Below are 40,754 nucleotides of genomic sequence, written 5' to 3'. Positions count from 1 at the left end.
AAACTCCTGACCTCGGAACTCGACAAGATTTCCCCTGAAAGGGTTGCGTCATTGACGTCCTACGATTTCATTCTCGAAGCCCTATTTGGCGCAGCTTCATATTAAAACGGTATAAGGAGATTTCCAGCAATGAAATTACCCCCCAGGATGTTGGTGTTTTGCCCGCTTCGCGGGCAAAACACCAACATCCTGGGTAAATTCTTATGCAGAAACCTCCTAAGAGCTTGTGCTAGTGGTTTGCAGCCACCAGTCAAGCAGCAACGCTCGGCATTGCAGGCATAGCAGGTCTGTCAACAAGTTTTGGACTCCCTGATGGTTGACCGTGTAGGTGCTACCAATTTGAGATTCAGGGATGGGGACATCTGGGGTCAAATGGGCCACGAAACCGAAAAGCTGTTGGTTGGAGAAGGAACTGTTGACGATCCAGCCGTTGGGATTAATGGGGGTGAGTTGGGCGATCGCCCCTTCCTTCACGCCCAACTCGCGTCCCAAAATCCGTACCGCCACTTCGTCGGCTGGGACTCCTTCCAGTAATCGACCTCCCGGAAAATCCAAAGTTGCGTGTTTGACGCCGGGGCGAAACTGCGCAGGTGGCAGGAGGAATTGCCCAGCCTGGATGGGGATGATAACGACAGAATGTGCCCGTTCGACTCGCCAGTATTCCAGCGGAGTGCCTTGATGGTCATGCCAGTGTTCGCCGATCAGAGTGAACCAGCGGCTCCGCATCTCAAGGAAGCGATCGTCGAATTGCCAATCGGGATGTGTTGAACCCATCACACACAAGGAGAATGAATATCTGCCTTTTACCTCTTGAAACCTTTATCCATCAAGCTTTCGAGAGGTAAAAGCTAAATCAGAGTATGGCATGTTTCGGGCAGGTGATGATAACTGCCATGCTACAGAGGGGATATTCCTACAGAAAGGTAGACGCCATCCCGCATTTGAGTCTTTACCGTGAGGGTATGACCTAGCCTCCAAAGTAGACTCCACCATGAATAACAAATTGCAAGACTTTTTGATGGATGTGACCCAGGAGGCGCTCATCGCCGCGATGAGTGTGCCTCGGGCGATCGCTACCAACATGCAGAAGACCACTCAATCGATGGCACCCAACACGGATGCGATTCACACCTGGGCTGAGCAGACAACCGAAACCATTGGCAAAGTTGTCACCCCCTTTGCCGAAAATCCCCTCATCAAAATGGGCACGAAGGTGCCTGGTATTAGCTGGTTGATGGCTGCCTTGGGCCAGGTGGATGTAGAAAAAGTCAATCAGGAAGTGGCAGAATTGCGTCGCCAGCATCCCACGGACTCCACCGATCAATTGGTTCGTCGCGTGATTGCCGATTCTTCCATGCGGGCTGCTCAGATTGGTTTGGTGACCAACTTTATTCCTCCTGCTGCCCTGCTACTGTCAGCATTAGACCTGGGTGCGGTAGCCGCATTGCAGGCGAACATGGTCTACCGCATTGCCACGCTCTATGGCTTTTCCCCCACAGACTCCGCACGTCGGGGTGAAGTAATTGCCATCTGGGGCTTGTTCTCTGGCGGTTCTGGCTTGTTGAAATCGGGCTTGAGTTTCGTGGAGCTCATCCCAGGCTTAGGTGCAGCCGTCGGGGTAACAAGCGATGCGGCTCTGTTGTATGGGATGGGGCAAATTGCGATGCAGTTCTACGAGCAGAAGCGGGCTAAGCAAAATCAGCAGGACACGATTTCTGTGTAAGGTCTACCTATATTCAAAAGAAAAAGGACGGTCCTTTGTGCCGCCCTTTTTCTTTTGAATATGAATGAGTACAACTCATCTCCAAAAACTGTTTAAAGAGGTTCTGAGAAGGTTGATTTTTCGTACGCGTAGCGCACGAAAAATCAACCTTTCAAACGGCTTCTAAGAGCGAGGTTTTGCTACCGCAGGATCTTCGGTTGCCTTAAAGCCGGTATAACCATCTCCACCTGACTTATAAGGATTATTGTTCCCGCCCATTTGCACGGGAGGATTGTCGGGGCGCGCACCTCGCACATCACCCGTGTTGCAAGCCGTGGTCGTGATGAGTAGCATCCCGATTAAGGCAACCAGCAAAACACGGGCCAGGGATAGCCGCTGAAATAACTCGCGCAAACGTTGCATAGCTAACTCCTTATAGAGCAGATGTCAAAAGCCTTTATAAAGCTCTGTCCAAAGCTTAGAGATTGCGGTTTCAGGCTTCATCTGTCAGCTGGAACATTAAATGCTATAGCTATAGGCGAATAGTGCTGAAACAAGTAGAATCTGAACGCTCCGATCCCAGCTTTTCCAATCTGGCGATCGCAGTCCTTCAGCCAGGTCTCCTCAAGATGCCAGTACAACAAGTTGCAGCCCTCCTTTCTGCTTTGAGTCCTTTCGCTGGAGGTTGCTGCCCGGCTTCACGCTTGCTTATGGCTAGTAGGCTGCGGCCTAAGTTCGCAACCTATGTTTTTGTGTAGGGTGCGAAGCACCCTACACAAAAACATAGGTGATGGATTTCCGCCTCAGCGTACTAGTATCGCGTTATCTAACCGCAGTTCGAGATAAGCTGAAGTGCCCATTTTGGTGGGCGCAAAACACCCTTACCCGACCTTGGGTTACTTAAAGGTGTGAAGCGCTTTGCACTCCATATCTCTAAACGAAGGCAGCCTGGCTATCAATTATCGAGAGCTATCGCATTGGTGCTTAAATGCCATCGAAAAGCCTTTGAAGGGCAAATATTAAATGTAGGGGTAGAGGCTAGTTTGAGCCTGTTTGTAGCGGCTTCCACTGTTATAGACATAAATTTTATCCATCAAATTGTAAGCGCCATAACAAATACTTATGAGTATATTAAAAATAGCTGATTATTCTATCTATATTGCTGAATGAAATCACTCTACTAGCATAACTGAGCAATAATTTTAGATTGCTATGATCAAATCTCTTAGAGACTAATGAAGGGTTCGCTCAAAGTTAATAAAGTAGCGATTGTAACCGTTAGAAAATTTAGCCGAAAAAGTGTTTTCAGCTAACATTTCAATCCCTTTCGAAAGACGAGTCAAACTTTTTCCCAACCCACTACTATTGATAGACCATAAATCGAAAGGGAATTCGTTACATTTGTTCATGTAAAGCACAAGCACAGGGCGCCGCTACCACATGAGCGGTTTAACCCGAACCAACATTAAGGAGATGAATCCATGACTTCCGGACCTCAGAATCCCCCCACCGGTTACGAAAATCAGTTTCAGCGCAAGTATGGCGAATTCGGCACCAAGTTTGAATTCGGTTCTAACCCCACTGCTGAACTGTGGAATGGCCGTCTAGCGATGCTCGGCTTCCTGGCCGCCATCCTGGTTGAATTGACCACTGGTCAAGGTTTCATGCACTGGCTGGGTCTGATCTAATAGATAGTTAATACCTTGATTTTCGTACGCTCAGCGTACGAAAATCAAACCCTTCTTGACCTTGCCAAAATTGCAAGCATCCTCAAGCCAAAAACTAAAAAGCTGAGCTGAACAATTAAAATTCAGCTCAGCTTTTCTATGGAGGTTATATAGCAGTAAACAGTTATTTGTTTTTCCGTGATGAGTTTCAAATAGGTGCTACTTCACGAATTGAATTTATCGATTGAGTTTCGGTATCAGAACCCGCAAAACTAACAAAAAACTATTGATAAAAACGATTGCTTAAACATCCTATCCGGTAGATTTCTTCGCATGCCTAAAAAGATAGGTTGATAGTGTTGATACTCGTATCGAATTATGCCTTGGAATTCTAAAGATTACCCCGCCTCCATGAAGAATTTGACCTCTGAAGTGCGGGGTAAAGCCATTGATATTGCCAATGCTCTATTAGATGAGGGCTACGAGGAAGGGCGGGCGATTGCCATTGCCACTGCCCAAGCTGAAAAATGGGCTGAACGCCGTCATAAACCCGTAAAGCAGGGCGAAGAGCAATAGTTCATGCTTGTCTATATGAGGCTGGGCAGCTCTCAGTCCGCAAACTGCACAAGTGAGAGAACTGCCCAACGTTGAGTAGAGACAGTTTGGCTGTGGCCTGCACTCCACAACCAAACTAAACATTATTGACCGTACCAATCCTTCTTCCACTGGTTCATCTGGTCAATTTCCTGCTGCTGGCTGGAAAGGATATTGCGAGCGAGCTCTTGCATCTCAGGGCGATCGCTCCGCTCTAAAGCTTGCTCGGCCATCTCCAATGCACCCTCATGGTGAGGAATCATGGCATTTAGGAAGCGTAGATCAAACTCCTCGTCTGCGGCTCCCAGATCCACGTTCATCATCATGGCAGCTTTCATCTCCTCAGACATTTCCATCATGTGCCCCATCTGAGCGTGGTACATCATGGGTTCTGGGCCAGCGTCGGGATACCAGGCCTGCCGCCACTGTTGCATTTGCTCAATTTCAGTTTGTTGGACTGCTGCGATCGCCTGGGCAAGCTGGCGAATTTCGTCACGGTTGGAATGTTCGAGCGCATCTTCGGCCATCGCAACTGCCCCTTGATGGTGCAAAATCATGCCGTCGATGAACCGTAGATCAAAGGTTTCATCTTTAGGTCCCAAGTCCATGTCGCCCATATCGTGACTCATAGCAGTCGAGGATTCTGCGCTGCCGGAGCTTCCGTGGTCCGTTGTCGTTGGGGATTCTGTCGTACCCATGCCGCTGCCATGATCCATCTGCTTTGCGCAAGCTGTCAGAGTGGGAGATATGGCAGACAAAGACATCAAGAGCGCGAAGGCGCCAAAGATTGATTTAGAGCGCATAGGAACCGTCAATCAAAGGGTTAGCTGAAAAACATACCTGCTTTACTATGCCGTAAAAAAATGAATTCGGGATGAAATCGAAATGCCTAGAGAATTTCTCCCAACCTCAAGTATTCGTACCTGAGATAGTTTTATTGAGAACCCCTTTCATACCAATCTTTCCGAGCTGATGAGGTACGAGAGATGGATGTGAGACGAAGTCTCACATCCATCTCTCGTACCTCATTGGCCTAGGGATGCTGCAAGCCCGGTGCACGCGTCACGTTCATACCAAAAGGGCTTTAGAGCATTCCAACCGAGCGGGTGTTGAATTTGTGTCTGAATCCGGGTCCCTATGCCGGAAGTAGGAGATTGTCTGGTAGAAACTCTTTTCATTTCCAGCCAATACTGGTCATGATGGAGCTATTCCCGTGTTGCCAAAGGGCTAACCCATGAGAGAACGTATTGAACCGCTGATTCAGAACCTCGGCCAAACTATTGTGGGAAAATCGGAGGCAATCCGCCTGGTTTTGGTGGCTCTGTTTTCAGGGGGGCACGCCCTACTAGAAGATGTGCCCGGTGTGGGAAAAACTTTGCTGGCGAAAACTCTAGCCCGTTCCATTGATGGCGAGTTTCACCGCATTCAATGTACCCCTGACCTGCTACCCACGGACATCACGGGGACGAATATCTGGAATCCCAGCAGCGGCAATTTCGAGTTTATGCCTGGGCCCGTGTTCACTAACGTGTTGCTGGCTGATGAGATTAACCGGGCGACGCCTCGCACCCAGTCGGCTTTGCTCGAGGTGATGGAGGAACAGCAGGTCACCGTAGACCGTAATTCTCGCCTCGTACCGACGCCCTTTTTCGTGATTGCAACCCAGAACCCGGTGGAATATCAGGGCACGTTCCCCCTGCCGGAAGCGCAGATGGATCGCTTTGCCCTCTCCCTCAGTTTGGGTTACCCCACGGAAGTTGAGGAACTCCAAATGCTCAATCGATTAGAAGATCAGAGCCCCACCATAAGAGAATTAAAACCGTGCATTAGTCTTGAGGAAGTACAAGCACTTCAGCGACTTTGTGCCACAGTTCGCGTTGAAACATCGCTACAGCACTATATTCTTGATCTAGTAAGGGCCACTCGCCAGGATGAGGATGTGGTGCTGGGCGCGAGCCCACGGGGTACGGTTGCGCTATATCGGGCGACCCAAGCACTGGCTTTCCTGGAAGGACGAGACTACGCCATCCCCGATGACGTGAAGTTTCTGGCTCCCTACGTTCTAGCGCACCGGATTATTCCTTCGGGAGGCAACCGGGCCAAGGCGGTGGTTGAACGCTTACTTCGGTCAGTCCCTATTCCCTAAATGCACACGTTTCTGTTTGTCACCCATTCTCAGAAAAAGCTGGCGGAAGCTGAACGGTATCTGGGACGAAAACTCCAGCATTACGGTCTGGATCTCCCTGAACTACAATCCGTTGATGTGGAAGAGGTTGCCGTCCACAAGGTGAAGTACGCCTATGGAGTACTCCGCCGCCCGGTGATGGTAGACGACACCGGGCTTTATATTGATGCCTGGAACGGTCTGCCAGGTGCCTTGGTGAAGTGGTTTATGCAACGGTCGGGCGATCGCGGCATCTGTGAAATGATGCACGGCTTTGAAGAACGCACCGCCCGCGCGAAAACCGTCCTTGCCACTTATAACGGCGAAATGAACATTTACGTCGGCACGGTCGAGGGCACGATCGCCACGGAACCGCGTGGTAACAATGGCTATAGTTGGGAAACGATTTTTATCCCGAATGGGAGCAATCGTACCCTGGCCGAAATGGAACTGGAAGAAAAAGACAATTACTCCGTGCGTCACCTGGCCTTTGAAGCTTTGGTACGCAAGGAATATTCGCTGGTTCCGGTGCTGGGGACGTGGGATGGGCGGTTTTAGACCTTATGCGTATCCTTCTCGTCGATGACGAAGCCGAGCTAACCGACCCCCTGAGCCGCATTTTGCAGCGGGAGGGGTATGTGGTGGATGTGGTGCATGAGGGAACGACAGGAAGCCAGTTAGCGGAAGAAAATGGTTATGCCCTGCTGATTCTCGACTGGATGTTGCCGGGGATGAGTGGCCTGGAAATTTGCCAGCAGTTGCGACAACGGGGCGATCGCACCCCTGTCCTCTTCCTCACCGCGAAGGACACTGTTGACGATCGGGTTCTGGGGCTGGATGCCGGAGCGGACGACTATATCGTGAAGCCGTTTGAGCTACGGGAATTGTTAGCGCGAGTGCGGGCACTGCTGCGGCGACCCCCTACTCTGGAACCTAGCGTTCCTGTTGATGCTCGCCTGCGAGTGGAAGACCTGGAATTAGACGTCGATAATCAACTGGCTTACCGCGCCGGCCGTTCTATCGAGCTATCCGATAAGGAGTCCAGTTTACTGGCGTATTTCATGCGCCATCCCAACCAGTTGTTGACCCATGACCAGATTTCAGAGTACCTCTGGCAGCCTGAAGAAAAACCCAGCAGTAATGCATTAGCGGCCCAGATTCGTCTCCTCCGGCGAAAAATCGAAGCAGCAGGAGAGCCACCGTTGATCCATACGGTGTATGGGAAGGGCTATCGATTGGGGAGCGATCGCTAAGGAGATTTCTGAGAAACAATATCCCCATTATTTGGAAAAAAGGCGCGGCTTCGCCGCGCCTTTTTTCCAAATAATGGGGAAGTTCTTATCTGGAAATCTCCTAAGGATCACAAATAAAACAACTTGCCATTCTTTTTGTGGTGTTGGCAAGGCGACCATCACAAAAAAAATGGCAGGTTATGAGATGCCCGATCGCTAAGGAGCCGTCTGATGAACCGTGCCGATCAGAGAAAAGGGATGCTTTTAAACCAAAAGCATCCCGGCGCACGCTTAGCTATGGCGTCTAGCTTCAGGGATTGTTTGAAGGGGGCCAGTAGAAGCACGGTTCAAACAATCGGGGGGCGATCGCCATCAAATTTGAATTGGTTTTGAAATGTTGGTTTCTCGCGCCACGCGGGCACGAAAAACCAATACGACAGATACTCTCTAGACCGTATGGTCAGAGGAGTAAAGAGATGCGCTGCGTTTCATGTTGATGCTTTTAACGTGCTTCTTCACCGTATTTACGGTGATGTGAAGCTGCTGTGCAATGGACTCATAGGTGCATTGCACCTGACGAAGCAATTGCACTTCCATTTCACGTTCTGTTAGACCGTACTTGCGCTTCTCTGCGTTAACGAGGCTACGGGCATTTTGCAAGGTGTCCTCGAGGGTGACAATAATGCAGGGATTCGTAGCATCTGGAATGAACCATTGAGCGCGCACGCGCACATAACCGACGGGCAGAAGGTCAATCCGATCCTCGATAATAATAGGAAGATCGCCGAACTCGTCGCGGTTCTCAAACAGGGAGCGGCAAATACGCCAGATGGATGGGGGAACCTGGCTCTCGGGCAGTCCGTCAGAATCCAAATGCTTGCAAATCTGACGAGCACTTTGATTGACGGCAACCACTAAGCCATGATTGTTGACAATCAAAATTCCATCGGGGTAAGACTCGACAATGGCCTGTAAGAAGAAGTTCTCACTCATTTTTAGGGGGCCTCTAATGACCAAGATTGATGCGAGAACCACCGAGTGCTATTGACTCTTATGCAGTCGGCAGCCCAAGCTGAAAACCAATGGGGAATGTGTTCATGATTCGTAATCGCCTGGGATTCGATAACGCCTGGGATATATAGATAAAACCATCACCCGAATGGGTTCGTCCTAGTGAACTATGCCACTCCTACAATTGGATTACAAGATAGTAGTATACTGGCATATGTGACAGGAAGGTTGGTTTGCGATCGCTTCTCAGCTCCTATAGGCAATAGATCTGGCACTTAACTGCATCTTGCTGGGGGAAAGTTTTTATTCTTATCGGTGGTTTATGGGTGTCTAAAATTCGTGGTTCTAAAGGCACTCTTCGAGACAATCGACTGACTGGCATATAGAGTGTGTTAAATACCCTTCAATAGAAGTGTTTTTCTGTGCCATACGACACCAAAAAATAACATTCAAGCACCCTTTAGTCCTGGCTTCAGTAGAAATAGAGGTAAGTAATCTTTTTCTATCATTTGCTTACCTTGCATCTGGAAGCCAGGAAAAGATTTATTCAAAAGTTCATAGTTGTTTCAATCGAATAATTTTCGAGTCCGGAAAGTCTTGAGAACCTATTACGAAACTTAAAAATCGCTCTACTTCAGGTGCTAAATAACAGCATAAAGTGAGTTCTGATACCAATACAAGTTGAACAGCTTCAACAGATATCGATCCCCCTAAATCCCCTATGGAAAGAGGGCCTTTGAGCCAGAAAACCCTCTTTCCATAGGGGATTTAGGGGAGCTAAGGCATTTTGCTACGTAGTAGATAACCTCAATTCAAGATGAGCTGAAGTGCCCATTTTGACATGCACTGCATGCACTCAAAAACGATACTTCAACGTATCCCAAAGTGAGGTTGATTGAGTTATTTATTGAATCTTCTGAAATGCTTGCTCCAAATCAGCAATCAGATCGCTGGGATGTTCCAAGCCCACAGAGACGCGGAGCAGATCATCAGGGGTAGTGGTGTCGGGGCCTTCCGTTGTAGCACGATGTTCAATTAGACTTTCCACACCTCCCAAGCTGGTAGCTCGCTGGAAGATTTGTAGATGATCCAGTAGCTTTAAGGATTGCTCACGCCCTCCCCGAATTTGGACGGATAGCATGCCACCAAAGTCGGTCATTTGCTTGCGGGCGATCGCATACCCCGCATTCCCCTCCAACCCTGGATAGTGCACCGCAGACACCCCCGGATGCTGGCCCAACCACGTTGCCAACTTCATAGCATTCTCGCAATGACCCCGCATTCGGTAGGGCAAGGACTGGATACCCCGCAGTAGCAGCCAGCAATCAAACGGCGAGGGAACAGCTCCCGCTGTGACCTGAATTTGCCGAATTTGCTGAACGGTATCTGAATCTACCCTGGCAATAACTGCGCCTCCCAGTACATCACTGTGGCCGCCTAAATACTTAGTGGTGGAATGGACAACCAGATCGACCCCCAGCTCAAACGGACGTTGCAATAGTGGGGTAGCCCAGGTGTTATCGCAGACACAAAGAGCGTTAGCATGATGAGCGATCGCCGCTACCGCTGCAATATCCACCACCTTTAACATTGGGTTGGATGGTGTTTCAATCCAGATTAGTCGGGTATTGTCCTGTACCGCTGACTGCACCGCTTCCAGATCCGTCATATCCAGAAAACTAACGGCTAGCCCCCAGGGTTGCAGAAGCGATCGCAAGATTGCTGTTGTGCCCGTGTAGGCATCATTGGGAGCAATCACATGGTCACCGGGACGGAGAGCCTGGAACACACTGGCGGTGGCGGCACTGCCTGAGGAGAAGGCGATCGCCACTTCGCCACCTTCCAGAGCCCCCAGGCACTCCTCCAACATGGTGCGGTTGGGGTTGTTATTGCGGGTGTATAAGAGGCCCCGATTGGGTTCCTGCTCGAAGGTGGTGGAGAGGTAGAGAGGAGGGGCGATCGCTCCAGTTGTGGGGTCAGCTTGTCGTCCGGCATGGATAGCGAGCGTTTCAATGTGCATGGGAATCTCTGGAATAGACGCAGTTCTCGCTTTAGCTTAGGCGAAACAATGATGATGTTGTTGCAGGAGCATGCCCATGCAAAACCAACGTTATGTTTGAAACCCATGCTGCCATACCGACCATTAGCGAATCAGGTTGGCTAGCAGGGCGTAACTCTGAGCTCAGGCAAACGTTGGTTCTACGCCCAGGTGATGGAAGATGAAGGCGTAGATGTCTGAGGTTTCCTCCAGGGCTTTGGTGAGGTTGCTGGCCCCGTGGCCTGATTTAGTGCCAATGCGAATCAAGACGGGGGCATACCCAGACTGTTGCGCTTGAAGAGTAGCGGCGTACTTAAAAGAGTGGGCAGGCACGACGCGATCGTCATGATCAGCGGTCACGATCAGCGTAGCCGGGTAGGGCACATCCGAGCGGATGTTGTGCAGGGGCGAGTAGCTGTAGAGGTAGGGGAAATCCGCTTCGTTGTCGCTGGAGCCATACTCGGCAATCCAGTTCCAACCGATGGTGAATTTGTGGAAGCGCAACATATCCATCACGCCTACCCCCGGCAGCACCACCTTAAACAGGTCGGGCCGTTGGTTCATCACAGCACCCATTAGTAAGCCACCGTTAGAGCGACCTTCGATCGCCAACTTATCGGGATTCGTGTAATTTTCAGCTATCAAATACTCAGCGGCGGCGATGAAGTCTTGAAAAGCGATGGGGCGCTTCTCGCGAATGGCAGCTTCGTGCCAAGTGCGACCGTATTCGCCACCCCCTCGAATATTGGCGATCGCCACCATCACCCCCTGTTCCAACAAGGCAATCCGGTTCGCACTGAAGCTCGGCAAAATCTCCACATTAAATCCGCCATAGGCGTACAAATAGGTAGGAATTTTCCCGTTCCGCTCAATCCCCTTCCTAGAGATCAAAAATAGCGGGATTCGAGTTCCATCAGGGCTGGGGTAGAACACCTGTTGGGTTTCAAATTGGCTGGGGTCAAAGGTGAGTTCAGGGGCACGAAAAACAGTGGAGTGTTGGGTTGTAATGTCGTAACGATAGATGGTGCCGGGTGTTGTGAAGGAGGTGAAAGTGTAGAACACAAAGTCATCATCTTTCTGCCCACCAAAGCCACCCGCTGTTCCCAGTTCTGGAAGAAGAATTTCGTTTTCCAGTTCCCCAGTCAGGCTATGAACATAGACTCGGGTTGAGACATCTTGCAGATAGGAGGCAAATATTTTGCCGCCAGCAGTATCCACATCTCGCAGGGGTTCCGGTCGTTCTGGCAGAATAGTTTGCCAGTGCTCCTCCGTGGGCTTTTGGGGGTCTACTAGAATGAGTCGACCATTGGGTGCATCTTTATTCGTAGAGATGAGAAGAGAGTCGCCTACATTATCAACAACACCGTAGGTTTCATCGGTGATGCTATCTACAATAGGGGTAAATTCTGTATCTCCCGTCGCTAAGTTCTTGACGTAGATAGCGTTTCCTAACTTCGCTTGACCGCGATCGGAGATGTAAAGAATGACATATTGTTCATCCTCGGTGGTACGGGCCATGTGAAACCTTAGAGGATGCTCAGGGTCTTCGTAGATTAATTGATCTTCTGATTGTGGCGTCCCTAAACGGTGATAGAAAACCTTATGAAATTCATTGCGAGATGATAGCTCTGTACCTGCTTCGGGTGCATCGTAGCGACCATAATAAAAACCATCTCCGCACCAGGCAGGAGAAGAGACTTTGACCCATTCAATAACTTCGGGTAAGGTTTCCCGAGTATCAATGTTGAGGATGCGATAGGTTTGCCAATCGGAACTCCCTTCGGATAAACCATATACGGCGTATTTCCCATTCCGTGATGGTGAAAAGGCCGTTAGAACCAGGGTCTTGTCTTCTGAAAAGGTGTTGGGGTCGAGCAGAATCTCGGGCTCGCCATCTAAGCCTTGTTGAACGTAGACAACGCTTTGATCTTGCAGGCCGTCATTCTTGAAAAAGAAGACGCGATCGCCTCGTCGATAGGGTGCCGAGTAACGGGGATAGTTATAAAGCTCCTGCAATCGGGCTTTGAGTGAAGCACGATAGGAAATATTATCCAAATAGCCGAAGGTTAGCTCATTTTGGGCAGCAACCCAGGCGGCGGTTTCATCAGAGTGGTCATCTTCAAGCCAGCGATAGGGATCAGCAACAGACGTGCCAAAGTAGTCATCGATCTGATCAACAGTACGCGTTTGAGGATAAGTTAATTTGCCGGGACGTGTCATAACAGAAATCTGTGGGGGCTAATGGTTCTGGTTTATAGAGGGGAGGTGGATGCTCAGCACACACCTCTCCTTACCATAGCCAAACTTCTGCTCCACGGAAGCGTGGTGCTCACGTCTTGCTTGGTATGGTCTGACGCAATCGGGTTCGGTCATACGATTAAAAAGCCGCGCATCGCGCGGCTTTTTAATCGTGTTCCGGTTTGGAGTTTTTACAAGTACTGATTACGTCGTAGATATAGCGTGGATATGGACACTAATGCCAGAGATTCAATCGTTAACTGAATCCCAACGGGAGCCGCAGTCAGGCCGTAAAGCCCAACCATGCTTCCCACTCCCGCTCCTGTCAGACGGAGCACTTCTTCTCTAGAACGAAACCCGAATGCAAAGCATAGGAATGCGATCGCCCACCAGACTAAATAATGCATCAGGCACCTTCCTTACAGCATGAATGGTGCATTAACCGATTAAAGCGAATGCTATGGACTATAAACTTGAAGATGGAAGAGATAAGAACTCAGGGGTTTAGTTCAACGTCGCGGAACAGGAACGGAGAGGGTGGGATTCGAACCCACGGTACCTTTCGGTACACTCGATTTCAAGTCGAGCGCATTCGACCACTCTGCCACCTCTCCAGGTGTTCCTTCATCTTATACCAACTTCTAACCAAACCAAACCCTACTCCCGTTTTGAGACGTGTTTTCAGCGCCCTGTTTAGACATCCTAAAAAGTGGCAGAAACCTCTCAAAATCTTGAGTTTAATTTTTGGATGGGATCGAAGCCCGCACACAAAAATTGACATGGCTCAAGAGGGGCGTTTCAAAAGGTTACTGAAATTTCAGCCTTGAGGAAGTTGGTAATAGGTTTATCTACTTATACTAACCTGCAATGGCCGGGGCGTCAGCAAAGTACAATACCTGTTTTGACTTAATTCCTAGGTCTTGATTAATCCACACCATAGAAGCGTGGCTTACCACCCCGTCTTTCAGGGTGACCAGGGAGAAGTTACGGAAACAGTCGTCCTCGGCCTCAATGATGCGAGGGACGGCGGCAGCATTCAAATAAAAGGTGCCGTCTTGAAGATGGGTAGGACGGCGCAATCGATCGCGCCGATGCCGCAGGTTATGATGCATGTGCCCAAAGGTGACTAGGGGGATGTGCTTGCCCAGGCTGCGGGTGTGGGCGATCGCCTCTGCCAAATCGGGATCGCCAAAGTCGCCGCCCAGGGGGTTCCAGTCACGACCACAGGGGTCTTCGGGGGCATCACCCAAGCCAAAGGGGCCGCAATGGCCAATGAAAATAAGGTTTTCCTGGGTGGCTTGAGCGGCAGCGGCAATGATACGCTCCGTCGACTCAGCCATGCTGTGCACCTGGTAGCGCTGACGGTAAAACGCCTCATATTTCCACTCTGAACCGCCCCAGCTAAAGGGCCGACCACCCACCACCGAAATCCCTAACTCAGGAAAATCTAGAACGCCATAGCCGACGTGGGTTGGGCCTAACAAATCTAACTGGCGTTGAACGCGGTCTTCTTTAGTGCGATCGTAGGGGCACTTTTGTCGGCCCCATTCTGTAGCGGTGTACCAGGCGTCGTGATTGCCGAGGATGACGGCTTTGGGAATGGACATGTGGGCGATCGCCTCCACCACCTCCACTGACTCGTTGCCAAAGTCCCCCACCAGTAAAACCAGATCAACTCCCAGATGCTTCAAGGCCCGCTCATCCTGGGCCTCCCATTGATCATGGACATCTCCGACAACAGCAAGGGTGAGAGATTTGGATGGGGACGACAGCTCAGGAGTATTCATGCCGAAAAGCTTTTATAACACAGGTCTTTTAGAGGATGGTTGAAAGATGCAAAATTCTAGTTCTGATGAAAGCACTCAGAAAACCTGCTTCAAGCATCCTCATTACAGGATAAAGGGTTTCGGAATTGAGCAACTCTAGAATTTGTCGTAGGTTATCCGAGTTCGAGCCTCAAACCCCCCCTTAGCTCGAACTGATGGTATTGCGAGTGTCGCGTTAGTTAGAGCGCTTTTCAAGCATTCAAAATCGTGATTCTGGTTACCTTTTTGACAAACTGTTCGGTTCTGCCTGGAAAACAGCGTAATAACAATGTGTAGATTCTGGAATTTTAGGCGTCGGTTCTACCTCCGTTTTGCCCTGTCATAGCCCCTGGCAAGCAGCGGAGCCAAAAGACCCTCAGCCTGAGATCAGTCGTGAATGGGGCAGCTATGCCAGTCGAATCCGATTCAACGTCTTTTGACAAGAATGGTCATGTTCCGAGAAGCAGCTACCTTCCCACAGGCAGCACTCCAGTGAACTTGAAGGAAGAAAATGAACTGGCAGAGTGGTTCCAGATTATTCGTCGGCGTCGCTATTTATTTGGTGGGGTCGCGATCGCCGTCACCCTTACGATGGCTGCCTGGACGCTGACCCGTACACCCATTTATCGGGGGGAGTTTCGTGTCCTTGTAGAGCCAGTGGCTCTGGATGATCCATCCCGCGAGCTGTTGCAAGGGGAAATGCCTATTTCCCCAGCCTTTGACTATTCCACTCAGATTGAGGTACTGCGCAGTCCGGCTCTGTTAAAGCCAATCGCGGAGAAGCTAGAGCGCGAGGATCCTGGGCTCAGCTACGGTATGTTGCTGCAGGATCTGCAGATTACCCGATTACGGGATACGAAAGTGCTATCTGTGAGCTTCCTGAACTCCGACCCAGAGCGGATTCAGGTAGTCCTGGATGCACTTTCTCAAGAGTTTTTAGATTACAGCTTTGAACAGCGGCAGAGTAGCCTGCGCCAGGGGATTCAGTTTGTCGATGGGCAGTTGCCTGAGTTGCGCGATCGCGTCGATAGCTTACAATCGCGCCTGGAACGCTTCCGTCAGGAATATAGCCTGATTGACCCGGAGAAGCGGGGAGATGAACTGTCCGACTTCATTAGCGAGGTGGAGAAACAGCGGCAGCAAACCCAAACAGCTTTGACCGAGGCGCGATCGCTCTACAACAGCTTGCAAAACCAACTGGGGTTTAATGATCAGCAAGCTCTGGCCGCCTCCAGCCTCAGCGAGTCGCCCCGTTATCAGGCGCTTCTCACCCAACTGCGCGAGCTGGAAGCCAAAATCGCTACCGAGTCAGCTCGTTTTCAACCGGATAGCCCCAATGTGATGGTACTGGAAGACGAACGGGCCAGCCTCTTGCCGTTGCTTGACCAGGAAGCCGATCGCGTCATTCAAACCTTTTCTGATAGTAGCGGTGCCACTGGCAACCTTACCCCCACCTCGCTAGAACTGACGCGCCAACTGATCAAAACTGCGAATGAAGTGCGCCAACTGGAAGCCCGTAGTGATGCGCTGACTCAGGTTGACACGGGCTTGAAGCAAGAGTTCGCTATTGTTCCTGCGCTGGCACGGCAATACACTGAGCTGCAACGGGAGCTAGCTGTAGCAACCGATAGCCTCAACCGTTTTCTGACGACCCGCGAGACCCTACAGATTGATGCTGCCCAAAAGTCGGTGCCGTGGGAACTGATTGCCGCACCATCCGTGGCGGGCCAGCCGGTGTCGCCCAATGTGCCGCGTAGTTTGATGATGGGGGCGATCGCAGGCTTCATTCTGGGAGGCATTGCTGCGCTCGTTGCTGACAAATTAGATCGAGTCGTGCACTCCACCGATGACATCAAGGCACTGACCCGTCTACCTATTCTGGGCAGCGTGCCTTTGGCAAGGGCTGAGGAAGAACTTGAGGTCGTCACGGTTCCCCAGGCGGCTTCTGAGTCTGTTCCAACTCAAGCCCAGGGCGATAGCAACCACTATCCTCGTGACTACTACATTGCCTCACCCTTTGCAGAAGCTTTCCGATCCCTTTACGCTAACTTACGGTTTCTCGGTTCCGATAGCCCAATTCGTTCAGTGGTGATCAGTTCCCCCTCACCAACAGAGGGCAAATCGACCGTCGCAACCCACCTGGCAAAAGCAGCGGCGGCAATGGGGCAACGGGTGTTGCTCGTGGATGCCGATTTGCGTTGTCCTCAGGTTCATGAACGGCTAAACCTGGCTAACCTGCGTGGCTTGAGTGATGTTCTGAGCAATAATGCCGAACTGGGTAGCCTGATCCGGGGGGTTGAAGGGGAGCCCTATCTGCATGTTCTGACGGCTGGTTCAAATCCTCCAGATCCAACGAAGCTGCTTTCCTCCCGCCGTATGCGAGCCCTAATGGAGCGATTACAAGGTATTTACAGCCTGGTAATTTACGATATGCCACCCATTCTGGGCTTTGCCGATACTCCCCTGCTAGCCGCCCATGCCGATGGCATGATGCTTGTCACAGCTATCGGCAAAACCCGGCGCACTGACTTGGCGCAGACCATTGAAACGCTCAACCTTTCTCCTGTGAATCTCCTGGGTATCATTGCCAATGGTGTGCAGCCCCCACCCGCCAACCACTACAACACCTACAACTATCACTACTACCGTCGCAAAAGTAGCGCAGGAAAAGGAAGTAGCTCTTTTGGGGACGCTAAAGCTGAACGCCTTGGTCGCCTGGGCCAACCTCGGACTTCTACCTTCCGTTTTTCTGGATTGAAGGACCTCTGGCAGAATCCCAAAGAAGCCCTATCTCAGGCTCGCCTACCCCAACAAGCTCAAACTTTTTCCCCTCAGCTTCTCGTTTTATCAGGAGTTGGGCTTTTGATTTCGGTTCTGTGGATGACTCAAATTATTCTTCAATGGCGCAAGGAACCCCAACCGTCAACACCCGAAACAACACCAACAGCACCGTCACCAGTTCCTTCGAAGAAACCGGATAATTTGTTGGATCCGTTTTTGTCACCCAAACAGAATTGATAGGGTCGTGTTGAAAAGCTGTCGTTTCTATGGCTTTTCAACACTAACAATACTCTGGACAGTTTTTCTGAAACCCTTGATTTTGCGTGCGCTTCGCGCACGCAAAATCAAGGGTTTCAGAAAAACTGTCCGAACTAATGCACTAAGGATCAAAATTTTTTTGTGAAAGTAGAAACCCCACCGCTACTTCTACAAAAAGAATGGCAGACCAGAAACCCTGTTACCGCTGATTAAGTACGGTGGTGTGGAGCCTTTTGTGCCCCACGCCACCGTTGCTGTACTTAACGCACTTGCACATTGCTATACACAGTGGAGTCACTATGAACTCTGGTAAAGCGAAGATTTTGAGAGAAGTGGGACAAAATTATCCTGATGAAGGTGCTCTCTTTAGGAAAAGTGGAGTGGTAGATGCACCCTGATTCAAACCTCTGGTTTCGCGGCCAGGGGTTTTATTTTTTTAAACTGGTTTAATGCCGAGCTTTTGCAACGTTTCTAGCAGGTGCTCCGGCTCCACCCAGACATCCTCCTGGCGAGAATCGGGATATAGCATTTGGTGTAGGAAAAGACCTTCTGGAACTTGGCCCAGTAGGTAGTGATATTTTAGATGTCTCCAGTTAGCGACGAGCCAGTAACAGGGATAGACATACTCCGGCGAAAACAGTTCAATTACAGTGGTCGCTGGCTGACAGAAGACAAGATTGGTCAAACCGCTGCCATGCAGAGTAACAATGACCTCTGCTTGGGCAAACAAGCACGCTTGTTCCTGAACAGAAAAATTTTCCAGGTGAATTGTTTCAAAACCCCAGGGCTTTAGAGCACTCAAAACTTGGGGTTCATTGATGAGCCGTCGCACACTGGCCTGGGCACGGCTAATGTAGAGCCGGCGGCCTGAGCCGGGCTGATTAGTAGCGTCTCCTAGAAAAGCCTGGCGCAGGAAGTCGCAGGCCCACTCGGGCATCCAGGAGATACTGGCAGGAAAGGAGGGCAGGATGAGCGATCGCGCTTCCAAATGCGGTACCAGTTCCGGAGAAATGGCTTTCTCCAAAGGAATGCCCAATTGCTCCAGGGTTTCTTTCTGGAAGGGATGCTTCGTGTCCACCAGATAGTAATCCACTTGCTCGGGCGTAATGCCTGCCTGACGCAATAGCTCGAAGCGTGGCAGTAGATCTAACATCCAGTGGAAATAGACGGAGTTGGAGAGGCCTGAGAGAATGGCGACACGCCCATCGATTTTTTGAGGTGCGGGCAAAGTGGCACGACGCAGGAGGGGATGACGGCTGGGGTGGGCGTCGGGATGGCCAGGGCTGAGAATTGGAGAAAAGGGCGACACGTCCCCCAGGATGTGGTTATCGGCGGCGATCGCTGCCACCTGGTGATTCTCCTCAATCCAGTAACGGCCTTCTGGAACTATTACGACGAAGGCTCCTGGCAGGGGAACCTGGCTGCCGAAGCGAAAGCTGGGATGGATTTCGGCTTCTTCTGCATGGGGTGGGCACAACGGCATGAGCGAAGGCGGCTGTAGTGGCTGATAGCTCGCTTCGGGATGAGTCTGCGCCCATTCTGCGGTGGTTTCGTAGAACCCTGTAGGAGCGTTGACCTCACCACTTGTAGAGGTTATAGAATCCGGCTGTTGCAAGCTGGATTCTGGCTTGGCTAAGGTTTGCAAAGGTAACGTTGTGATGCTATTGGAAACCAGTTCCAGGGCTGGTGTAATGCCTGCATTCCACCCCATGCGTTGCAGCAGTTGGTTCAAAGCTACGGTGGCATCCGCCGTATTACCCGTTACCAACGCTTGCAGGAAAGCCCTGTTTAACCGCAGGTGAGCTGTACTGCGATCGCCCTCCTGAAGCTGAGTTTCCCATGCCAGGTAATCAGTGATGAAGCGAGCAAGTTGAGGGGAGATGTGCTGCCAGTACTGCATCGCTGTTGCTGGATTTCCCCACCGTAACCAGGCCCATCCCAGGTCGCCAGAGAGAGTGCTAGGGTTCGGCGAGTGCTGGATGGCCTGTTCTAAATGGGCGATCGCCCTCTCGGCTTCCCCTATTCGTAACAAACATTGTCCTAACCGATGGTGAATATCACTATGGTCTGGCTTGTGCGTCAATAATGCTTGATAGGCAGCGATCGCCGCAGGCCATTCCCTTAAAGCCTGATAGGTTTGCCCTAACGCAACATAGGCCGGAATAAAAGAGGGCTCCAGAGCCGTCACTGTACTCCATGCCTCACAGGCGCTTTCATAGAGCCCCTGTTGGGCCAGTGCGCTACCCAACCCCATCAGGGCTTGCGTTGATTCGGGCTCCAATTCCAACGCTTGCCGAAAGGCTCGTTCCGCTGGCTCAAAGCGTCGCTGCTGAAGCTGACGTTCTGCTTCGGTTACCAGACAGGAGAACAGGGCTGCTAACGTTTTGCCCACAGTATCGGGATCTAGAGAGGCGATCGCCTCCATCCATACAGCTTGGGCAGTTTCTTCATCCCCATTGAGCACGTAGGCTACCCCTAGGGGCCAGATGCAGCCTTCATCGGATGGGATGCAGTCTTGGTAGTAGGCAATTGCGGCTTCAAAGTTGCCCTGGGCGATCGCCAATTCGCCCTGATCTAAAATCGTTGTTGCGTCCATCCGATCTGGTTTCCAACGGGTGTTAGTAGAATACCCGCTTTACACAAGCTGCTATGCATGTTTGGTTTTTACAGCACTACGTGCCGAGAACCAAACACGTTATTTTTTGAGAAGCCATACGGAGTATGGCTTCTCAAAAAATAACGTGTCCTAACTAATCGGGCCAGGGCTATAGGCGCAAGATGTGACCCTAGCAAAAAGACGGCCCCTATTAGGGGCCGTCTTGCATTCAGCTTAATGCACAGCTTTAGGTTTCAAAGAATCCTATGTGCAAGCCTTAGCCGTTGATGCTGGGAGCCGTCAGAGCAACAGGCATCTCATCGCCAGAGGCCAGGTCGAGAGGGAAGTTGTGAGCGTTGCGCTCGTGCATCACTTCCATACCCAGGTTCGCGCGGTTCAGAACGTCCGCCCAAGTTGCAACAACGCGACCTTGAGAATCCAGAATCGACTGGTTGAAGTTGAACCCGTTCAGGTTGAATGCCATCGTGCTGATACCCAGCGCGGTGAACCAGATACATACTACAGGCCATGCACCCAAGAAGAAGTGCAGTGCGCGAGAGTTGTTGAAAGAGGCGTATTGGAAAATCAGACGACCGAAGTAACCGTGGGCTGCCACGATGTTGTAGGTCTCTTCTTCTTGTCCAAACTTGTAACCGTAGTTCTGAGACTCGGTCTCGGTGGTCTCACGCACCAGAGAAGAAGTCACCAAAGAACCGTGCATCGCAGAGAACAGAGAACCACCGAACACACCCGCTACGCCCAGCATGTGGAAGGGGTGCATCAGAATGTTGTGCTCTGCCTGGAACACGAACATGAAGTTGAAGGTACCGGAAATACCCAGGGGCATCCCGTCAGAGAAGGAACCCTGACCAATGGGGTAGATCAAGAAAACTGAAGTAGCGGCAGCCAGAGGTGCGCTGTAAGCAACGCAGATCCAGGGACGCATACCGAGGCGGTAGCTCAGTTCCCACTGACGACCCATGTAAGCAAAGATCCCAATCAGGAAGTGGAACACAACCAGTTGGTAAGGACCACCGTTGTAGAGCCACTCATCGAGGGAAGCAGCTTCCCAGATGGGGTAGAAGTGCAGACCAATGGCGTTGGAAGAAGGAACAACCGCGCCAGTGATGATGTTGTTGCCGTAGAGCAGAGAACCTGCAACAGGCTCACGGATACCGTCGATGTCCACAGGAGGAGCCGCGACGAAAGCGATGATGTAGCAGATGGTTGCAGTGAGCAGGCAAGGGATCATCAGAACGCCAAACCAACCGATATAAATCCGGTTGTTAACGCTGGTGACCCAATTGCAAAATCGCTCCCACGCGCTGGCGCTATCGCGCCGTTGAAGGGTAGTCGTCATAATTAGGAATAAATGCAGTGTAGGAAAAGAATGAATCGAAGATGTTAAAAATCTTCAATTTGATAGTAGTTATAGATGCACAAACATTTCTAGTAGTCTTCACAAAATTTCGTAAAGAAAGGACTGATATCCTTCTTCCATAATCCTTAATAATTATCTCAATAGCTTGCTCTAGAACCATTCCAGTTTTTGTCGAAGCTATCAAACCGTTCTAAACCTTATTCGAGCTTTGTAACTAATTCTAAAGATTGGTAACTGAAATGATATTTATGCGAATAGAAACTCGCTTTTAGAGCCTGCCCAAATGATTGATTTGCGGGTACTTTAGGATAATCGAGCTCAATCCTTGCTGAGCATACAACTCCTGCCCTGCAATCGTTTCACTGTATTTAGTGCCCTGTTCGCTGACGTATGGGATTAAATGAGGCAATGATACAAACAGACTCTAGAGTTTGTTAACTTTAACGCTGTTTTGAAAGAAGTATAGGGCGATCGCCACGACTCCTTCAAATCAACTGCGGAGAGTGCTTAGAACCTTACACAGCTCCCTTTTCCCTCTGCAAATAAGGTGATCCATAGATGCCTGAACACTTCAACGGCCTTTACTAAAGCGCTAGTAATTTTGCACGGATTTTGCACATGTAAAAATGACGCAAAATGAGCGCGATCGTGTTGCTATAAAACTCATCCATGGTCCTAGTTCTGCACTTTGTGCAGAATGTGTGCAAAAGTTTTACTAACAGAAACCAAGTTTGGCTTTAAACCTGCTCAGAACTAACCCCATTTTGTTGGGAGTTAGTGAATCACACACACTCAGTAACCTCAGTTCGAGATAAGCCCTTGGCCCCAACTCAGAATACTCAGCTTGGTTAAACAAATGGTGTGCCGCCTGCTTCGTGGGCGTGCACACCATTGTTTGGTCTTAGGAGATTTCTGAGAAACAATATCCCCATTATTTGGAAAAAAGGCGCGGCGAAGCCGCGCCTTTTTTCCAAATAATGGGTAAGTTCTTATCTGGAAATCTCCTTATGCTTGATCAGGCTGAGCTACTTATTCGACCGTTTAGAAGTCGAAATAGATGTATGGCGGGCTTTCGTTGGGAGCCATCAGCCAGGCCAGCAGCAAGCAGGATGGAATTAACAACAACTTCAGCGGCAAACTTAGCTTTAGCTTGAAGCCTCGATGGAACAGGTAGGCAATGCCCATACCCACAAAGAGAGCGACCAGGAGAGCTGCGATTTGAAGACGATCGCTCCCCAACGCTTCCACATAAATCTTCTGGGCAAATTGTGCATCTGCCGGGTGGCCCCAGAGCCGTTGGATGACCATGCCCGATTCACTTAAGTTGGGCAATCGGAAAAAGATCCAGGCAAAGAAGACGGAGGCCTGTGTGACCCCCCAACCCAGCACAACACCCACCGGATGCTGCCAAAATTTAGCCAGCGCGGGCGCTTCTTTCGTGATGACATCGGTCAGACGATGAATCACCAAAAATAGGCCGTGTAAGGCTCCCCACACCACAAAGCCCCAGGCGGCCCCGTGCCAGATGCCTGCAATGATCATCACGATTATCAGGTTCAAGCAAGTACGAGCAACACCTTGCCGGGAGCCTCCCAGGGGGAAGTAGAGATAGTTGCGCAGCCAATCTCCCAGGGTCATGTGCCAGCGACGCCAAAAGTCGGCAATGCTGGTACAGAAGTAGGGGAAGTTGAAGTTTTGCGGCAGCTCAATGCCTAACAAAATGGCGGAGCCTCGGGCCATGTCCACGTAGCCGCTAAAGTCGAGGTAGAGCTGGAACCCGTAGGCAGCGATCGCCAACCACAAATCTCCACTTCCAGCCCGCTCCAGGCTCTCAAAGCTCAGATTAACCAGGGTCGCCAGGTGATCAGCCAGCAGTAGCTTTTTAATGGCTCCACAGGCAATCAGCCAGAGCCCTTCGACAATCTGTGAAACCTGGGGAAACTGTACTTCTTGCAGTTGGGCGGCCCAGGGATGGAAGCGAGTGATGGGACCCGAAATAAGTTTTGGGAAGAACAGCTTGTAGGAGGCGAATTTCAGCAGACTGTAAGTTGGAGGTGCGCCCCGATAGACATCAATCAGGTAGGCAATACACTCGAAGCAGAAGAAGCTGATTCCGAGAGGTGCTAGCAAGTTCTGGCTAAACCATGCCGCTCCTGTTTCGGCGGCGGGCAGGTTTAATACAGCATGAACTGACGACAGCAAGAAGGGCACATACTTAAAGCCCAGCAGCAGCAGAACGTTGAGGACAATCCCAACGATTAACATGCTGAGACGGCGACGGTTCCAGTCATGCTGTGCAAATTGCCAGCGCTCATCCTCGACCCGCCAGTCCATTGGCGTTCCGAGGGCCAGCCCGATCTGATAGGTTAGCCACATCATGACCAGCAACAGCGGCACGTACTGGATTTGTAAGGAGCTGTAGAAGACGAGGCTAGCCATCAAGAGCACGACTAGCTTGAGCGATCGCCCCTCCACAGACCAGAACAACCCCATCACGCTGAGGAGGAATAAACCATAAAGGATTGAGAGAAATCGCATAGGGCTGTCGGAGGTACTACGCTGTGTCGCTACGTCGAATAACTGTATCTCATCCTTCTTAACTTGCTACCCCCAACCCGACCAGATTTGCCAGTTTTTTCCAATAGACTTCCTGCGTGAATGGTTGCGTGGTTTTGCCGCGCAACCATCTACGTCCTCAAAAAACGATTCATGCACCTCGGAAGCATAGTTGAGTGAGTGGAGGGATACTTCGTGCCCTTTCACTCCACTCAACTACGCCTGTAGAGTACGGTCCTCTGAGGTGTATGGTGGAAATTACAGCGCTTTGCACTTGAATTAACCACGGTTGTTTTTGTGAGAGCCGCGCGGAGCAAGGCTCTCACAAAAACAACCAGAAGTTTGAATCCTGGGCTATGGAAGTTCGAGCTGAGAAACCAGAAGATGTTGAAGCAATTCGCCAGATCAATATGGCGGCATTTGGGCGAGAGGATGAGGCAAATTTAGTCGATCAATTGCGAGGTGTTTCCTCTACGCTTTCTTTTGTGGCTGTTGAATCGGGGCACGTTGTTGGGCATGTTTTCTTTAGTCCAGTGGCGATCGCCGGGAAATGCCCAGATAATTTACTGGTTTTGGGACTGGCACCCGTGGCTGTATTACCGGGTTACCAGCGACAAGGAATTGGGGCGTTGCTGATTCAACAGAGTTTAGAAGAATGCTCTCGTCTAGGGTGTAAAGCCGTCGTAGTGCTAGGCCATCCAGAGTACTACCCCCGATTTGGCTTTATTTCAGCTAAGGAAAAGAGGTTGAAATGTGAATACCCCATTCCAAATGAAGCGTTTATGGTGTTGGAACTGGAACCGGATGCCTTAGAAAATTGTGTTGGAACAGTAAAATATCGCTCGGAGTTCGACCAACTGGAGTAGCGATCGCCCCTATAGGAACCTTCAAACCCATGCGACTCTTTCAAAAAGTTCTAGCCGGATTCCTCTTCGCTATCGGCGCACCCATGCTAATTGGGGCTATATGCCTCCTACCAAATCCGAATGCTACGAAGGAGGATAAGGAAGCTGGCTTAGGTCTCCTTGTTTTAGGTGTACCACCACTAGTTGGAGCAGGGTTACTGGTATGGAATTTACGACATACAGCTGGGCAGGCTGAAGAGAGTAAAGAACAGAAACTAGAACAATCATTCCTGCGAGTTTTACAGGCAAACGGAGGCGTCATTACGCCCCTGCGATTAGCAGCGGAGACGGGAATGCCTATTTCGGATGCTAAAACCTACCTGGATGAAAAGGCTCAGGAACTCAATGCAACCTTTGATGTTTCTGAGGAAGGCGGGATTACCTATCGTTTCCACTTCTAAAATGTTAGAAGCTGTTGGAAAAGCTGATTTTTTGTGCGCGTAGCCCGCAAAAAATCAACTTTTCCAACAGCTCTAATGAAGTGTCTTCGTCATTAAATGTTAGAAACCCGGTGTTTCTAAAAACACCGGGTTTCTCCGTCTTTTCTAACTCAACGAATTAGCTTGAAGCAGACTAATTCTGTTGGCAATTACACACGGGTTAACCGGGTTAGCACCTGATTCGATCGCTCTACAAACGCTTTCATACCCTCGGCATCGAAGGCTTTTTGGGCCATCAGTGCCAGGTCATAAATGTGCTGGCAGAGGAGGTTAGACAGTTCTCCAGAGGGAGAGGTACCTTCTGTTTGGACAATGCTGCCCTTGTTCAGGTCGAGCAGGTTTTGCACCAGGGGGTGAGAGGTGTTGACCAGCAGAGTGTGCTCGTTCGGGAAGTCAACCGCTTGCTGTTGTAGCAGAGCGGTCATCTCCCGCATCCGGCGCAGGTTTTCGGGTAACAGCACCATCGCCGGAGGCGCATTCTCGCCATCGGTCTTGAGGGCTTCCGTGCGGATGGTGACGGAGGGTTTGTTCAGAGCTTTTTCGAACAGTTCCTTCACCAATTCGCTGCGGGTCTTGTTGCTGTTAGGGTCGACGATTTCGGATTGTTCCTTCTCTTTGTCGATCAGGGTGTCATCCAGGTCGGCATCCACACGGGAGAACTTGGCATCGGGATATTCCCGCTCCAGGAAGCTGATGAAGTGGCTGTCAATAAAGGAATCCATGAACAGCACTTCTAAGCCCTGACCCTTGAATAGGTCGATGTAGGTGGCCTGAGCGGCTTCATCGGTGGCGTAGAAGACCCGGTTTTGCTGCTTCTCCTGGGTGCGCTCCAGGTATTCCTTCAACGTGGTGTAGGGGAGGCCGGGACCAGCTTGCGGTGTGGAAACATCCTGCCAGGCATCGCCTTCTTCCGTCTGCACCTGCACTTCAGCGGCTTCAGTTTTCGGTGCTTCGTAGGTGGTACGGAAGATCAGAATATCCTCTACCTGCTTCTTGAACTTGTCGTCGTTCATGGAGCCGAACTTGACGAAGGTGCCCAGATCTTGCCAGCTCCGGACGTAGGCTTCGCGGTCGTCGCGGTAGAGTTCCTTAAGGCGATCGCCCACTTTCTTCGCAATGTAATCCGCAATCTTACGAACGGTGCGATCGCTCTGCAAGAAGCTACGCGACACGTTCAGCGGAATGTCGCTGCTGTCGATCACACCCCGCAGGGGCATCAAGAAGCGGGGAATTACCTCCTCGCAGTTGTCGCTGACGAACACCTGATTACAGAACAGCTTGATTTGCCCCTTGGTAACATCTACATCGGGCCGTAGCTTGGGGAAGTAGAGGATACCGTTAACCACGAAGGGGTAGTCGGTGTTCAGGTGAACCCACAGCAGAGGCTCTTCCTGGAACGGGTAGAGGTAACGGTAGAATTCCAGGTAATCTTCGCGGCTGAGGGAGCTGGGCGATTCTTTCCAGGGAGCCTTCTGGCGGTTGATTTGTTCGTCGCCCAGTTTGATGGAGACGGGCAGGAAGTCGCAATACTTCCGCACCAGTTCCTTAATGCGGTAAGGTTCGGCGTACTCGACCTCCTCATCCTGCAAGGTGAGGGTGATGGTGGTTCCAACTGTCGTGCGGTTACCCTCCGAAATTTTGAACTCGGTGGAACCGTCACAGCTCCAGTTCACAGGAGCCGACCCTTCTTTGTAGGAGAGGGTTTCAATCTCGACGTGCTTAGCCACCATGAAGGAGGAGTAGAAACCAAGCCCGAAGTGGCCGATGATTTGCTGGTCACCAGCACCCTTATATTTTTCAATAAATTCTTCAGCGCTGGAGAACGCCACCTGGTTAATGTATTTCTTCACCTCATCGGCGGTCATGCCGATGCCGTTGTCAGAAATAGCCAGGGTTTTGTTTTCCTTGTCCAGGGTGATTTCGACCAGGGGCTCAGGTAGGTCGCCTGCAAACTCGCCAGAGCGAGCGACCATGTTGAGCTTCTGAATCGCATCAACTGCGTTAGAAACGAGCTCTCGTAAGAAGATTTCGTGATCGGAATAGAGCCACTTTTTGATGATGGGGAAAATATTCTCGGTATGGATCGAGATGTTGCCCTGTTCCAGAATCGTCGCCATAGGTCTCCGTCGGTGGTGATTCAGTGGATATGGTTAACTGTCGTCCTACTCAAGTGTGAGGGCGATCGCTTTTCATTATTGATCCATTAGCTCCACAGACGCAGATGCGGATTTCCCTACCTACTCAAACCGTGTGATGGTGGGGTGTACACACCCACCATCACGCAAGGTTGAACAAGAGTTAAGCAGATTCTTGGTTTTCTGCGGCCAGGCTGAAGGCGCGGAAGTAGCGGGCCTGTTGCTCAATGCGGGTGGCGAGGCGATCGCACACCAAATTACATAGCTCAAAGATCAGCCCATCTTCCACCCGGTAAAAGGCAGACGTTCCCTCCGTGCGGCGACTGAGGATACCGGCTTGCACCATCACCTTTAAGTGCTTAGAAACGTTGGCCTGGCTGGTGGCAGTGACTTCAACTAAATCCTGTACACACCGCTCCCCATCCCGTAGCACATTCAAGATGCGGAGGCGCGTCGGTTCACTCAAGACACCGAAATACTCGGCAACCTGCTGCACAACCTCGGGCGGGACAGAATCAGATGATTGCATATTAGTTTATGCTTCCATAACCTTGAAGCGATGATTTTATCAGATTACCGTGGAATGGTGCTTGGGGATCGCCCTGAGAGAACTATTTTCCGCCGCTTCCCTGGTAGGGATAGAACGGAAGGTAGAAACCCTGGTTTTACCTTCCGTCCTATCCCTTGCAAACCAGTACTCTTTGTCGAAAAAATTAGTAATTCCTGAATGTTTTTTAGAGCGGAATATTCTTCTTGTACGCCCAATTCGCTCTGAAATGCGCCTGATGTTTTATGTTCTACTTGACAATACCTTCGTCATTTATCTTAAACCCTTGATTTTGTACGCACGACCCGCACACAAAATCAAGGGCTCAAAAAAGCCCATTTTGGTGTGCGCGACCCGGACACCAAAATGGGCACTTGGGTTTATTTCGAATTGGGGTTCAACTATGGAGGCTATATAGCCTTGGAACAAGGCGTAAACTTAATTTTTTGCAATAAAAAGCGACCCATATGGATCGCCTGATCACTTGCAGTTTATGCACTCATTTAGACTGTTTTAGTCTTTCCCCTTACCCCTGCCTTCGTCAAGGAAAAGATACAGGGCTTAAGTTAAGAATCGTGGCAAATACATGGAGTGCCGATTGATATTAGGGAATCTATCAAACTCAGAAAGCTTTCCAAGTTTCCAAATATCCATATAAAGAATATCTAGAAGCTCGGAAAGCAACACTTGGCAAGGTTGCCTTTCATCCAATAAATGCATGAAAGGCAACGTCTTAGCCAGAAGACTTAGAACAGGAAGGTTGTCCGGAGTGCGCCGACAAAGATGGTGTCGTTGTCAGAGTTATGACCCGGATTAAAGATGACAATGAAGCCGGGAGTTAGAACGATGTTGTCGCTCAAACGCCAGCGGAAGAAGCCTTCCAGATGAGTTGCTGCATCAGGTTGCCCGCCAGAACCAGCTTCCACTTCGCCCTCATTGATAAAGGAAGGCACGTTCCGGCCTCCGGGGAAGTCACTGCTAACAATACGCGGTGGTTGACCCACATACAGTCCAGCCAGGTTGCCATCGCCCAGCACATCAGCAACGTTCAAGAACACCATCCAGTTGATGGTCTCTGCATTTCCCCTATCCCCCTGTAAATCTGAGTTGGTATATCCAAACCATCCGCCCAGAGAGAAGGTATTGGAAATTTGCCAGGCGAGAGAGGTCCCCAACGCATCGGTGTTAATGGGAGCCCGGAAGTTTCCGCCCAAAACCGCAATTTGGTCATCGCCAACTCCGGTACCCAGTCGACCGAAGGGGGAATAGGAGTTGATGTACTGGAACGAAACGTCCAGGTTATCGATGGGAGTGACAACCAGTTGTGCTCCGATCGCCGTTTCTCCTTGATCGCCACCAAACAAACCGCCCAGGTTTGTATCACTCGGCAGGCTGGAGGAGTAAACCCCCTGCAGGCTAATGCGATCGGCAATTTGCCAGTCAAACCCAAGGCCACCCTCACCGTTACCCATGCCAATGATGGGGTTACGTTGAGCAAACAACGAGAGAGGGCCTAATCCTGCTCCCTCGACCCGGTTCGTACCCCGGAAAACGTTGACGGCGTTCAGTCCTTCTGCTCCAACAATGATGGCAAAGTCATCACCAATCAGATGGCGCAGGCTCAGGTCGCTGAGCCGGAAGTCATTGTCCGTATCCCCTTCATAACCCAACCGGAAGAAGTTGCTGAGAGCGGGACCATCTTCTACGGTGCCGCCATCACCGGCCTGTAGCCCGGTTAGCAGGATGGTGCGCTCATCAAACTGGGTTAGTAAGCTGAGCTGAAGGTTGGTAATGAGGTTGACGCTGGTTTCGTCGTCGGTCAGTTCATCCACAAAAAACGTGAAGTCGTTTTCGTTGCGACCCTGCACACCCACGACCGCCTGACCAAACAGCCGGGTGGTCGTAGAGAACTGATTGGCTTCTAGTTCGTCTACCTGGGCTTCCAGGGTATCGACGCGACCGCGCAGGGCTGTCAATTCAGCGGAGAACTCACGTTGGAGCGCTTCAACGCGGGTAATTTGTTCTGCATCTAAATTTGTGCCCGCGATCGCATCCAAACAAGCGGCTAATCCGGCTGCAAATTCAAAACGGCTCAGGGTTCGGTTCCCCCGGTAGCTGCCGTCGGGGTACCCTTCCAGGCAATCCAATCCCCCCTGGTCTTCGGAGTTGGCAAGAAAGGAAAGAGCTTCATAGGCCCAATCTCCCGGCTGCACATCAGAGAATTGGGTGACAGAGGTGACCTGAGCCATATTCATCGTGGCCTGTACCGCACTCAGGGTAGAAGCGGTATCACGGGTCGTTGCGGTTTGGGTAGTGCGCCAATCCTGCAGGGCAACTCCGTTGCCAGGTGCTTGCTCGGTCTCCGCGACGGGCTCTGTGGCGATCGCGTCGGATGCCATCGGGGCTTCTGAGCCGGGGGCACTGACCTCGGAAACCGTCGTTAGATCGGAGGACGGTTCTGTGGTTAAGGCGATCGCAGAACCATCAGAAGCAGGTTCTACCTTTAATGCGTCGTATCGAGACGGTTCGGATTCAACGGCTTGAGCTTGCATGGATGGCATGGCGACTGCCAATCCACTCACCAAAGCCAGCCACAGGACCGCAGAAAAATTCGCACGTTTCATCCACAAGAGTTGCATCAATTTATCCTCACACCAAAAAACGGCATACAAACTTTAGGTCCGCTACCCGTTGCGTTGAACTACACCAAAAACGGTATACAAATCTCGGGTGCGCTACCCGTTGCGCTGAGTTACGCCAGAAACGAGATAGGCATCATGAGCGCATCACGCATTGCGCTGAGCTTCGCCTGTTACATCTGCTACCCTATTCTCCACGGAAGGTACTCTGAAAAACTCGACGATGTCAATAAACAGCATTCGGTTAAGACACACTTTTTCACCTCCCTTCATATGAATCACTCCTGCGTTAAGATTGCCTCGGGCTAGGGATTATTGGGGGCACAGCATGGATAGCCAGGAGCAGCAGAATTGGTTACAAGCGCAGACGGTTCTGGGAATGTTGCCACCAGAAGTTTTGGCGGCGATCGCCCTTCTCCTTGAACCCATAATTCTTCCCGCAAATCACAAATTAGTAACAGAGCAAACCCATCCCGATGGTCTTTATATCCTCAAACAGGGCCACGTGGAAGTACACCGGGAGGGCAATGCTCCTCTGGATGTCGGTCTGCTGCCGGGTTCGGTGTTGTACCTCAAAGAGGTGTTGCTAGAGCAGCCTACGGAGCAAACCATCGTTACGTTGGATGAGTCTGAGCTATGGCGGGTACAGGGCGATCGCCTGCGGGCTCTGGCTCTCCAGTATCCGGTGATCAATCAGGTACTTTCTCGGCAGCTGGCCGACGAGCTGAATCAAATGTCAGCTCAACTGACTTTTGAACAGGAACGGCAGATAGCCCTGCGCCCCTACCTGCTGCCGAAGGTAAAACGGGGGATTATTGGTTCCAGCCGGTATGCCGTGCGGTTGCGCAACGACATTACCAAGGCCTCGAAAGACCGGCGACCTGTGCTGATTTTTGGGGAGCCTGGGTTAGGGAAGGACAACGCAGCGGCATTGGTTCATTTTGGCGGGGACGATCGCAAACAACCCCTTATTCGTGTGGACTGCGACAAGATCCAGGCCAACGGTGCCGAGCTTTTCGGTCGAGCTGGGGGCAAGGCGGGGTTGTTAGATTGGTTGGGCCGTGGCACTTTACTCCTCAACAACATTCAGGAGTTACCCAAAGAACTCCGTCCCAAAATTCGCCACTTAGTGAAAACGGGTGAATATACTCCGATTACCCGTGATGGCGAGGAGGCTTCACCCCGTCAAAGTCAGGCGCGGTTTATCTTCACCTCAGAACGCACTCTGCCAGAGCTGGAACGGCAACAAAGTATAGGGCACATCATTAAAGTGCCGCCACTGCGGGTACGAAAGGCTGACCTGGAACCCCAGGTGAACTACTACATCGGGCTCTACTGCAAAGCCAAGGGGCTTAACAAGCCGACTGTGGCCCCCGAAGCATTGCGGCGGCTTCAGGGGTATGACTTTCCGGGCAATTTGTCAGAGCTGGAAAGCATGGTAGAGCGGGCTGTTATTCAATCTAACTGTGCACCTGTGCTGACCGAAGAAGTCTTTTGGGCGGTGGGGAGCAAAACCCGACGATTCCGAATTAATTTGTTAAACAGCTACCCTCGGCTGCGGCAGTTTTTGCGAAGTCCGTGGTGGCCCGATCGCATCAACTATGGCATCACTTTTACCCTATTTGCGGTCGTCGTGGCGATTCTCTGGTTTGGGCCGCAGAGTCGCGATCGCAATATTGCCCTAAATTTGTTTTGGGCCTGGTGGTGGCCCCTGGTGCTGCTCATTTTTCCCTTCCTGGGGCGTATCTGGTGCTCGGTTTGTCCCTTCATGATCTACGGGGAGATCGCCCAAAAGATCACTAACCGATTTTTCCCCGGCTCCCTGCGCTCCTGGCCCCGCACCCAGGCTGAGCGGTGGGGTGGATGGTTCGTGTTTGGGATGTTCGCCCTGATTTTGCTCTGGGAAGAGTTGTGGAACCTGGAGAACACAGCGTATTTGTCGGGCTGTCTCCTGATGCTGATTACCGCAGGTGCTGTGGTCTTTTCTGTGCTGTTTGAGCGGCGGTTTTGGTGCCGTTACCTCTGCCCCATTGGTGGGATGAATGGCCTGTTTGCCAAGTTGTCGATGACTGAGTTGCGGGCTCAGCAGGGCATTTGCTCTGCTACTTGCACCACTTACCAGTGTTATCGGGGTGGCCCTGAAAAGGGAGAAGGCCAGGAGACAGGGGGCTGCCCCCTCTACTCGCACCCGGCTCAGTTGCAGGATAACCGTGACTGCGTACTATGCATGACCTGCCTGAAAGCCTGTCCCCACCGGTCTGTGGAATTCAATCTACGACCACCCGGTATTGAATTATGGACGACGCACAAACCGACTCTGCATGAGGTTTATCTGCTGTTTTTACTGTTTGGAGCCGTATTCCTGCATCATCTGCCCGAAAGTCTGATCCGGCTTGGCATTTCTCAACCTACCCAAATTTTGGGGAACGTTTGGGGACATTTGGGGATATCAGGGGTCGCACTACTGGTACCAGGGGCGATCGCCCTCCTCGCCTACGGAGCGATGCACCTGTTCAACCACAATCCTCATCCCAGGCCCTTTGTGGAACTGGCTTATGGCTATCTGCCTTTGGTGTTGGCGGCTAATCTAGCCCACTATCTGCATTTGGGGCTGACAGAAGTGGGCCGAGTGATTCCCGTAAGCCTTGCCACGGTTGGTCTAAGTGGTGGCGAAGCCCTGGTACTAACCGTTCATCCGGCCGTTATTGCATTTCTGCAAGGGTCTACGCTCATGGCAGGGGTTTTGCTCAGCATTGTGGTGGCCCAAAAAATTGCTCGGCAGCCGTTCCGCTGCTTGCTACCCCAGCATATTGCAAGCGGGGCGATCGCCCTTCTTCTCTGGCCACTTATTCTTGGCTAAACCCGCGTTAAGGACGTTTCACTGAACTCCCTTGAGGTAGGCACGATGGCCATGGGCTAAATCTGCGTTGAGAACGTTCTATTGAACGTTCTCAACGCAAAAATTACACACTATGGCAAAGGCCGTTCTTCAAAGTGGGAGCATTCGTCGCAGGGGCCGCTGGGGTTGATAGCACAGCGGATGTAGGGCGATCGCGCATTATACTGACAGCGAATATTCCCAACTACCAGCCCTAATCCCTCTACATATTGCTGATCCGGCCGCTGGGTCGGCGTGGCAAACCGTCTGTAGCTCATGGATTCCATTGCATGTTGAAAGCGCGCCTGAGACTCTGCTCTGGAATGTCGCAGGCACCACAATGAGATCACCGAGGGAGTCAGACCAAAACACAGAATGAGTAACGAAGTCAACATACTGGGTGACTGAGTTACAAGAGTTTGGATCTGGATTGTAGCGTTTTTTCTCAGTAGGGTGTAGGCGAGCTGAATCTCTTAATAGGCGTGGGTGTCGCGTACGCCAATTAGAGATTCAGCGAAACTCTCCAGGTGTTGTTTTATAGCCTCAAAATTAAGCGGGCAAAGTTGAGGTAAATGAGTACACCCAGTACATCCACAAAAGTCGTAATAAAGGGGGCCGACATCAACGCGGGGTCAAAGCCGATCGCCATAAACAGGAACGGCAACGCTGAACCTGCTACGGACGCCAGAACCGAGATCGCCACCAGGCTGCACCCTACGGCGATCGCCACTGCCAGATTTCCCTGCAAAAAGTAAGCCCATACCGTTACCACAGTTCCCAACATGAGGCCGAGGAAGGCACCTGCGATCGCCTCTCGCCGAATCACATTAAAAGACTCTTTGATGCCAATTTCGTTCGTGTTCAAACCGCGAATAACGACCGTGGAGGATTGTGCCCCCACGTTGCCTCCGGTGCCAATTAGGAGGGGAATAAAGGCTGCCAGGGAAACAACCTGTTGCAAAATGTCTTGTTGGCTGCGGATGACGGCACTGGTGCCCGTATTGGTAATCAGCAGAACGAACAGCCAGACGACCCGACGGCGAGCTACTCGCATCAAATCCGTTTCAAAGTAGCTGTCATCGCCAGATTGAACGCCGCCTAACTGGTAGATGTCCTCGGTGGTTTCCTCCTGTACCACGTCAAGCACATCGTCCACTGTGACGATTCCCACCAGCCGTTGTTCTGTGTCGACTACGGGTACGGCCAGGAAGTCATAACGCTGAATCAAGTTGGCGACTTCTTCCTGGTCGGTGTCGGTTTGGACGTAGACGACGTCGCGTACCATGATCTCGCCAATTAACTGATCAGGTTGAGCGGTAACCAGGCCTCGTAGAGAAATAATGCCCACTAACTGTCGGGCGCGATCGGTGACGTAGAGGTAATAAATGGTTTCGCTCATGTCCGCCAGCTTGCGGATTTCTTCCAGGGCGCGAGTGACGGTCCAGTTTTCCTTCAGGGCAACGTACTCGGGCGTCATGATACGCCCGGCGGTGTCCGGTTGGTAGCCCAGCAGTAGGGCTGTGGCCTCTCGATCCTCTGGGCTCAGTTGCGATAGCAGACGCGTGACGACTTTCGCTGGCAACTCATCAAACAACCGCGCCCGGTCGTCGGGAGACATCTCCCCGACAATGTCCTGCACATCCTGGCGGCGGAAGTCTTCGATCAGGGTTTGTTGAACGGAGGAGTCGAGGTATTCGTACACTTCGATCGCCTCGTCTTTCGAAAGGAGACGGAAGGCGATCGCCTGCATCGTATTGGGCAAGGCTTCAATTGCTTCTGCAATGTCGGCAGGCTGCACGGGAACGAGCAATGCCTTTGCTCCCTGCAAGTTACTTTGCTCTAGCAGGGTTTGTAGTTGTGCCCGCACCAGCTCTTGCAGTTCCTTGCGCGAGAAGGAGGGAATGGGGGTATCGTCTTCGATGAAAGTCAACCTTCTGCCAGCCTGAACTACGCCTCTGCACTTAGTCTATAGCACTGTGCAAGTGCGGGGCGTGTTTCAAACGTGGGGTTATATCAAATCCGGTTGAAGGCTTAAGCTTGCCATGCACATGCTAAGGGTGCATCCACTTTTGTAAGTGAAGCGGGCGAAGCCCGCTTCACTTACAAAAGTGGGTTTCCAAATTTGCAAAAGTGGGATGCACCCCATGCCAATCCAACACGGCGGAAGTCGAAAGAGAACTAGCGAATCTCTGGCTGGAATGCCGATCGCGCGTAAACTCCCTTAGGATCATCCAGGTTTTGCAGGAAAGATAGCTCGCGCTGGGCTCTCTGAATCGCCTGATTGAGAGGATCATTGGCAGCGCTATGGGAACTGACTCGGCTCAAGATGGAGGTAAGGGCTTGGAGTTGGAAGGGTTGTGCATCCGGATATTCCACCAGTTTCCAGTTGTCTCCGAGGTCTGCTTGCTTCGCGGCAGCTTGAATGGCGGTTTCCAGCCCACCCAGTTCATCCACGAGGCCAACTCCTTTCGCATCAATGCCTGACCAGACGCGACCCTCGGCGACTTTTCGCACATCTGCCACGGGGAGCGATCGCGATTGAGACACCATGTTCAGGAAGTCAGTATAGGTTTGATCCACCATGCCTTGTAGCATGGCTAGCTCCTGAGGCGTGCGGGGGCGGGAGATGCTATACAGATCAGCGCTGGGGTTGGTTTGGACACTATCCCAGGTGATGCCGTTGTCGTTGGCGAGCTTTTGTACGTTAGGCACCATGCCAAACACCCCGATGGAGCCTGTAATGGTGGCGGGGGAGGCGTAGATTTTGTGGGCGTAGGTGGCCAGCTGATAACCGCCTGAGGCCGCCACGTTACCCATGGATGCAATGGTGGGCTTCGTATCATGCAGCAGCTTGATTTCCCGTGCAACCAGCTCAGAGGCAAAGGCACTGCCGCCAGGGCTATTGATGCGGAGGACAACGGCTTTCACGTCATCATCAAGGCGTAACTTCTTGAGGAGGGCAGCGGTGCGATCGCCCGCAATCTGCTCGGAGCTATCACTGCTGCTCACAATGTCACCATTCAGGTACACCAGGGCGACCTGTTTGTTGCCACTGGCGTTCGTTGTTCCCACATCTGCTACTTCGGCATATTCCATCACACTGATGTCGTGGATGTCTTCTGCTTTCTCCGCACCCGTTAACTTCTGGAGTTCGGCTTCCATTTCATCCGGGTAGGCTAGCCTATCTACCAGCCCGGCGTTTTTGGCCGCTTCGGCGGAGAGCAGCCCCTGTTGGTTGGCGATCGCCTCAATTTTGGCAGGAGTTAGCTTGCGGCTTGCGGCTACCTGGGTCACAAATTCTTGCCAGAGGTCGTCGAGTAAGGCCTGAGTTTGCTGGGCCGCCGCTGGGCTGTTATCGGTGCGGATGAAAGGCTCCACGGCAGCTTTGTACTGTCCAGCTCGAATGACCTGAACTCCAACACCGTATTTATTCAGGGCCCCAGCAAAGAACATCATTTCGGCGCGTAAGCCATTCAACTCCATCAAGGCGTTGGGGGTGAGGATGATGTGGTCGGCCGCAGACACTAGTAGATAATCACGTTCATCCCAACCGCCCCCATAGGCGTAAATGGATTTTCCTGAAGCACGGAAATCGACTAGAGCCTGGCGCAATTCTTCTAGTGTGGCGTAGCCCGAGACGGAACTCAGGGTGCCCGTAATGTAGAGCGCTTTGATCTGATCATCCTTGGCGGCAGCGTCGATCGCGTCAATGGCAACCCGCAGGGGGACAGCCCGACTTTTGTTCTCTAAACCCAGGGCTGTTTCCACTAATCCCAGAGGCGGATCAATATTAGCATCGGTAATTCCGTGGCTCAAATCCAGGGTGAGAATGGTGTCGTCTTTGACGCTAGCGGATGGGCCTTCTGTGACTACAGCGGCGATCGCTGCTAACAATAACAGTCCTCCTAACCCCAGCGTTACGAATAAAATCAACCCGATCACGGTCGCCAGGATTTGTTGAATAAACTTGCCCATTTTGGTTGCTCTAAAGCTTAGAAATAATAAAGATTCCGCCCTGGTAGAAATTGACTCAAATTGATAATTTGTCGGGAATGCCGACAAATTATCAATTGTGTCTTCATTGTTTTAGAGAGCGGTGGTTGGCAACACCCGTACCAGTAGTGAAAATACCCCAAACCCTACTAATAACACTCCACTGGCGGGCGTAATCCACCCTGACCAGCGGCGCAACTCCAGCAGCTTCTTCAACGAGGCCGTAAAGGTGCCTGCTAAGATGAGCGGCGTGACATATCCAGCCGTATAGGCCAGCAGCAGACTACTTCCCAGCACTGGGTTTTGCGTGGTAGAAACCCAGGCGAGAAGCGTTGCCAAGACAGGAGTGCTGCAAGGAGAGGCCACGAGCCCAAAGGTTAACCCTAAAACGTAGGAGCGAATGCCCTCGGGCCAATCTTCTGAAATCCAATCCATGCCTGTGAAGGAGGGAAGTCTTAGGGGTAATGCTTCCAGCAGATTGAGCCCCATCAAAATGGCAATCAAGCTGACAACGATGGGAAGCCCAATGCCAATTTTGCCGTAGACTTGACCGGCGATCGCCGCCAACACCCCCATGATAGCCAGGGTTGTTGCCAATCCCAGGGCAAACCAGGTAGATTGTGCGGCTGCCCACAACCGTCCCCGAGCTTCGTACCCGCCAATGTAGCCCACCGTAATGGGCAGCATAGATAACATGCAGGGCGTCAGGCTGGTGAGTAACCCTGCCAGAAAAATCACCCCAATACTCAAGGGGGTGAGATGAGCCAGTTGACTGGATACCAGATTATCGGCAAACTGGGCCAGATAATAAAGCTGGGTTTGAAGGTACTCCACCATAAAATGCCAGGGTTAAACCGTTTGAAGAGCGTAAGTTTACTGCTATTCTACCCAACAATACTGCTGGGTAGGTTTTCCAAGTCTGCTTCAAATGAGTTCCAGGAGCCTTGTCAAATTCAACGGTTAATTTCTATCTCCTTAAAGCACGGAAAATCACTTCTTTGAAGCTTCTCAAACAGCTTATTAAGAGATGATTTCGCAACTACATCGAGTTGAGGGAATAGACAGCATTGTGATCAGTACGTAATTTTTAAGAAATGATGCTTTTTAGCATGCAGTATTTCCCTGTCTGGTGATGTGTGGATGTAGAACTTTGCCCTGCATCTATATAGCACTAGGTTGAAAAGATTTATATGTCAGTGTATGAAATGCCTAATGAATTAGTGATGAATTTGTCATAGGTACACTTGCCAGTTGGAGTAGGATAACGAATAACCCGAGAAATGGTATGGATGCTGTCACCATTCGACCCGCTCGCCTAGAGGATTTGCCCCATCTATCTCAGATTGAGAAGGCAGGGTCCGAGCTGTTTAGAGGAACGGATTATGAAGCGATCGCCAACTCAGAACCCAACACCTGGGTTTTAGATCCCCCCCGGCTCCTGATCTGGATTGCTGCGGATGTAATGGATCAACCTATTGCTTTTGCTGTTGTTCGTGTACTGACATCGGGACCGCATCTTCAGGAGATTGATGTTGATCCCCGGTACGCTCGTCAGGGTATCGGGCGTCGGCTGATTGAGGCGATCGCTCAGTGGGCCAAAGCCCAAGGCCACAGCACCCTCACCCTCACCACCTTTCGCACCATCCCCTGGAATGCTCCCTATTACAGCCGGTTAGGATTTGAAATTATCCCTGACGAAGACATCAGCCCTGCTTTACGAGCGATTCGCAGTGCTGAAGCAGAGTGGGGGTTGCCGATGAGCGATCGCTGCTGTATGCAATTAAAACTGCACGACACCGATGAATAATAGGATCTCTGGCTGAAGAGTCATAATATGGTCCTTCAGCCGGAGATCCTATTGTTGTAAACGACTCGGCTCAATTAACCTCTACCGACTGATTTCTTGCAGCTTGTTGTTGGTTTGCAATCGCAAAATTTCAGCTTCTTTATAAGCGGTTGTGCCGGGTTTAATGCTGTTCAACTCAGTCAGAATGCCTTGCAAGCGTGCAGCAACTTGATTGGCGTTCATATAGTTCAATTGCGCCAGTAGCGATTGAATTTCTTGCTGTGTCCTTTTTAATGAGTCGATCGCCTCACTCTCCGCCTGCTTCCGAATGCTAATATCCAGCCTATTTGACTGATAAGTTGCCATCAGCTTTTGGGCTTCAGCAAATCCCGTTGGATCCGTAGTGGCAGAAACTTGGCTGAGTAGATAAATGGCTTTTTCCCAAAGCTGTTCGATCGCCGCCCATTCTTCTACCGAGTGGGGTGGGTTTTGTGCTCGCTTTGCGGCTTCCCACGCAAAGCTTCGGGCTGATTCAATCAGCACAGCGGTCTCACGACTTGTCGCCGATTCACCTACGATCGCCTGAAACTCATCCTTCTCTGGCTCCAATTTCTGTCGTGCTATATCCCCTGCCAGTGTTTGTGCAGGAACTATCTCCATCTGATTCAGAGCAACGCGCCAGGCTGTAATGGCGGCCTGCTTCGATACCAGATCGGGTGCAGCCTGATAGTTTTGCTTGGCCTTGTTGAGCGCTTGCTCAACATCTGTCAGCACCGTATGGGCATTCTGCTCCTGAAAGACTTTGGCTTGCAGCCGTCCCACCTCTGCCCGGGCTCCATTAAAGGCGACGGGGCTGAAGCGCCAGTCGTACCAGTAGTAATAGCGATTGGGCCAGTAGCTCACCAGATCCAGGGGTAGCGCATCCAGCTTGGCCTGAGCTTCTGTCACCTTCTGAGCGCCCATCTGGATATCGGCAAAACTGGTGGCATTGTCGATGAGTTGCTTGGATTGTTCGGTGAGGGCGATCGCATCCCGAAAATCCCGGTCTACATGCATGTAGCTGGGCAACAGCAGAATGGGCATGTTGCGAGCGATCGGACGGCGGATAGGTGCATAGGGTAGGTTGGCAGCCCAGACAACCGCTGCCGGAATCCCTAGCAATAGCAGCAGGAAAAAGAATTTGCCACCAAAGCCAGAGCGACGACGGGCAGGCTGAGGCTCCATCCGATAAGGCTTCATTACAGGCTGAGCCGCATTAATTTCCTGCTCCAAATCGGCCAGGGTTTTGGGCCGATTGGGTCATTTGACTCGAATATCGCCATTTTTTATAGGCGGCTGTCAAGATAGTAGGGAACCCTTGGGTGCCCTGCTATGACCCGTCGCCAAAAACATCCCCTGCGTGATCTGA

General features: G+C 51.3%; 29 protein-coding genes, 1 tRNA gene and 1 pseudogene. 11 read left to right on the top strand and 20 right to left on the bottom strand.

Features of this window, described 5'->3' with window-relative positions; genetic code table 11:
* Positions 1 to 216: 216 nt before the first annotated feature.
* Entirely contained in the window at positions 217 to 774 is a 558-nt protein-coding gene (locus tag H6F91_RS09550; protein WP_190775710.1) for an NUDIX hydrolase, read from the bottom strand.
* A gap of 217 nt (positions 775 to 991) precedes the next feature.
* Here H6F91_RS09550 and H6F91_RS09545 point away from each other — a divergent pair, with 217 nt between their 5' ends.
* Positions 992 to 1,723 carry a hypothetical protein gene (locus H6F91_RS09545; RefSeq protein WP_190775709.1) on the top strand — a complete coding sequence of 244 codons (732 nt, stop codon included), beginning with the start codon at positions 992 to 994 and terminating at the stop codon, positions 1,721 to 1,723.
* A gap of 162 nt (positions 1,724 to 1,885) precedes the next feature.
* On the opposite strand, the gene H6F91_RS09540 is transcribed toward H6F91_RS09545, so the two are convergent.
* A complete protein-coding gene (locus tag H6F91_RS09540; protein WP_190775708.1) occupies positions 1,886 to 2,125 on the bottom strand; it encodes a DUF6658 family protein in 240 nt (79 codons plus the stop codon).
* A 1,058-nt stretch (positions 2,126 to 3,183) separates the two neighbouring features.
* On the opposite strand from H6F91_RS09540, the gene H6F91_RS09535 reads away from it, so the two are divergent.
* Positions 3,184 to 3,390, top strand: coding sequence for a chlorophyll a/b-binding protein (locus tag H6F91_RS09535; RefSeq protein ID WP_190775707.1), 207 nt, complete (start codon positions 3,184 to 3,186; stop codon positions 3,388 to 3,390).
* Between the two features lie 357 nt (positions 3,391 to 3,747).
* Positions 3,748 to 3,906, top strand: a pseudogene (locus H6F91_RS09530) (DUF2188 domain-containing protein); the annotation flags it as partial.
* Between the two features lie 161 nt (positions 3,907 to 4,067).
* Here the strand turns inward: H6F91_RS09530 and H6F91_RS09525 are convergent.
* Entirely contained in the window at positions 4,068 to 4,727 is a 660-nt protein-coding gene (locus tag H6F91_RS09525; RefSeq protein WP_242035711.1) for a DUF305 domain-containing protein, read from the bottom strand.
* A 470-nt stretch (positions 4,728 to 5,197) separates the two neighbouring features.
* On the opposite strand from H6F91_RS09525, the gene H6F91_RS09520 reads away from it, so the two are divergent.
* The 3 genes from H6F91_RS09520 to rppA are packed head-to-tail and all read left to right on the top strand — an operon-like array spanning position 5,198 to position 7,380.
* Positions 5,198 to 6,109: a MoxR family ATPase gene (locus tag H6F91_RS09520; RefSeq protein WP_190775704.1), complete on the top strand. Its 912-nt coding sequence runs from the start codon at positions 5,198 to 5,200 to the stop codon at positions 6,107 to 6,109.
* The gene (locus H6F91_RS09515; protein ID WP_190775703.1) at positions 6,110 to 6,685 is read left to right on the top strand and encodes a non-canonical purine NTP pyrophosphatase; all 576 of its coding nucleotides are present in this window, start codon (positions 6,110 to 6,112) and stop codon (positions 6,683 to 6,685) included. It abuts the gene before it with no gap.
* 5 nt (positions 6,686 to 6,690) lie between these two features.
* Positions 6,691 to 7,380 (top strand): two-component system response regulator RppA, encoded by a 690-nt coding sequence (gene rppA, locus H6F91_RS09510; protein ID WP_190775702.1) that lies wholly within the window; start codon positions 6,691 to 6,693, stop codon positions 7,378 to 7,380.
* Positions 7,381 to 7,806: 426 nt separating this feature from the next.
* Here the strand turns inward: rppA and H6F91_RS09505 are convergent, their stop codons facing one another.
* The 6 genes from H6F91_RS09505 to H6F91_RS09480 all read right to left on the bottom strand — a co-directional run bounded on the left by H6F91_RS09505 (position 7,807) and on the right by H6F91_RS09480 (position 14,433).
* On the bottom strand, positions 7,807 to 8,352 hold the full coding sequence (locus H6F91_RS09505) for a helix-turn-helix transcriptional regulator (RefSeq protein WP_190775701.1): 546 nt from the start codon (positions 8,350 to 8,352) through the stop codon (positions 7,807 to 7,809).
* Between the two features lie 922 nt (positions 8,353 to 9,274).
* Complete coding sequence (locus H6F91_RS09500; RefSeq protein ID WP_190775700.1) at positions 9,275 to 10,390, bottom strand: aminotransferase class V-fold PLP-dependent enzyme; 1,116 nt, start codon at positions 10,388 to 10,390, stop codon at positions 9,275 to 9,277.
* A gap of 162 nt (positions 10,391 to 10,552) precedes the next feature.
* Positions 10,553 to 12,628 carry a prolyl oligopeptidase family serine peptidase gene (locus H6F91_RS09495; protein ID WP_190775699.1) on the bottom strand — a complete coding sequence of 692 codons (2,076 nt, stop codon included), beginning with the start codon at positions 12,626 to 12,628 and terminating at the stop codon, positions 10,553 to 10,555.
* A 209-nt stretch (positions 12,629 to 12,837) separates the two neighbouring features.
* A complete protein-coding gene (locus tag H6F91_RS09490) occupies positions 12,838 to 13,053 on the bottom strand; it encodes a hypothetical protein (protein ID WP_190775698.1) in 216 nt (71 codons plus the stop codon).
* Positions 13,054 to 13,175: 122 nt separating this feature from the next.
* Positions 13,176 to 13,260 (bottom strand) — tRNA-Ser (locus tag H6F91_RS09485).
* A gap of 243 nt (positions 13,261 to 13,503) precedes the next feature.
* A complete protein-coding gene (locus H6F91_RS09480) occupies positions 13,504 to 14,433 on the bottom strand; it encodes a TIGR04168 family protein (RefSeq protein ID WP_190775697.1) in 930 nt (309 codons plus the stop codon).
* 426 nt (positions 14,434 to 14,859) lie between these two features.
* Here H6F91_RS09480 and H6F91_RS09475 point away from each other — a divergent pair, with 426 nt between their 5' ends.
* Complete coding sequence (locus tag H6F91_RS09475; RefSeq protein WP_190775696.1) at positions 14,860 to 17,469, top strand: polysaccharide biosynthesis tyrosine autokinase; 2,610 nt, start codon at positions 14,860 to 14,862, stop codon at positions 17,467 to 17,469.
* A 457-nt stretch (positions 17,470 to 17,926) separates the two neighbouring features.
* On the opposite strand, the gene H6F91_RS09470 is transcribed toward H6F91_RS09475, so the two are convergent.
* The 3 genes from H6F91_RS09470 to H6F91_RS09460 form a co-directional block, all read right to left on the bottom strand.
* Positions 17,927 to 20,086 (bottom strand): glycosyltransferase 61 family protein, encoded by a 2,160-nt coding sequence (locus H6F91_RS09470; protein ID WP_190775695.1) that lies wholly within the window; start codon positions 20,084 to 20,086, stop codon positions 17,927 to 17,929.
* Positions 20,087 to 20,363: 277 nt separating this feature from the next.
* On the bottom strand, positions 20,364 to 21,446 hold the full coding sequence (gene psbA / locus H6F91_RS09465) for a photosystem II q(b) protein (RefSeq protein ID WP_190775694.1): 1,083 nt from the start codon (positions 21,444 to 21,446) through the stop codon (positions 20,364 to 20,366).
* Positions 21,447 to 22,508: 1,062 nt separating this feature from the next.
* Positions 22,509 to 24,005 (bottom strand): MBOAT family protein, encoded by a 1,497-nt coding sequence (locus H6F91_RS09460; protein WP_190775693.1) that lies wholly within the window; start codon positions 24,003 to 24,005, stop codon positions 22,509 to 22,511.
* Positions 24,006 to 24,379: 374 nt separating this feature from the next.
* On the opposite strand from H6F91_RS09460, the gene H6F91_RS09455 reads away from it, so the two are divergent.
* Positions 24,380 to 24,889, top strand: a complete 510-nt coding sequence (locus tag H6F91_RS09455; protein ID WP_190775692.1) for an N-acetyltransferase — start codon at positions 24,380 to 24,382, stop codon at positions 24,887 to 24,889.
* Between the two features lie 29 nt (positions 24,890 to 24,918).
* Complete coding sequence (locus tag H6F91_RS09450) at positions 24,919 to 25,329, top strand: hypothetical protein (protein ID WP_190775691.1); 411 nt, start codon at positions 24,919 to 24,921, stop codon at positions 25,327 to 25,329.
* 188 nt (positions 25,330 to 25,517) lie between these two features.
* Here the strand turns inward: H6F91_RS09450 and htpG are convergent, their stop codons facing one another.
* From htpG to H6F91_RS09435, 3 genes are all read right to left on the bottom strand, one after another.
* Positions 25,518 to 27,485: a molecular chaperone HtpG gene (gene htpG / locus H6F91_RS09445; RefSeq protein ID WP_190789302.1), complete on the bottom strand. Its 1,968-nt coding sequence runs from the start codon at positions 27,483 to 27,485 to the stop codon at positions 25,518 to 25,520.
* A 181-nt stretch (positions 27,486 to 27,666) separates the two neighbouring features.
* Entirely contained in the window at positions 27,667 to 28,032 is a 366-nt protein-coding gene (locus tag H6F91_RS09440) for a metalloregulator ArsR/SmtB family transcription factor (RefSeq protein WP_190775689.1), read from the bottom strand.
* A gap of 764 nt (positions 28,033 to 28,796) precedes the next feature.
* Entirely contained in the window at positions 28,797 to 30,674 is a 1,878-nt protein-coding gene (locus tag H6F91_RS09435; RefSeq protein ID WP_190775688.1) for an iron uptake porin, read from the bottom strand.
* Between the two features lie 343 nt (positions 30,675 to 31,017).
* On the opposite strand from H6F91_RS09435, the gene H6F91_RS09430 reads away from it, so the two are divergent.
* Positions 31,018 to 33,549 (top strand): sigma 54-interacting transcriptional regulator, encoded by a 2,532-nt coding sequence (locus H6F91_RS09430; protein WP_190775687.1) that lies wholly within the window; start codon positions 31,018 to 31,020, stop codon positions 33,547 to 33,549.
* 110 nt (positions 33,550 to 33,659) lie between these two features.
* On the opposite strand, the gene H6F91_RS09425 is transcribed toward H6F91_RS09430, so the two are convergent.
* The 4 genes from H6F91_RS09425 to H6F91_RS09410 all read right to left on the bottom strand — a co-directional run bounded on the left by H6F91_RS09425 (position 33,660) and on the right by H6F91_RS09410 (position 38,397).
* Entirely contained in the window at positions 33,660 to 33,962 is a 303-nt protein-coding gene (locus H6F91_RS09425; protein ID WP_190775686.1) for a DUF6464 family protein, read from the bottom strand.
* A 140-nt stretch (positions 33,963 to 34,102) separates the two neighbouring features.
* A complete protein-coding gene (gene mgtE, locus H6F91_RS09420; protein ID WP_242035710.1) occupies positions 34,103 to 35,497 on the bottom strand; it encodes a magnesium transporter in 1,395 nt (464 codons plus the stop codon).
* Between the two features lie 248 nt (positions 35,498 to 35,745).
* Positions 35,746 to 37,542, bottom strand: coding sequence for a signal peptide peptidase SppA (gene sppA, locus H6F91_RS09415; protein WP_190775685.1), 1,797 nt, complete (start codon positions 37,540 to 37,542; stop codon positions 35,746 to 35,748).
* Between the two features lie 111 nt (positions 37,543 to 37,653).
* Positions 37,654 to 38,397 (bottom strand): cytochrome c biogenesis protein CcdA, encoded by a 744-nt coding sequence (locus tag H6F91_RS09410; protein ID WP_190775684.1) that lies wholly within the window; start codon positions 38,395 to 38,397, stop codon positions 37,654 to 37,656.
* A 448-nt stretch (positions 38,398 to 38,845) separates the two neighbouring features.
* Here H6F91_RS09410 and H6F91_RS09405 point away from each other — a divergent pair, with 448 nt between their 5' ends.
* Positions 38,846 to 39,367: a GNAT family N-acetyltransferase gene (locus tag H6F91_RS09405; protein WP_190775683.1), complete on the top strand. Its 522-nt coding sequence runs from the start codon at positions 38,846 to 38,848 to the stop codon at positions 39,365 to 39,367.
* An 81-nt stretch (positions 39,368 to 39,448) separates the two neighbouring features.
* Here H6F91_RS09405 and H6F91_RS09400 read toward each other — a convergent pair whose 3' ends face one another.
* A complete protein-coding gene (locus H6F91_RS09400; protein WP_190789301.1) occupies positions 39,449 to 40,618 on the bottom strand; it encodes a hypothetical protein in 1,170 nt (389 codons plus the stop codon).
* Between the last annotated feature and the right edge of the window lie 136 nt (positions 40,619 to 40,754).

Source organism: Leptolyngbya sp. FACHB-8, from assembly GCF_014695575.1.
Classification (GTDB): domain Bacteria; phylum Cyanobacteriota; class Cyanobacteriia; order Elainellales; family Elainellaceae; genus Vacuolonema.
The sequence above is the reverse complement of the archived record's forward strand: the minus strand, read 5'-3'. Positions and strand labels throughout refer to the sequence as shown.

Coding starts and splice junctions, on each gene's coding strand:
- H6F91_RS09550 (WP_190775710.1), bottom strand. CDS start 774: ATGGGTTCAACACATCCCGATTGGCAATTCGACGATCGCTTCCTTGAG.
- H6F91_RS09545 (WP_190775709.1), top strand. CDS start 992: ATGAATAACAAATTGCAAGACTTTTTGATGGATGTGACCCAGGAGGCG.
- H6F91_RS09540 (WP_190775708.1), bottom strand. CDS start 2,125: ATGCAACGTTTGCGCGAGTTATTTCAGCGGCTATCCCTGGCCCGTGTT.
- H6F91_RS09535 (WP_190775707.1), top strand. CDS start 3,184: ATGACTTCCGGACCTCAGAATCCCCCCACCGGTTACGAAAATCAGTTT.
- H6F91_RS09525 (WP_242035711.1), bottom strand. CDS start 4,727: ATGTCTTTGTCTGCCATATCTCCCACTCTGACAGCTTGCGCAAAGCAG.
- H6F91_RS09520 (WP_190775704.1), top strand. CDS start 5,198: ATGAGAGAACGTATTGAACCGCTGATTCAGAACCTCGGCCAAACTATT.
- H6F91_RS09515 (WP_190775703.1), top strand. CDS start 6,110: ATGCACACGTTTCTGTTTGTCACCCATTCTCAGAAAAAGCTGGCGGAA.
- rppA (WP_190775702.1), top strand. CDS start 6,691: ATGCGTATCCTTCTCGTCGATGACGAAGCCGAGCTAACCGACCCCCTG.
- H6F91_RS09505 (WP_190775701.1), bottom strand. CDS start 8,352: ATGAGTGAGAACTTCTTCTTACAGGCCATTGTCGAGTCTTACCCCGAT.
- H6F91_RS09500 (WP_190775700.1), bottom strand. CDS start 10,390: ATGCACATTGAAACGCTCGCTATCCATGCCGGACGACAAGCTGACCCC.
- H6F91_RS09495 (WP_190775699.1), bottom strand. CDS start 12,628: ATGACACGTCCCGGCAAATTAACTTATCCTCAAACGCGTACTGTTGAT.
- H6F91_RS09490 (WP_190775698.1), bottom strand. CDS start 13,053: ATGCATTATTTAGTCTGGTGGGCGATCGCATTCCTATGCTTTGCATTC.
- H6F91_RS09480 (WP_190775697.1), bottom strand. CDS start 14,433: ATGAATACTCCTGAGCTGTCGTCCCCATCCAAATCTCTCACCCTTGCT.
- H6F91_RS09475 (WP_190775696.1), top strand. CDS start 14,860: ATGCCAGTCGAATCCGATTCAACGTCTTTTGACAAGAATGGTCATGTT.
- H6F91_RS09470 (WP_190775695.1), bottom strand. CDS start 20,086: ATGGACGCAACAACGATTTTAGATCAGGGCGAATTGGCGATCGCCCAG.
- psbA (WP_190775694.1), bottom strand. CDS start 21,446: ATGACGACTACCCTTCAACGGCGCGATAGCGCCAGCGCGTGGGAGCGA.
- H6F91_RS09460 (WP_190775693.1), bottom strand. CDS start 24,005: ATGCGATTTCTCTCAATCCTTTATGGTTTATTCCTCCTCAGCGTGATG.
- H6F91_RS09455 (WP_190775692.1), top strand. CDS start 24,380: ATGGAAGTTCGAGCTGAGAAACCAGAAGATGTTGAAGCAATTCGCCAG.
- H6F91_RS09450 (WP_190775691.1), top strand. CDS start 24,919: ATGCGACTCTTTCAAAAAGTTCTAGCCGGATTCCTCTTCGCTATCGGC.
- htpG (WP_190789302.1), bottom strand. CDS start 27,485: ATGGCGACGATTCTGGAACAGGGCAACATCTCGATCCATACCGAGAAT.
- H6F91_RS09440 (WP_190775689.1), bottom strand. CDS start 28,032: ATGCAATCATCTGATTCTGTCCCGCCCGAGGTTGTGCAGCAGGTTGCC.
- H6F91_RS09435 (WP_190775688.1), bottom strand. CDS start 30,674: ATGAAACGTGCGAATTTTTCTGCGGTCCTGTGGCTGGCTTTGGTGAGT.
- H6F91_RS09430 (WP_190775687.1), top strand. CDS start 31,018: ATGGATAGCCAGGAGCAGCAGAATTGGTTACAAGCGCAGACGGTTCTG.
- H6F91_RS09425 (WP_190775686.1), bottom strand. CDS start 33,962: ATGTTGACTTCGTTACTCATTCTGTGTTTTGGTCTGACTCCCTCGGTG.
- sppA (WP_190775685.1), bottom strand. CDS start 37,542: ATGGGCAAGTTTATTCAACAAATCCTGGCGACCGTGATCGGGTTGATT.
- H6F91_RS09410 (WP_190775684.1), bottom strand. CDS start 38,397: ATGGTGGAGTACCTTCAAACCCAGCTTTATTATCTGGCCCAGTTTGCC.
- H6F91_RS09405 (WP_190775683.1), top strand. CDS start 38,846: ATGGATGCTGTCACCATTCGACCCGCTCGCCTAGAGGATTTGCCCCAT.